The sequence below is a fragment of the Micromonospora sp. NPDC049645 genome (assembly GCF_040675155.1).
In the GTDB taxonomy this organism is placed as follows: Bacteria; Actinomycetota; Actinomycetes; order Mycobacteriales; family Micromonosporaceae; genus Micromonospora.
This window is the reverse complement of record NZ_JBFAOI010000002.1, coordinates 459,784-517,454: the sequence shown is the minus strand read 5'-3', so window position 1 is coordinate 517,454 and position 57,671 is coordinate 459,784. Positions and strand designations below refer to the sequence as shown.

Below are 57,671 nucleotides of genomic sequence, written 5' to 3'. Positions count from 1 at the left end.
GCGATATCGGCGTACCTCGTCCTGGGGCTCGGCCTCCTCGCCGCGTCCACCGACTACCACCTGCGCACTCGCGCCGCGTGCCGTACCTGTGCCCGCTGAGACCACCAGCGCGTCGCCCCGGCCAGGGGCGGCACACGGGCGCGGCTGGGGGCACGCTGCGGGTCAGCGTCACGGCGTCGGCGCGGGCACCCGGAGCGAGGACCGAACGGACCACTCGACCAAGAGTCACGGAATCGGTCAGGCGTCGCTGGCCTCCGTCAACGGCGCGGTGCTCTCCCGTACCACGAGCTGCGGAATGACCAGCGGGAGGCGCTGCGGCACGATGTCGTCGATGGCTTGCGTGACGGCCGTGATGGCCCGTCGACCGACGGCGTCGAAGTCCTGCTGGATCGTCGTCAACGGTGGGATGAGGTAGGGCGCCTCCGGTACGTCGTCGAACCCGACGACGGAGACGTCCTGTGGCACCCGCCGCCCGCGCTCGTGCAGCGCGCGCAGCACACCGAGGGCCATCTGGTCGTTGGCGGCGAACACCGCGGTGGCCGCACGCATCTCGCCGATCCGCAGCCCGGCGGCGTAGCCGCTGGGCGCCCTCCAGTCGCCCTCGACCGGCTCGGGCGGGCGCAGACCCGCAGCGGTCATCGCCTGCCGCCAGCCTTCCAGACGGGCGCGGGCCTCCGCCCAGTTGAGCGGGCCGCTGACATGCACGATCTCCCGATGCCCGAGGTCGAGGAGGTGGTCGGTGGCCATCCGGGCACCGAGTACCTGATCGACGCCGACGGTCACGCTGGCCCGGGACAGATCGCCCTCCACGACGACGAAGGGGACTCCCGAGCGTGTCATCCGCACCACCTCGAGCGCCTCGTCGTTGCCGGCGATCATCACGACACCCTCGACGCCGACGCGCATCAGATGTTCGGTGGCGTCGCTGAGCGCCCGTACCGTCACCTCGGAGAGGCTCACCGAGGTGGCGAAGTAGCCGGCGGCGCGGGCGGCGTCCTCGACGCTGCGGTGGATGCTCGTCGGACCGAACAGTGTCCGGGCCGTGCCGATGATGCCGATCATTCCGGAGCGCCCCCGGACCAACGCACGGGCGGCCGTGTTGGGGCGGTAGTCGAGTCGTCGAATGGCTTCGAGGACCCGCTCCCGCGTCTCGCGCTTGATGCTGGGCGCCCCGTTGATGACCCGGGACACCGTCTGGTGTGACACGCCCGCCAGGCGAGCGACGTCGGCCATCACCGGTGGCCGGTCGGCCGCCGTCACCGCGGCCTTGGTGTGAACTCGCACTGGCGGGCCGTCCGTTCTTCCATGGGATCAGTTCCTCGTGGGGCTCGTCCGGGTCGCGGCCGTCAGTGTGAGTGACGGGGCACCGCGCTGCCGCTGCCGCCGACGAGGAAGTCGAGATCCGCCCCACTGTCGGCCTGCAGAACGTGCTCGCTGTACAGCCGTACCCAACCTCGGTCCGCCACCGGCTTCGGAGGCTGCCACGCGGCGCGGCGTTGGGCGAGTTCCGCCTCGTCGACCAGCAGGTCCAGGCGGCGCGTCGGGACATCGACGGTGACCAGGTCACCGGTGCGTACCAGCGCGAGAGGGCCACCCACGGACGCCTCCGGCGCCACGTGCAGGACACAGGTGCCGTACCCGGTGCCGCTCATGCGGGCATCGGAGATCCGCACCATGTCCGTGATGCCGGCGGCGAGCAACCGCCGGGGCATGGGCACGTTACCCACCTCCGGGAAGCCGGGATAGCCGCGCGGGCCGGCGTTCCGGACCACGATCACCGTGTCGGGGGTGACGTCGAGGTCCGGGTCGTCGGCGGCGACGACGTAGTCCTCGATCCGGTCGAAGACCAGCGCCGGGCCGGTGTGCGTGAGCAGGTGCGCGGAGGCGGCGGAGACCTTCAACACCGCTCCGGACGGCGCGAGCGACCCACGCAGCACCACGGTGCCCGAGCCGGCAGGCTGGAACGGCGCCTCCAGGGTGCCGATGACCTCCCGGTTCCAGCACTGGGCGCCGTCGACGTTGTCGGCCACGCTCCTGCCGCTGACCGTGATGTGGTCCATGTGCAACAGCGGGGCCAGCTCCCTCATCACCACCGGCAGGCCACCCGCGTAGGCGAAGTCCTCCATCAGGTACGCCCCGGACGGCATGAGGTTGACGAGCATCGGCACGTCGGCGGTGAGGGTGTCGAAGTCCTCCAGCGTCAGGGGGACGCCGAGGCGGCCGGCAATCGCGAGCAGGTGGACGACCGCGTTCGTGGAACCGCCGATCGCCGCGTTGACCCGGATGGCGTTCTCGAACGCCTGCCTGGTGAGCACCGAGGACAACCGCTGGTCCTGCTCGACCATGGCGACGATCCGACGTCCGGCGGCCTGCGCGAGCGCGTACCGCCGGGAGTCGACCGCCGGCACGGCGGCGGCCCCCGGTAGTTGCACACCCAGCGCCTCGGTCACGCAGGCCATCGTGGAGGCCGTGCCCATGGTCATGCAGTGACCCCGGCTGCGGGACATGCCGACCTCCGCCTCGGCGCAGTCGGCCGCGGTCATCCGGCCGGCCCGCATCTCCTCGGTGAAACGCCAGACGACGGTACCCGAGCCGATGTCCTGGCCCCGGAACTTACCGTTGAGCATCGGGCCGCCGGTCATCATCAGGGTCGGCAGGTCGACGCTCGCCGCCCCCATCAACAGCCCGGGAGTGGTCTTGTCACAGCCGGAGAGCAGGACCACCCCGTCGAGCGGGTTGGCGCGGACCGACTCCTCCAACTCCATCGCCAGCAGGTTGCGGTAGAGCATGGTCGTGGGTCGCATCAGCGGCTCGCCCAGGCTCATCGCCGGGAACTCCAGCGGCAGGCCCCCGCTCTCCCACACGCCCCGCTTCACCGACTCGGCCAGGTCCCGCAGATGGGCGTTGCAGGGTGTCAGCTCCGACCAGGTGGTGGCGATGCCGATCACCGGGCGTCCGTCGAAGACGTCGTCCGCGAACCCCTGGTTGCGCATCCACGACCGGTGGATGAACCCGTTGCGGCCCTCCGCACCGAACCATTCCCCGCTGCGCGGCGCTCGATTCGTCGTCGACATCAGCACACCTTCCTGTCATCCGTCCGGCCGCGTCCTCCGCGGTGATCAAAGCGAGTGGGACTGTCGCGGCCCTAGCGGAGACCACCGACCGACAAGCCACCGCGCCAGTGCCGTTGCAGGCTGAAGAACGCGATGACCAGCGGAATCACCGACACCAGCGAGCCCAGGATGATGAGGCTCCACAGCGAGGTGCCTCCCGAGTTGTTCGCCGAGGCGATCCCCTGCCAGAGGCCGAGGCCGACGGTCACCGGGAAGAGGCGGTTGTCGGAGAGCATCGCCAGCGGCAGGAAGTAGTTGTTCCAGGACGCCACGGCCGACAGCAGCAGCACGGTGACCACCGCGGGGCGCATCAGTGGAAGGGCGATCTGGATGAACGTCCGCACCTCCCCCGCGCCGTCGACCCGCGCCGCGTCCAGGAGTTCGTCGGGCACCGCGTCGCGTGCGTACACGTGCATCAGGTAGACGCCGAACGGGTTGAGCAGAGACGGGAGGATCACCGCCCAGACCGTGTTGGTCAGGCCGAGCCGGGAGAACATGATGAAGGTCGGGATGACCAGGGCGGTGGCGGGCACCATCAACGCGCCGAGCACGACGGCGAAGCTGAAGCGCCGGGCGGCGAACCGGTACTTGGCGAACCCGTAGCCGGCCATGACCGAAAGGACCGTGGCGCCGATTCCGCCGGCGATGGCGTACAGGGTGGAGTTGAGGATCCACCTGAGGTAGATGCCACCGTCGTAGGTGAAGAGCTGCCTGAGGTTGCCGAGGTAGTCGATCTGGTCGGTGAACCACAGCGTGTTGCCACCGCCGAACAGGCCCGGCGCGTCCTTGGAGCTGTTGACGATGACCCACCAGAACGGTACGAGGAAGTAGATCACCAGGAAGCCGAGGAGGATCTGTAGGGGGAGGTAGCGCTGCGGTCGGCGGGCGCCCGCGCGGACGCTGGTGTGCTCGGTCATCAGAGGAAGCTCCTCCGCTTGCGGGTGAAGAACAGGAAGGCGTACACGCAGATGAAGACGATGCCGCCGAGGGCGAAGGAGATCGCCGAACCGTAGTTGAAGTTGGCGAGTGAGAACGCCTGCTGGTACGCGTACATGTTGGGGGTGAAGTCCGACCCGATCGTGCCGGCGGCCAGGTATCGCAGGATCTGCGGTTCGTTGAAGAACTGCAGGGTGCCGATGAGCGAGAAGACCAGGATCAGGATCAGCGCCGGCGCGATCAGCGGGATCTTGATGCGCGTCGCGACCTGCCATCGCCCGGCGCCGTCCATCCGGGCCGCCTCGTAGAGCGTCGGGTCGACGCCCTGCAACGCCGCGTACAGGATGATCATGTAGTAGCCGGCCCACTGCCAGGTGACGACGTTGAGCAGGCCGTAGAAGATCAGGTCGCTGCTCAGGAAGTCGGGCGCGGTGGCGCCGAACAGCCCGAAGATGTCGGTGAGCGGGCCGAAGCCCTTGCTGTAGAGGAACCCCCACATCACCGCCCCGATGACGGTGGGGATCGCGTAGGGAAGAAAGATCATGAGCCGGGAGAAGCGGGCGAAGAGGGTGGTCACCGCGTCCAGAATGAGGGCCATCGCGAGCGCGATGAGGATCTGCAGCGGGATCGAGACGAGCGAGAAGCGGATGACGAACCACGCCCCGGACAGGAAGCTCGGGTCGGTGAACGCCTTCACGTAGTTGTCGAAGAGGACGAAGCTGGTGCCACCGATCAGCTTCTTCTGAAAGAGGCTGAGGTACAGCGCGTACGCCAGCGGCGCGATGAGGAACGCCAGGAAGACGACCCCGAATGGCCCGACGAAGAGCCACCCCATCAGGTGCTCGCGGAGGTGCACCTTGCCACGGATCTTGCGCGTCTCATGCTGAGGACGCGGTGCGCGCTTCTCGGTCAGGAGTGTCATCTTGGTCTCCGGGACGTGGACGCTGGGGGTGGAGGGTGGGCCGGCCGGCCTGTGCCGGCGCGGCCCACCCAACCGGTCACTGAACGGTGAAACCTTGTTCCTTGGCGTACTTCGCCACGTCCTCCTGGAGCCGGTCGGCAGCCTGCGAACCGGTGACGGAGCCCTTGATGACCTCGCTGACCTGTTTCTCCATGGCGTCGAGGTAGTACTGGCCGAAGGGGGCGTACTGGACGCCCTTGTACGCCTCGGCGGCGGGGAGGTAGACCTCCTTGTTCGCCTGCTGGCCGCCGAAGAACGCCACCTTCAGGTCGACGAAGGCGGGGTCCTTGAGCGCCGTGAGGTTCAGCGGGAAGATGACCTGGTTGGTCCAGCCGTCGGTGAGCGACTCCTTGTCGGCGTAGAGCCCGTAGGCGACCTTCGCCGCCAGCTCCGGCTTCTTCGCCTGCTTGGTCACCGAGAACGCCGACCCGCCCCAGTTCACCTGCACCGGGTTGGCCGGGTCCCACTGCGGCAGCGGCGCCACCGCGAACTTGCCGGTGTCCTGGCCCTTGCCGACGCCCGCGCCGGTGAGGTAGCCGGGGGCCCACGCCGCCGAGATGTACGTCGCGTAGTTGCCGTTGATCACGCCGGAGATGTACTCCGGGGTGAACTGGTTCTGCGTGCCAACCAGGCCCTTCTTGGCCAGGCCACCCCAGTAGTCGAGGACGTCCTTGGACGCCTGGTCGTTGAGCTTCACACCGATAGCCTTCGGCTGCGCCGGATCGGAGGTGAAGGGCGTGGCGCCCTTCTGGATCTGGAGCGCCATCAGGACCGCCGGCACGTTCGCGCCGAAGTCGCCGAAGAGCGGGCCGCCGGCGTCCTTGACCTTCTGCGCGGCCTGCTCGTACTCGGCCCAGGTCTTCGGCGGGGTGATCTTGTACTTGTCGAAGATGTCCTTGCGGTAGATCATGCCCATCGGGCCGCCGTCGACCGGGACGCCGTAGACCGCGTCGCCGACCGACACGTCCTTCCAGGCGCCCTCGCCGTAGTTGGCCTTGACCGCGTCGAAGCCGTACTTCTTGATGTCGACGAGCGCGCCCTGGATCTGGAAGGTCGGGATCCGGTCCGCCTCGACCATGATCACGTCGGGTGCGCCGGTGCCCGCCGAGATGGCGGTCTGGAACTTGTCGTACTCGTCGCCGCCCTGACCGACGTTGGTCCAGCAGACCTGCACGTCGTCGTGCTGCTTGTTGAAGTTGTCGACGACGAGCTGGGTGTTGGGGTACCAGCCCCACATCGTCACGACCGGCACGTTCTGTTTGGTGATGGTGTTCGTGCAGTTGCTCGCGTCGCTGCCGCCCTCGTCGGAGGAGCAGGCGACGAGGCCACTCCCCGCCGCGAGCATGGCTACCGTGGCGAGTATTCGTCTTCTCTTCATTGAGATGGTTCCCTTCGGCGATGGCGGTGCACAGCATCCATGCGCTGACGGGCGCCACCGGGGCAGGAGGCCCTGCACCCGGTGGCGTCGCCGGCGAAGGCGCCTAGCGCTTGAACAGACGGGGCGCCAGGTCGATCAGGTTCTTCTGCCACACGTCCCAGCCGTGTGGCCCGGGGGTGACCCCGTCGAACTCGTAGCGGATACCGAGGTTGTTCAACGTGGTCAGCGACGCCATGAAGCTCGGGTACACGAAGTCGGTCTGGTCACCGACGTACAGGCGCAGCATCTTGGTGCCGTTGTTGATCGCCTCCACGTCGACACCGGTGCCACTGCCGAACCCGGCCGAGAGGGCCGCGACGTAGGCGAACTGACACGGGTACGCCCGCAGCACCCCCAGCGCCTGCCCGCCGCCCATCGACAGGCCGGCGAGCGCCTGCTGGGACGGATCGCTGGAGATGTGGTAGCGGGCGCGGGCCGTCGGCACGATGTTCTCCAACAGTTCCCTGTTGAAGTTCGACGAGTTGCCGTTGCCCATCACCACGACCATCGGCGTGAGGTCGCCGTCGAGGAACTGGTGGTCGAGGATCTGCTTGGCGCGTCCCATCTCCACCCAGTCGGTATAGCTCTGGCCGCTGCCGTGCTGGAGATAGAGGACGGGATACGGCTGCGTCCGGCCCGGGTCGTAGCCCGGTGGGGTCCACACCAGCGCGGTGCGGTCCTGGCCGGCCACCGTGCTGGGGTAGGTCATGCTCTCGACCGTTCCGCCCTGACCGGCCGGCACGTCCGACAGCAGTCGGGCACCGGGCCCGGGGACGAGGAAGGTGCTCCACATCGGTTCGGAGGTGACCTTCGTCGGGTTCGAGGTGTCCTTGACCGCGACCCGGTCCACGATCAGCCGGTAGTAGTAGAACCAGGGCTTCAGCGGGCCCACGGTCGCCCGCCAGCGGTCACCGTCGCGGGTCAGTGGCAGCCGCAACCAGCTGCCGCCCGGCGCCACGTTCGCCCACACCGTGACGTGCTGGGCGTTCGTGAACTCGGTGGTGGTCTCGAAGGTGACGAACCCGTCGTCGCTGACGAAGGGCGTCGGAGTGGTACCGGCCGGCGGTGCGGCGAACTCCTTGGTCAGTGGCTTGTGACCCGGGCTCGGCCCGTGGTCCGACACGTGGCCGAACAGTCGGGGCAGAAAGTCGACCAGGTTCTCCTGCCAGGTGGTCCAGTTCGCGCCGCCGTCCGGGTTGACCCCGTCGAACTCGAACCGGACATCGGCCCGACCCAACGCCTTCATCAGCCGGTAGGTGGCGTTGTACGCGGGGTCGGTCGCGTTCCCCGTGTAGAGACGCAGCATCGTGACGCCCCGGTTGACGGCCTTGGCGTCCTTCCGGTCGATGGCCGGGGCCGACGTGCCGGAGAACCAGCCGGCGTAACCGAACTGACCCGGCTTGGTCAGCGCGGCCCGTACCGCCTCGGTCGCGCCGTCGGACACGCCCGCGATCGCCTGGTGCGCCGGGTCGCGAAGGACCCGGTAGTTGTCGGAGACCGTCTTGCGCAGCTCCCTCAGTTCCCTGTCGTCGGAGCCGTTCGCATCGTTGATCACCACCACCATCGGCCGGATGGCGCCGGCGGCCGAGAGGTTGTCGAGGATCTGCTTGGACCGGCCGAGGTCGAGCCAGTCGGTGGCGGCCACCTCGTCACCCGACTGGAGGAAGAGCGCCGGGTATCCTTTCGCGCCCTTGGCGGCGTAGCCCGGCGGCGTCCAGACCAGAGCCGATCGCTGACCGTTTTTGGTGCGGTAGGTCAGCGTCTCGACCGTGCCGCCGGTGCCGGGCGGGCTGTCGAGCAGCCACCGTGCCGAGTCGCCCGCGACGAGGAAGGTGCTCAGCAACGGGTCGGACGCCACCCCGGCGCCGTTCGTCGGGTCCTTGATGGTCTTGGTGTCGTCCGCGGTGAGCTGGTACCGGTAGAGCCCGGGCTCAAGCGCGCCGAGAACGCCCGACCACACGTCGCCACGACGGGTCAGCCCGAATTCCGCCCAGCTGGCGGACGGACCGAAGTTGCCCTCGACGACGACCTGCGAGACGGTGCCCAGGTGCTCCTGGACGTACGCGGTCGGAACGGCGAACGAGGCGTAGCGGTCCGGGGAGACGCTCAGCCACGGCGTGTCCGCCGCAGCTGGTTGCGGCGCGAGCAGAACCGCCGCGGTGGCGATGACTCCAGCGGTGAACGCCGCCGAGAGCCGCCGGCGTACGCCGGAACGGCGTAAGCGCCCGTGATACTGTCCGGTTGTCACGCTCCACTCCTTTCCTGTGCCGGCAGCGGATGCGACCCGACTGACCGGCTCAACTCATCGGTGGATCTCGCCGTGCGTGTTGCGTGCACCTCCTTCAGGCTCTTGCCACGGGTGCACCAACCCTGTTCGCTTCGTCGGAAGCGAACCAGCGCTGGCGCCCGCGGACGGATGTCATGGTCGTGCCGCGCTCGTCGGTGGTGCGGTCGAGCCGCGGACCACGAGTCTGGTCGGGAGCACGATCTGGCTTGGCTCGTCCCACTCGCCGGTCACCAGTGACTTGAGCATCCGCGCGGCTTCGTACCCGAGCTGATACATCGACTGGTCCACGGTGGTCAGACCCGGCTCGGTCAACGCCGACTCGGGGATGTTGTCGAACCCGACCACGGACAGGTCCCCCGGCACGGAGAACCCCAGCTCCCTGGCGACCTCCAGCACCTTGAGGGCCATCCCGTCGCTGGCGGCGAAGATCGCCGACGGCGGATCCGGTCGTTGCAGCAGGACGCGCGCCAACGGGGTGGCCGACTCGGGGTTGAAATCCCCTCGGCCGATCAGCGTCGGGTCGACCGGGACGCCGGCACCGGTCAGCGCGGCGCGGTATCCCTCCTCCCGCGACCAGGCCGAGGCCAGGCTGTCGCGGCCGGCGATGAACCCGATGCGTCGGTGGCCCAGGCCGAGCAGATGTTCGACGGCGGTGGTGGCGCCGGCGAGGTTGTCGGCCATCACCGAGGGCGCCGTCGAGCCCCGCACCGGGTCGATGGCCACGACCGGCGTGCGGCTGCGCACCTCACCCCAGGGCGTGACGACGATGCACCCATCGGTGAGGGTGCCGGACAGTCGGGTCAGGTGCCGCTGCTCCCAACCCTCCGAATACGATCCGTAGAGGTCGCTGTTGGCGTAGATGATCAGGTCGAAGCCCGACTTGCTCAGCGCCTTCATCACGCCCTTGAGCACCTCCGCCGTGTACGACTGGAAGCTGTGCGCCACGAGGCCGAGCACGTTGGTGCGGCTGCGCCGGAGGCTGCTGGCCACCAGGCTCGACTCGTAGCCGAGCTGCTCGATGGCGGAACGCACCTGAGCGATGGTGCGGGCGCTGACGCCGTAATGCCCGTTGACCACCCGGGAGACGGTGGCGGTGGAAACGCCGGCGGCCCGGGCGACATCACTCATTGTGACCGGGGCATTGACTTCAATCATGCCGCTCTCTCTGGACTGCAATCGTTATCGGTTACGTTTCCAGGATGTTGCCAAGGTAACCGACAACGATTACGAACACAAGACCTCTTCACCCTCACCCGACCCGGAAAGAAGCGGGTCCTATCTGGATGATCGCAAGGGCGTGATTCGGCACCGTCAGCGCCGTGGAGAACGCGGACGGCCGACTCTTCCGGCGGTCGAAAGCGAGCCCGTTCCCGGCCGGGGCCTACCCCGTTGACAACGAGACGGCACGCTCCGTCAGGAACCATTCCCCCGCGCCTGTGAGCGCTCACAACGCCGAACTTCGACACCCCGGCCGTGTTCCCTTGCGGAAACGCGGTCGGTAACGTTTACATAGATCGAGAACGTAATCGAAGACGATCACGTTGTCCAGAGCTCACACCGCCCCCACCACCCCTCGGTCCGCGCCCGGGTAGCGATCTCCCCGGCGGACCTCGCACGAAGGGAGCCAGCCCTGAACACCCACCTTCAGGCCCGCCTGACCCTGGACCCCCGCCGACGCGTCGCACCGGTGCCACGCCGGCTCTTCGGCTCGTTCGTGGAGCACCTGGGCCGCTGTGTCTACAACGGGATCTACGAGCCGCGACACCCGACGGCCGACGCGGACGGCTTCCGGGGCGACGTCCTCGCGCTGGTCCGCGAGCTGGGCGTCACCACCGTGCGCTATCCGGGCGGCAACTTCGTCTCGTCCTACCGCTGGGAGGACGGCGTCGGTCCGGTCGACCAACGGCCGGCCCGGCTCGACCTCGCCTGGCACAGCCTGGAGACCAACGCGTTCGGGCTCGACGAGTTCATGCGCTGGGTCGGCAAGGCGGGCGTCGACCCGATCATGGCGATCAACCTCGGCACCCGGGGCACCGCCGAGGCCATCGACCTGCTGGAGTACGCCAATCACCGCGGCGGTAGTCACCTCGCCGACCAGCGCCGCGACAACGGGGCGACCGAGCCGTACGGCATCAGGCTGTGGTGCCTGGGCAACGAGATGGACGGCCCGTGGCAGGTGGGCCAGCGGAGCGCGACCGAGTACGGGCGTCTCGCGGCGCAGACCGCGAAGGCCATGCGCCGCTTCGACCCCGATCTCGAACTCGTCGCCTGCGGCTCGTCGCACCTCGGCATGCCGACCTTCGGCAGCTGGGAACGCGACGTGCTGACCGAGGCGTACGACGACGTCGACCTGATCTCGCTGCACGCCTACTACCAGCCGGTCGACGACGACCTGGCCAGCTTCCTCGCCTCGGCCGAGGACATGGACCGGTACATCGACGCCGTCACCGCCATCGCCGACTCGGTCGGGGCGATCCGCAGGTCGACCAAGAAGATCATGATCGCGTTCGACGAGTGGAACGTCTGGTACCAGTCCGCCGCCCCGTCCACGCCGCCGAGCGGCGAGGACTGGCCGGTCGCACCGCCACTGCTGGAGGATCACTACAGCGTGGCCGACGCCGTCGTCGTCGGTGGCCTGCTCATCAGCCTGCTGCGGCACAGCGACCGGGTGACCGCGGCGTGCCAGGCCCAACTGGTCAACGTCATCGCGCCGATCATGACCGAGACGGGCGGTTCGGCCTGGCGGCAGACCATCTTCCACCCCTTCGCCCGCACTGCCCGGCACGCCCAGGGCGCCGTGCTGGACGTGCTCCGCGAGGGCAGCACCACGACCACCGACCGCTACGGTGAGGTCGACGCGGTCGACGCGGTCTCCACCTGGGACGACAGCACCGGCGAGATGACCGTGTTCCTCGTCAACCGCACCACCACCACCCCGGCCGAGGTGACCGTCGACGTCTCCGGCGCCCAGGTCACCGGCATCATCGAGTGCGTCACCGTCGGCGGAGGCGACCTGCACGCCAAGAACACCGCCGACGGCCCGGACCACGCCGAGCCACGTCCCAACGGCACGGCACGCGGCGCCGACACCAGTGTCCAGCTGACGCTTCCGCCGGCATCCTGGACGATGCTGCGGCTGCGGGCCACCGCGACGACCCCGTGATCGGCTGACGACGCACCCCGGCCGCGCGCCCTGGCTTCACCAGGGGCCGCGCGGCCGGGGCTTCCCCACCACAGGGAGTACGGGTCGGGCCCGGGGGTTACCGGACGTCGACGGGGGTGCTCCGGGAATCGTTGAAGAGCTTGTCGCCCCGGTAGCGGGCGACCAGCGGCGCGTCCAACTCGCCATGGACGTTCTTCGTCAACCGGGCGACGCCGTGGCGTACCGGGGCCGACCCGAGGTGCGTGTCACCGGCGTAGAAGTCGACGGTGCCGGAGGGCGCCGAGGTGCTGGTGCTGACCGCGCCGACCGTCGCGGTGGCGGTGACCTTCGTGTGCGGTGACCCGCCCGCCGTCGCCGTGCTGACGTCGAGGGCGGTCGTGGTGGCCCGGAACGTCAGGGTGCGCAGGTAGTGGTTCAGCAGCGGACGCCAGACGTGCCAGGTGTGCACGCCCGGCACGTTGTACTCGTCCAGCTCGACGCCGGCGGCCCGCAGGGCGGCGGCGTTGCGCTGCGAGTTCTCGGCGATGTTGCCCAGTCGGTCCTGCAGCCCGGTGCCGATCATGATGCCGCCGGCCACCGCCTTCATGCTTTCGACCTGCGCCGGGGTGGCGGCCGGGCCGCCCGCGCTCCAGGCCGCGTGGTAGCCAAACAGGTCGGTGTGGTTGTACATGATGGTGTACGCCCGGCTGCCGCCGGCGGAGAAGCCGGCGAACGCGCGGTCCTGGGCCCGGGTCGAGACGTGGTAGTTCTGCTCGACGAACGGGAAGATGTTGTCGCGTAGCTCGTCGACGTAGCCCTCGTTGCCACCGGGCAGGCCGTTGAAGTCGGTCGACACGATGACCATGGGCTCCACCGCACGGTCCTTGATCGCGTTCTCCAGGATGAGGTGGGCCACGCCCTGCATCGTCCAGGCCGTCGAGTGGTCACCGCTGCCGTGACTCAGGTAGAGCGTCGGGTACGGCGTGGCCCGGTCGGGGTCGTAGCCGTGCGGCAGGTAGACGACGATGTCGTGCGCTCCGGCCGGGTTGGTCGACAGCGGTGAGGTGTACCGCCGGGACTCCAGCCGGCCGACCTTGGCCACCGGCGCCTGGTAACCGGTGTCGTACGTGGGGAACTTCCCGCTGGCCGGGACGTAGATCGTGCTGCGTACCGCGCCGGGCGCCCCGGGGTACTGCGGTTGGATCTCCCACCGGTTGGCGGGGTCGTCGTGCAGGGCGCAGCCAGTGGCGAGCTCGTTGGCGCAGTCGTGGGTGAACGCGTAGCGGAAGGTGCCCGCCGGCAGCGGCGTGGTGAAGGTCCACACCCCGTCGGGGCCCTTCCGCATGGCCTGGATGTGCCACGGGGTGGCCGCGACGTCGCCGGGCTGCCACTCGGCCGGCGGTCGGGCGTCACCGCAGTCCTGGCAGGTGATGCTCTCCGGTCGGGAGTAGAACCAGTCGCCGTAGACGTGGACCTGCTGGACGTCCTCGGGCGCCCGGTACCGGAAGGTGACGGCGTACCCGGTCGGGGGCTTGTCGGTGCGGGTGACGGTCGGGCCCAGGGGCGCGGGCGGCGCGGCCGACGCCGCCGGAGCGGCGACCGTCGCGGCGGTGACGGTGAGGGCGGCGAGCAGCGCGAGCAGCAGCCGGCGTGTCGGTGCCGGCGTCAGGGGACGGGGTGGTGCAACGGGCATGGTCCTGCTCCCTCTTCGGTGTGTGGTCAGACCGCACCGAGCGGTCGACCGACCATTCGATGGTGAGGTGAAGGGATACCAGTGACGAACGATGCAGCTTTGCGAGCGCTAACATCGTTACCTGTCGGAAACAGAACCATGAATTGCATTGACGGTCAAGACGGCTTTGCGACCTCAACGGAAAGAATTACACCGAAAACAATTTGGGCAGGGTTCAGCGTCACCGGAGCGGGTGGCGCGCGAATTTTCTGTCCGGCCGATTTGCCAACGAATTCGCGCGCCAGCCGCCCCGGTGCGGAAACGCGCCCGTGGCCGACGTGCCGACGCGGCTATTGCGCCGCCGGCTGCAACCTCCCGTCGACTCGCCGGGAAATGGCGACGTACTCGTCTCGCAACTCCTCGGGGAGCAGCCAGGACGGGGCGTCCTGCCACGCCAGCGGGCGGAGGAACCGCCGGATCGACGTGGCGCCCACCGACGTGTGCACGGCGTTGGTCGACGGCCAGGGCCCGCCGTGGTGCTGGGCCCACGACACCCGGACACCGGTCGGATAGCCGTCGAAGACGATGCGACCCGCGCGGGCGGCGAGCACGTCGACCAGTCGACGCACACCGTCGGCGTCGTCACCCGGTCCGCGATGGAGCGATCCGGTCAGCGACGGCGGGACCGCGGCCAGCGCCGCGTCGAGGTCGGTGGTGTCGTCGTAGCGGACCACGACCATGAGCGGACCGAAGCACTCGTCGGCGATCTCGGCGGTCAGTGCCGGCAGGCCGACCTCCAGGAGGGTCGGTGCGACGGTGAAGCCCGCGCCGGGGTCGACCTGCGGCCTCGCCGCGACACGGGCGCCGGCCCGCTCGAACTCCGCGGCCCGGCTCTCGTACGCGTCCCGGATGCGCTGGTTGAGCAGAACCGCGCCACCGGAGGCGGCGACCCGTGCCCGCAGCGCGTCGACGAGGTGGTCGCCGCCCGGGTTCGACGGGATGAACGCCAGGCCCGGCTTGGTGCATAGCTGACCGCCCGAGTTCGTGAAGGAGCCGAACAGTCCCTCGGCGATCTGGTCCCCCCGCTCGGCGGCCGCGTCAGGCAGGACGACGATCGGGTTCACACTGCTCAGTTCGGCGTACAGGGGAATGGGATCGGGTCGCTCGTCGATGGCCGCCTGGATGGCGCGGGCCGCGTTGACCGAGCCGGTCAGGGCGGCGGCGCGGATCGCCGGATGGCGTACCAGCGAGCGGCCCGCCTGCTCCCCGTACACGATCGCGACGACACCGTCGGGCCCGCCGAGGTCGCGGACGGCCGACTCGATCGCGGCGGCCGAGGCGTGCGAGGTCAGCGGGTGCGACGGGTGGGCCTTCAGGATCGTCGGGCACCCGGCGGCGAGCGCGGCGGCCGTGTCACCGCCCGCGACCGAGAAGGCGAACGGGAAGTTGCTGGCCCCGAAGACCGCGACCGGTCCGAGGGGTACGAGCATCCGCCGCACGTCCGGGCCGGGCCCGAGCGGTGTGTCGGCGGCGTGGTCGATGGCCGCCTCGACGTACGCCCCGTCGCGCAGCACCTCGCCGAACATCCGGAACTGGACGGCGGCCCGGTTGAGTTCCCCGTCGAGGCGCGCGTGGCTGAGCCCGGTCTCCGCCTCGGCGGCGGCGACCAGGTCCACCCGCCGGGATTCCAGCGACGCGGCGATGGCGTCCAGCAGCTCCGCGCGGCCGAGTCTCCCCCGGTCGGCCAGCCACCGCGCCGCCCGGGACGCCTGACCGGCGATCACCTCCAGCCGAGACTCGTCGGTCTCGGTGAGATCCGTCGCGCGACGCTTACCGTCGCGCGGATCGACCGTGCTGACCACGTTCACAGCAGTCCTCTCCTCACCAGATTGCCCATGAGATCGCGGACGCCGAAGTGCCAGGGCTCGCACTCCTCCGCATGCCGCACCCGATTGACCAGGGTGCCGAGCGCCGGACAGCTGATCCGTACCACGTCGTCGACCTTGTGGGTGAAGCCCTCGCCGGGGCGGTCGCGGTCCTGGATGGGCGCGAACATGGTGCCGAGCATCAGGGCCGCGCCGTCGGGGTAGCGGTGGTGCGGGCCGATCAGCTGCCGCACCAACTCCTCCGGGTCGCGCGACATCCGGGTCATCTCCGAGACCGCCTCCAGGCGGAAGCCGTCCACGCCGTCGACCTCCAGGCGCACCTCGAGTTCGCGTACCCGATCCATGCCGAACCGGTCGTCGAAGAGCCGGATCAGGGGGCCGAGGGCACAGGAGGCGTTGTTGTCCTTCGCAAGGGGAAGCAGGAGCGCGGAGCGGCCCTCGATGTCGCGCAGGTTCACGTCGTTGCCCAGGGTGGCGCCGATGATCCGACCGCTGGACTGGACGATGAGGGTGACCTCGGGTTCCGGGTTGTTCCAGGTCGACGCGGCGAGCACGCCGACCGGGACGCCCGTGCCGACGGCGGAGAGGATCTGACCCTTGGTGAAGATCTCGGCGTCCGGGCCGATCCCCACCTCCAGGTACTGACTCCAGATGCCCTCGGCGACCAGCAGACTCTTGAGCCGATCCGCCTCGGCCGAGCCGGCCCGCAGGCTGTGCAGGTCGACACCGACGTCGGCGAGCATGCGGTGCCGGATCTCCGCCGCGAGCGCGAGGTCGCCCCGCGCCCGTTCCTCGATCACGCGTTCGATCATCGAGATGGGGAAGGTCACGCCGGCGGCCTTGAGCGCCTGGAGGTCGACCGGGGCGAGCAGCCAGGGCCGGGCAGGATCCCGGGTCGTGGCTGCCGTGTTGGCCAGGATGTCCGCGAAGTCGCCCACCGGAGTTCCGTCGAGCCCGGCCACCGTCGCGGCGGGATCGGGCAGCTCGCAGATGTCCCGGACGGTCGGGAACCGGTGGCTGATGTCGATGACCTCGCCGCCGCGCACGGTCACCGGCGAGGGGCCGTCGCCGTTCGGATCCCAGATCCGGCCGATGAGGACGCTGTCGGCATCGTCCGGCAACGCCTCGGCGGCGGTCCCGACCCAGTCCGCACCCGCGGCCAGCCCCCGGGGCCGTGGCACCGTCATGAGTCGCGCTCCAGGTTGAAGAAGGACCGCTCGTCGCGGGGACGGATGTCGAAGACGGCGTCCTGGAACATTCGCAGCGGGTGCGGTGTGAACGGGTGCCGCTCGATCGCGGCGAGATCGAGCTCGATGCCCAGGCCGACTCCGGTCGGGATGAGGATGTCACCGTCGTCGGTCAGCACCAGCCGCTCGTTGGTGATCTCGGGCCGCCAGGGCACGTCGGTCGCCATGATCTCCAGATACCGGAAGTTGGGCAGGGTCGCCCCGAGTTGCAGCGTCGCGGCCGTGCTCAGCGGACCGCTCGGGTTGTGCGGCGCGAAGCCCACGTAGCTGGTCGCGGCGAGCGTCGAGATGAAGGCCAGCTCGGCGATCCCGCCGGCGTGCGTCACGTCGGGCTGGACGAAGTCGACCGCCTGACGGGCCAGCGCCGGCGCGAACCCCTGCCGGCCGTACCACCGCTCCCCCGCCGCGATCGGCACCGGCGAGGCGCGACGGATGTCGACGAGCGCGTCGAGGTTGTCCGGCGGGCACGGCTCCTCGAACCACACCGGGTCGAACTGGGCGATCTCCTTGGCGACCTTGATGGCGTGCCGGACGTCGAAGCGGCCGTGCCCCTCGACGAACAGCTCCACCTCGCGGCCCACCGCGCCCCGGACGGCGTCGATCTGGGCGAGCACCCGGTCCAACTGCGCCGTGCTGATGGTGAGGTCGTAGTTCTCGAACGGGTCCCACTTGAGGCCCCGGAAGCCGGACTCGACCGTCCGGCGCGCGGCGGCGGCGTAGTCCTCCGGCGTGACGGCGCCGGAGAACCAACCATTCGCGTACGCGCGGACCCGGTCCCGGGTCGCGCCGCCGAGCAGCCGGGAGACGGGTACGCCCAGGTCGCGCGCCGAGATGTCCCACAGGGCCATCTCCAGCGAGCTCAACGCCGTCATGATGACCGGCCCGCCGCGCCAGTACCAGTCCCGCGCGGTCTCGTAGAGGATCTTGGAGATGCTGGTGGGATCCAGGCCCACCACCGCCTCGGCCAGCTCGGCGATGGCGCCCTGGACGGCGCGTTCCTTGCCCTCCAGGGTGGCCTCACCGAGGCCGACGATCCCCTCGTCGGTGTGGACCCGCACGATGACGAGGTTCGTGCGGTAGAAGTCGACGACCAGTGTGTCGACAGAGACGATCTTCATCTTTCGGCTCAACCCTTCACCGCACCGGCGGTCATGCCGGACACCACGTACTTCTGAACCAACAGGTAGAAGGCGACGGCAGGCAGTGTGAACAGGAAGGCGACAGCCATCACCGTCTGGATCGGTGTACCCAGTTCGCCGATGAAGTTCGCGATGCCGACCGAGGCTGGTTGCAGGTTCGGGTCGAAGATGAACGTCACCGCGAACACGTACTCGTTCCAGGCGTGGAAGAAGGCGATGACCGCGGTGGCCGCGATCGACGGCGCGATGAGCGGCACGTTGATCCGGGTCAGGGTGGTGAACGGCCGGGCGCCGTCGGCACGCGCGGCTTCCTCCAGTTCCTTCGGGATGCCGTCGATGGCGCCCTTGAGGATCAGCGCGACGATCGGCAGGACGAAGGCGGAGTTCACCAGGACGAGGCCGGTCAGCGAGTCGAGCAGATCGAACCGGCGGAACAGCGCGAACAGCGGGACGACCATGAGCGCCTCGGGCAGCATCTGCGTGAACAGCAGCACGACGGTCAGCACGGCCTTGCCCCAGAACGAGAACCGGGACAGCGCGTAGCCGAGCGGGATGCCCAGGCCGACGGAGAGGACCATCGTGCCGACGGCGATGATCAGGCTGTTGAGCAGCCATCCGGCCGCCTTGCCCTCGGCGAGCGCGTCCACGAAGACCCCGAACTGGCCGAGGTCGGGCGTGAGCCGGGGCTTGTCGGCGAAGAGGTCGCTGTTGCTGGACAGCGCCGTGACGAACATCCAGTACAGCGGGAACACCGCGACACCCAGCACGACGAGCACGGCGACGATCCGTGCGGTGACACCGAAACGGAAGCGCCTCATCGGACGTCCCCCTTCTCCACGGCACGGGCGACCAGGCGGCTGCCGATGATGACGATGAGCGAGATGACGACGCCGACCATTCCGATGGCCGCCGCCGATCCGAGTTCCTTGGAGTCGAACGCCTGCGAGTAGAGGTCGATGACGAGCGTCTCGGTGGCACCGACCGGGCCGCCCTTGGTCATCAGCCAGATCAGCTCGAACCGCCGCAGCGACCAGATCGTCATCAGCAACGCCAGCAGACCCACGGTTGGCTTGATGACCTGCCAGGTGACGGCGCGGAAGGTGGCCCACCGTCCGGCGCCGTCCACGGTCGCGGCCTCGTTGAGGTCCTGCGGAACGGACTGCAGGGCGGAGAGCAGCACCACCGAGGTGAACGGGAACAGCTGCCAGATCGTCGTAGCGAGCACCGCCGGGAGCGCGTAGCGCGGGCTGTCCAGGATGGCGCCGCCGGGCACCCCGAGGCCCACGGCGTCGAGGAAGCGGTTCACGATGCCGTACTGCGCGTTGAGCATCCAGGTGGCGATGAGCGCGACCGCGATTCCGGGGGCGGCCCAGGGGACGGTCACCAGCGCCCGCGCCACGCCCCGGCCCCGGAACTTCCGGTTGAGCAGGAGCGCGACGACCAGCCCGGCACCGATCGCGACGACGACGCAGGTGACCACGTAGACGAAGGTGATCAGCAGGGTGCGGTGGAACTCGGGGTCGCCGAAGATCCGGTTGAAGTTGTCCAGCCCGACCCACTCGCTGCGGGTGGGGTTGAGCAGCCTCGTCCTGGTGAAGCTGAGGTACACCTCCTGCACGAGGGGTACCGCCTGGAAGACGAGGATGAAGAGGGCGGCGGGTGCCAGGAACAGGTACGGCGTCCACTTGCTGCCCAGTGGGCTGGGCCGCCGCCGGCCCCGGGCTGGGGGTGTTGTCTTCGGTGCTCCGGTCTGCTCGACCACAGTCATCGGGATTGATCCTTCGGGGGGAAGGACGCTGCCGGCGCACGGGTCGTCGCGCCGGCAGCGTCGCCGTGTCGAGCGGTCAGCGGACCAGTTCGGTCGCCTGCTGCTGGGCACGATCCAGCGCCGACTTCAGGTCGGCCTTGCCCTGCAACGCCGCGACCACGTTCTGCACGACCACCTTGCGGATGTCCGGCGTCTTGGCCTCGAAGCCCAGCACGATCTGCGGCAGGCTGGTGTCGGTGAGCCCGTCGAAGACGGGGAGGAACGGGGTCGCCTTGAGCGTCTCGGCGCTGCGTTGCGTGGTGGTGGCGACACTGCTCGCCCCGAGAATCTCCTGCAGCTTGACCTGGTTCTGCGGCTCCAGCGCCCACTTGATGAAGGTGCCGGCCTCGTCCTTGCCCTCACTCGCCTCGTTGATCACGATTGGCGCGAGGATCGCGCCCTGCTTGCGGACCGGGAACGGAATGGGCGCGACGTTGAAGTTCAGCTTCGCGTTCTGACCACGGGTGGCGGTCACGTAGCCGCCGTTGTTGAGTTCCATCCCGACCTTGCCCTCGGCGAACATCCGCCTGAACGTCGCCGCGTCCGCGCCGCGCGGGATCACGTTCGCGTCGTACAGGTCCTTGAATGCCTGTAGGCCCTTGAGGTTCTCGGGCGAGTTGATCGTCAGGTTCTTCCCGTCGGACCACGCTCCACCGAAGCCGTAGACGTAGTTGAAGATGTCCTGCCAGACACCGGCCTCCTCGGCCTCGGTCTGGCGGAACGCCAGGCCGAAGACGTCGCCCTTGGTCAGCGACTTCGCGGTGGAGGTGAACTGCTCGTAGGTGGTCGGCGGCGTCGGGATCAGGTCGGCGTTGTAGAACATCGCGTAGTTCGACGCCTCGAAGATGACGCCGTGCCGGACACCGTCGTGGACCATGAACTGGTCCGGCTGCTTGAGCAGGTCGTACTTGCTGGCGTCGATCACCTTGTCCAGTGGCGCGACGAGGCCGGCGTCCGAGGCGGCCTCGAACTCGGGCATGTCGAACCGGACCAGGTCGGGGCCCTTGCCGCTGCCCATCTGCGTGAGCACGGTCTGGCCGAAGGTCGGGTACGGCACCGCGGCGGCGGAGACCTGGATCTTGGTCTGGCTCTGGTTGAACTCGTCGAGCCACTTGGTCAACAGGGGCCCGCGGCCCGGGTCGCCGAAGGTCGAGGCGGCGAAGGTCAGTTTGGTGACGCCGTCGCCGGAGTCGCCGTCCGAGCCGCAACCGGTCAAGAGAGCGGCGACCAAGCCGAGGGCACATGTCGCCCGGGCGATGCCGAAATGAGCGCGCTTATTACCCATCGTTACTCCACTGTTACGAGTTGGCGTCAAGCCGATGAAATTGCAACGATCGTAGCGCCATGTGCAACGAAGTCAAGTGGCGATTGCGTATCGCGTCATCTATATTGCATAATGTGCAATGACAGCGACGGCGCTGCCCGTCGCGCGAGGGGAGACACAGCCTTGGCGCAATCGATTCGCCGCGCGATCGACCTCATCCGTCGATCCGCGGAGCACCCGCTGTCCCTTACGGAGGCTGCGGACGTGCTCGGCGTCCACAAGTCCACAGCCCTGCGCATCCTGCAAACACTGGAGTCCGCGCGCTTCGTCCGCCGGACCGGCGCGGGCACCTACGTGCTCGGCAGCGGCCTGATCGAGTTGTCCGAGCTCGCGCTCGGCTCGATGGACCTCCGCCAGCCCGCCGCGGCACACCTTCGTGCGCTGCAACGCGAGACCGGCCACACCGTACACCTGGCGCAACTGACCGGTGACGAGATCATCTATATCGACAAGGTGGACAGCCCGGCGTTCGACTCCGTCAAGCTGCCGTCGCGAGTGGGACGAGCTGTCTCGATCTATGCGAGCGCCGTCGGCAAGACCATCCTGGCCTACCTTCCCCGCGAGGAACGCGACCGGCTGCTCTCCCACGTCGTCTTCGAGAGATTCACCGACACCACCTTCACCGACCACGACGCCCTCGAAGCCGAGCTGGCCCGCATCCAGGAACGTGGCTGGGCCGCCGACAACGGCGAGCACGACGCGTACGTGATGTGCGTGGCCGCGCCGATCAGGGACTCGCGGGGGCAGGTCATCGCCGCCGCCTCGATCACGGCGATCGAGGTCATCGCGAGCCTCGACCAGCTGAAGGTCAACCTTCCGCTGCTCCTGGAGACCGCCAACAAGATTTCGTACGAGCTCGGCTACGCGCCTGCGCTCCCGACGAGCCCGGAGGGTGACCGCCACCCCACGACCTGACCGCGCACGTCCCGGCCGGTCACCGCGTCATCCGGCCACGCCGGAAAGCTCTCGCACGGCGGCGACACGATCAGGCGACCCGTTCACCGGCCGACGCGTCGAATGCCGCTTTCGCCCTACTCTCGACACGTTCATGTTCGCCTCGGTACGGCAACCCTGGAGAGTGACGATGAGCGGAATGGCCCGACGTCAGTTCGTCCGACTCTCCGGCACCGCCGGCGCCACGGGACTGCTGGGTCTGGTCGGCGCGGATCGGGCGCTGGCCGACGGAGGCACGACCCCCGAGCCGTCGCCTTCGACCCCCGGCGGCCCCGGCGCCACCACCTGCCCCACACCCTCGGCCCTGTGCGGCTACCCCACCGACACCGGCGGTAGGTACGACCTGTGGGACCGGGTTCAGGTCTGCGCGGGCACCAGGACCGGACCTCCGTTTCCGCAGTGCCTACGGACGACCCCCACGTACGTCATCCTCAATGGAGGATCGGGGTCCAACCACGACTACCTGCTCGTGCCCAGTTGCCGGATCAGCGGCATCGAGTGTCCGTTCATCACCACCGCCAACGCGCCGGACTACTGGCTGGAGGCGTGGAACAACGCACAGCCGGGGCAGCCGGGGCACGTCGTCTACCCCCACGTCGGGCTGGGCGTCAACTCGGCCGACCCGACGATCCGTCAGCAGGACCAGCTGCACATCCATCTCGCCGGCATCCACTCGGGAATCCAGCCGCAACTGAACAACCACGACAGTGCGATCACCAACAACCCCTCGCGGTGGCGCAACCAGATCGTGCCGATCTGGGGCTTGACGAGCACGGGTCAGCCCGCCCCGCGCTCGTACCGCGTGCTGCACGTCGCGAACCTGAACGGGAACCTCTTCCGCCTCCTGCTGGACACCGTGGTGCGTCCGACCGGAGGAACCATGGCCGCGCAGATCCTGGCCGTGACGCCCCGCCTGACCGGCAGCGGCGGCTTCTACGTCCTGAACAGCGAGCCCGGCCTGCCCGTCCCACCCGGGCAACCCGGCGGCACCGGCACCGTCGACTTCCTGCTCGCGTACGCCTGAGCGCCCGGCCGCCACCCGTCACCGCACCAGTGCCAGCCGGTCGACGGTGGAGTCAGTGCCCAGTCTCGCCGGCCGCGGGACCAACGGCACCGACGGTGGTGCCGGCGCGGAAGCCCTGATCGAGGAAGCTGACCAGCCAGGTGAAACTCTCGTCGACGGACGCGTCGATCTGGAACCCGCCGGCCGCCTCCAGGGTCGCGAACCCGTGCAGGACGCTGCGCAGCGTCCGCATGGCGTGAATCTCCTGGCCGGGGTCCAGCCCGTACCCGCTCAGCATGGCCGCCCAGGAGGCGAGCACCCGCTCGCTGGCCGGGATGAGCGGGTCGTCGGGGCCGGCCGGCCGGACGGCGTTGGCGGCCGCGTACCGGCCCGGGTGTTCGCGCACGTACGCCCGCATCGCCCGCGCGCCCGCGGCCAGTGCGTCGCTGCCGGATCGACCCTGGATGGCGTCGCGGATGGCATCGCCGGCCTCGTGCAGAGCCAGGATGGCGACCCGGTGCGCCAGATCGGCCTGACTGCTGACGTGCTTGTAGAGCGAAGGGGTCTTGATCCCGAGCCGTTCGGCGAGCAGGCCCATGCTGAGGTTGTCGAAGCCGACCTCGTCGACCAGCGCGGCTGCGGCCTCGGTGACCGACGCTGGAGTGAGCCGGGCCCTAGGCATGGGGCAGCGTCCGGGCGAGGAAGGGCAGGGCCAGGGCGAGGACCTCGTCGGGCGTCTGGGTGTGCGGGTAGTGGCCCGCGCCCTCGATGACGGCCAGCTCGCCGAGCCCTGGTGACAGGTCGGCGATGATGCGCTCACCCTCGGCCCGTGGGTCGGCCCAGTCGGGGTCGGCGCTGCCCTCGATCACCAGGACCGGGCAGGCGACGTTGGGCAGCTGCCGGCCGGCGTCGCTCGGGCTGGTCTTGGCCATGGCCTGGAGGACCTTCATCCGGCCGGGCTCACTCATCTTGGCCTCGATGCGCGCCAGCTCGCTGTGCCAGTCGGCGGGTTTGCTGGGAAACGCCACGTCCAGGTACTTCTTCCAGTTCGCCAGACGGCCGCGCACAAGGACCTGCGCCAGTTGCAGGTAACCGGCCCGGAAGCGCTTCACCCGCACCAGACCAGCCAGGTCGACGGACTGTTCGCGGGTGAACGGCGCCAGCTCGATGACGCCGGCGATCACCTCGGGCGCGGTGGCCGCCGCGATGGTCGCCGCGCCGCCGCTGATCGACTGGCCGATGATCACGGCCGGACCGCCGAGGTGGCGCACGACGGCGACGAGGTCGGCGGCGATGTCGGTGCGGCCGTAGCCGTCCCAACCGAGGCTGGAGTCGCCGCAGCCGCGGATGTCGACGTTGGCGACCCGGTACCCGGCCGCGGCCAGGGCCGGGGCGACGAAGCGGTAGGAGTGTCGGCTGTCGCCCATGCCGTGCGCCAGGACGACCAGCGGCCCCTGCCCGGTCACCTCGTAGGCGATGGTGTTGCCGGCAAGCTCCAGGTATTCGGTCATGACGCCCTCCAGGGTCAGCTAATGCGATTAGCTTTAAGCTAACCGCATTAGCCGCAGATGGCAAACGCCGGATGCTCCGCTGACCCGTATGGTGCGGCGATGGAAACGGCCACGGTGCGGCAGGCTTACACGTCCGTCGCGCAGCTCTACATCAGTTTGTTCGGCAGCAGCGAGCAGGTGCACCCGGACGACCTCGCCTTCATCGAGCGACACCTGACGGGTCGACCCGGTCCGGTGCTCGATCTGGGCTGCGGACCCGGCCACCTCACCGCCCACCTGCGGGCGCTGGGCGTCGACGTGGCGGGGATCGACCTGGTCCCCGAGTTCCTCGCACACGCGCGGGCGTCCCACCCGAACGTCGAGTTCCAACTCGGGTCGTTCGAACGCCTCGACGTCGCGGACGGGTCGATCGACGGCGTCCTGGCCTGGTATTCGTTGATCCATCTGCCGCCCCGGGAGCTTGACGGCGTGCTCAAGGAGTTCCGGCGGGTGCTGGCCCCGGCCGGACGGCTGGTGCTGGGCGCCTTCACCGCCGACGAGGTCGGCGCCTTCGACCACAAGGTCGCGACCGCGTACCGGTGGCCACTCGACGCGCTCTCCGAGCGCCTCACGCACGCCGGTTTCCGGGAGGTCGAACGGCTACCACGGCCCGACGACGAGCAACACCGGCCGCATGCCGCCCTCGCCGCCGTCGCCGGGTGAGGGCGAACGGGGCCGGCCTCCCCGTGCGGGAGACCGGCCCCGGATCAGCCGAGCACCGAGTCAACGCGGACTTCGGTACGGCGGCGGCGCGCTCAGGCGTTGAGCTTGCCGGCGATCTTGACGACCCGCTCGGCCATGTGGTCGAGGGCGGCGAACTGGGTGTCGCTCAGCGGGGCGTCGTTGCTTCCGCCGGTGACGTGCGAGACGCCGTACGGGTTGCCGTCGGCGAACTTCAGCGGGTCGGTGTAGCCCGGGGCGACGACCAGACCGCCGAAGTGGTGGACGGTGTTGTAGAGCGCGAGCAGGGTCGACTCCTGGCCGCCGTGCGCGGTCATCGACGCGGTGAAGCCCGCGTAAACCTTGTCGGCGAGCAGCCCCTGCGCCCACTGCGGGCCGAGCGTGTCGATGAACTGCTTGAGCTGGCTGGCGACGTTGCCGTACCGGGTGGGCGTGCCGAACAGCACGGCGTCCGCCCAGACGACGTCGTCGGCGGTCGCCTTCGGCTCGTTCTTGGTGGCGTCGAAGTGCTGGCTCCAGGCGGCGTTGGAGGCGATGGCCTCCGCCGGGGCAAGCTCCGGAACCTGCCGCAGCCGCACCTCGGCGCCGGCCTTCTCGCCAGCCTCCGCGAGGCGCTTGGCCATGGCGTGCAGGGTCCCGGTGGACGAGTAGTAGATGACGGAGAGCTTGGTCATCGGAGGCATCCTTCCTCAAAAGTAGTTGTCACCGATAAATTTGCGGCCGCAACAATTTTGACGATAGCAGCCGCCTCGCGGCACCCCAACCGCTTGACCATGCCCAACTCCGTGACGGTGCACACCCGGCCGACGAGCACCGCGGCGGCCTCCCAGCCGATGAAGCGCGCTGATTCGACCCCTGAACGCCCGGGTTGGCGGTGTGCCCGCGGGTCAGTCCTCCTGGTTGGCGAAGACCTGCTTCGCCACCGTCATCGCGGAGACCGCCCTCGGCCAGCCGGCGTAGAAGGCCAGGTGGGTGATCGCCTCGATCAACTCGGCCTCGGTGAGACCGTTGCGTTTGGCGAAGCCGAGGTGGAAGGCGAGTTGTTCGGTGTTGCCGATGCTCACCAGGGCAGCGACGGTGATCAGGCTCCGGTCCCGCTTCGCCAGCTCGGCACGTTCCCAGACCTGCCCGAACACCACGTCGTCGGTGTAGTCGACGAGAGTGGGCGCGAAGTCGCCGAACATCTTCCGCACGTTGGAGGGTTCCTTCTTCTCGGCCATCGTCTTCTCCTCGGAGAGTCATCGGAAGGCGGTACGGCGGTCCTGCCGGCGGGCTGATCAGGGCACGGTCCGGACCCTTCCGCTGCTCGACCCGTGCCTCCGGTTCATGGACATCACCCTGCCACCCGGCCGGCCGCCAACAACGGGAAACCGCAGGCCGCAGGCGGCGTGCTCGTCGATTCGGGGCCGGGACGCGCACCCGCGTCGACCCTGGACGCCCTTGACATCGACAGCAGTGCGCAGCCACACTTCCCGATGCTAATTCGATTTAGCGTCCATCGACGCCCTCGACTGCCAGTGCCCGACCAGACCGCGACGAGGGACCACAGAGGAGTCATCGCGCATGAGGGAAACGACCGGAAGACGCCGGACCAGGCGCACGATCGCGATTTTCGCGTTCATGGCAATCGGGGTGGGGGCCGTCGTGCCCGCACCGGCTGCCGCCGCCGGCAGGCCCGCCGGCAAGCAGGGTGCGACCGTGAAGGCGGACCGCACATCGCCCACCGGATACACCGTCACCTTCGTCTACCGCAATCCCCACGCCACCCAGGTACGGCTTGCCGGGGACCTGACCCTGCTCGACGTCGGCACCGGCACCACGCGGTATCAGCCGGAAGCCTGGCAGCCCGGGCGCTACCACGCCGGCGGCACCGAGTTCCTCAGGGACATGACCAGGGACTCGAAGGGCAACTGGTCGGTGTCGGTCCCGTTGCACGCCGGCGGCCTCAGCTACTGGTACCGGGTCTGGGACCCGACCCAGGGTTGGGAGAACAAGCGCATCTGGGATCCCGCCTCGACCAACCCCCGGCCGCCGGGTGAGTCCTCGTTCCGGGTCCGGAACAACGACGTGCTCGACGCCGTGTACGTCCCGTACGCCAAGAAGCAGGACGATCCGGTGCTGAAAGCCCGCGCGGCGTACGAGCTGCCGGTGGCCAGCCGGTCGAAGCGAGGCACGGTCCAGTACCTCCCGTACACCACGATCCTGGGCGACAGCGGCCACCACCTCGGCGTCTACCTGCCGGCCGGTTACAACCCCAGGCGGGCGGAGCCCTACAAGGTCGCGTACCTCGCCCACGGCATCTTCGGCGACGAGACCGACTTCATGATCCCCGCGAATGTCCCGAACATCCTGGACAACATGACGGCCAGGGGTGAGATCGAGCCCACGGTGGTCGTCACCATGGGCAACCACTTCACCGGCACCAGCCTCGGTTTCGCCTCCTACAACCAGACCAACGCGGCGAACAACCTGGTCCAGACGATCCTTCCCCTCATCGAGGGCAGGTTCAACGTCTCGACCGAGCGTGCGGGGCGTGCCTACGCCGGGTTCTCCTACGGTGGAATGACGGGCGGTGTCGTCATGAAGACGTACCCGACCACGTTCGCGTTCTACGGACACTTCTCCGGCAATCCGTCGCTCACCCCGCAGGACTACGACGCCATCGCCAACGCGGTCGGGGCCGACGACCTCTTCGTGTTCCTCGGCAATGGCGTCTTCGAGGGCAACCTCAACGCGCAGAACGCCATCGCGGACAACTTCCGGGCTCGGGGGTACGCTGCCGCGACGACCCAGGTCCCGGGCGCGCACGACGGAATGACGGCGGGTCAACTGTTCACGATCTTCGCGCGGGACCACCTGTGGTCCGGCCCGACGACGCGCCGGTGACGCCCGTGGCGGGGGCCCACCCCGGCGACCGGGCGCGCGCACCCGTCGCGGCGGGTGGGCGGCAGCCGCGGGTCCGGTAGCGACAGGCGGGCGGGGCCGGCGACCGCACGTCGCCGGCCCACCCGTCAGCTGTCCGGTCCGGCCGTCAGGTCACGGCCCGCACCGCCTCGATGATCGTCTCGGCGACCTCGCCCGGCCGGGCCACCGCCATCGCGTGCGAGCCGCCGACGACCTCGCGTTGCCCCCGGGGGTTGGCCCGCTCGGCCATGAAGCGGTGCGCGGCGGCGGGGATGTTCTTGTCGGCGTCGCCGAACACGAACCAGCTGGGCAGCGATCGCCAGGCGGGGTCACCGGTGAGCTTGTCGCTCAGGGCCTGTTCGGTGATCGGCCGCTGGGTCCGCGCCATCAGCGCGGCCACGTCGTCGGACGAGTCCGCACAGAACTGTGCGTGGTACTGGGTCTGGCCGATCGCCACCTCGTTCCCACCGGTCGACACCGGGTACTGCACCAACGTGTCGGCAAGGGTGCTGCCGGGGAACTTCGCGGACAGCGCCAGCGCCGACTCACCGGCGTCCGGGGCGAAGGCGTTGACGTACACGAGGGCCCGCACCGAGGTGTCGCCGGCAGCGGCCTGCGTAATCACCATGCCGCCGTACGAGTGCCCGACGAGGATGACCGGACCACCGATCCCCCGCACGACATCCCGCAGGTAGGCGGCGTCTCCGGCAACGCTGCGCAGCGGGTTCGCGACCGCCACCGAGTCGTACGCGGCGCCCAGCCGCTCGAGCACGCCGTTCCAGCTCGCCGACTCGGCGAACGCGCCGTGCACGAGAACGATGGTGGGCTGTGGATCAGGCATGATGGCGCTCCCTCACTCAAGCTGTTCACCGCCGGTCGCACCGGTACGCCTGGATAACCCGTTGGGCGAGGGTGAAACGTCCGGTCCGCCCGACCACCTCCCACCCTGAGCCGGCCCGCGTCGACGGGGTCGCCCGCCCGGTCCTCGCGCCCCTATAGTGAGTTCCATTATGAGACTTACTACCTTCTGGCGCTGGTGGGCCGCCGGCACGACAAGTCACCTCGGGTCGGCGGTCGGCGGGGTGGCCCTGCCGCTGACCGCGCTGACCGTGCTGGACGCGTCGGCCTTCGAGATGGGTCTGATCACGGCGGCCGGCTACCTCGCGTACCTCCTGATCAGCCTGCCGGCGGGGGTGATCGTGCAGCGCGTGGCGCTGCGCGGCATGCAGGTCGGCCTGGATCTGGTTCGGGCCCTCGCCATCGCGTCGGTCCCCCTGGCCTGGTGGTTCGACGCGCTGACGGTGGCCCACCTGATCGCGGTCGCCCTGGTCGTGAGCTTCGCGAACGTGCTGTTCGACGTGGCGAACCAGACCTTCCTGCCGGAGATCGTGCCGGCGGCGCAGTTGCAGGCACGCAACAGCCTCAACTCGGGCACGTACGCCGCCACCTCGCTGGGCGGGCCATCCCTGGGCGGCCTCGCGGTGCAGCTGCTGGGTGCGGTGCCGACGCTGTTCGTGGACGCCGTCAGCTACCTCGTCTCCGCCGTACTGCTGCGCACCCTGCCGGCCCGGCGGGTGCAGCGGCCGGCCGACCGACCACCGATGGTCACGATGATCCGCGAGGGTTGGCACTACGTGCTCCGACACCCGATCATCGGACCGTCCATGTGGGACGCCACCGCGACCAACTTCGTCAACGGCGCGATGCTGGCCCTCTTCCCCTACTACCTGGTGCGCGAGCTGCACGCGTCGCCGCTCATGGTCGGGCTGCTGCTGGCCGCCGACGGTCTCGGCACACTCGTCGGCGCCGCGGTGACGACCCGGTTCACCGACCGGTTCGGCACCGCCCGCGGTCTGATCATCTCGGCTTTCGTCGGCGTGATCGGCGCGCTCATCATCCCGCTGGGCACCGGCACCGCCGCGTTCCTCGCCTTCGCCGTCGGGAACCTCGTCTTCGCCAGCTCCACAGTGGTGCTGAGCGTGACCACCCGCACGTACCGGATGCTCGCCAGCCCGCCAGAACTCCTGTCCCGGGTGATCGCCACGGTCAAGTTCGTCTCCTGGGGCGCCATCCCGCTGGGCGGCCTGCTCGCCGGCGTCCTGGCCGGGCCGATCGGCGCCCGCACCACGCTGCTCATCTTCGGGGCGCTCACCGTCCTGTCCCCGGTCATCTACCTGTCGACCCCGATCCGCCGGCTACGCGACCTGCCGCTCGACGCCGCGCCGACACCCGCCGACGTCCGGGTGTGACGCCACGCAACGGGGTAGGGCGGACGCCGCGATATCGATGAAAGGTGTAGTCGCCGGTTTCCCGGGGCAAGAACCCGCACATGGAGGGAGCGGCAGGGTGCGAGGGGCAACTGCCCGGCCGCCGGCACCGACCCGGTGAGTCGGGGCTGGCGGGGCTGACCAGACCAATGCCGGCGGCCTGCGCCGGACCATTGCCGGCAGTTTCCGTCTGATGCGGCTGAGGCACAGCCTTCCCCCCACGGCGCTCGGCGCGATGGCGCTCGGCGCGCTGCTCGGTGCCAACCCCGCCCACGCCGATCCGGCGTCGGGGTCGCGTCTCGGGCTGGTGGAGGTCGCCACCGCACCGGCAGGCGTCCGGGTCTCGTTGGCCGACGTGGTCGAGGTGCGGTTGACCGTCCCTCTGCCCCTGCCGACGGCGGTCGTCCCCCTGCCGCCCCTACCCCTCCCATCGGCGAAACCGCTGCCGCTGCCGTCGACGAACCCGGTGCCCCTGCCGTCGACGAACCCGGTGCCGCTGCCGTCGGACGTTCCCGTGCCGACGTCACCGGCCAAGCCCTCCGTCGTTCCACCGGGTCGGCCGGCCCGCACGCCGCCGCCGCGGGCCACACCGGCAGCGTCGGCCGCGGCCTCCCCGGCCGTACGCGTCGACTCGCGACAGTCGTCAGCACCGCCGGCGTCAGTCGCGGTGACGGCCCCCCGGGGCGACGCCCCCGGCAGCTCCGCTGGCCGGACACCGGATCAGGCTGCGGCGAGGGTGGCCACCGTCACCGGACAACGGCCCAGCCAGCCGACCCGTCCCGCACCGGGGACACCGGCCTTCGTGCTGGCGCTCGCGTCCGCGCCGACCGGTGGCGGCACCGGCGGCGCCGATCCACCCACGTCGACAGCCGAAGCTCCGCCGCCCACCTCGCCACTGCGGCCAGGGCTCACCGTCACCGCCGTCGACCGGCGCGCTACCAGCCGACCGGTGGAGCGGGGTCCTCCCCCACCCCGATGACTCCTGATCACCCAGTCACGTCCACGACGTTGATCAGGAGAGGTTCATGGAAATCGCCGTTATCTGGATCCCCGCCGACATCGAGCCGTCGGAGCCCGCCGTCGCGAGGTGTCTCAGCCACCTCCGCCGACACTCCTACCGATTCGCAGGAATCATGCGGGCACCGTGGGAAACCGTCGAGCAGACGATGATCGACGGGGAGGTGGACGTCGTCGTCATCGCCGACTTCGCCCACCTCCCGCCGGACCGGTCCCCCCGGATCGAGTTGGCCAGCTCGACCGGCATCGACGCGGACGGGGACCACGCGGTTCCCGACACACAGCTCAACTGACACCACGAAGCGCCCCGTCCGCAACGAACGGGGCGCTTCGTCGTGCGGGATCGGCCGGACGCGACAGAGCTCCGCCCCGCCCCGGTGGGTCAGGCCGCGACGGCCGCCCGGACGTCGTCGTCGGCGTCGCGCAACCGGGCCGCGGCCTCCTCGGCGGTGCAGTTGGCCAGCAGCAGCACGATGGCCGTCTTGGCGTGCCCGTGCGCCGCCGCGAGCGCCCGCGCGGCGCTGTCGAGATCGGTGTCGGCGGCCTCGGCGACGATCCGCCGCGCCCGGTCGACGAGCTTCTCGTTGGTGGCGTTCATGTCCACCATCAGGTTGCCGTACACCTTGCCGAGCCGGGCCATCGTGGCGGTGGAGAGCATGTTGCAGACGAGCTTCTCGGCGGTGCCGGCCTTGAGCCGGGTGGAACCGGTGAGCACCTCGGGGCCGGTGGGCACCTCGATGGCGACGTCGGCGTGCCGGCTGATCACGGCGTCCTGGTTGCAGGCCACGGAGACGGTGGCCGCTCCGCGTGCGCGGGCGTGATCCAGCCCGCCGACCACGTACGGGGTACGGCCGCTGGCGGCGAGCCCGACCACCGTGTCCCGGCCGGTCAGGCCGACCGCGTCGAGGTCGGCCACGGCGCGGGCCGGGTCGTCCTCGGCGCCTTCGACGGCCACGCCGAAGGCGCGCGCCCCGCCGGCGAGCAGGCCGACCACCCGGTCGGGCGTCGTACCGAAGGTGGGTGGGATCTCGACGGCGTCGAGCATGCCGATCCGGCCGCTGGTGCCGGCGCCGAGGTAGATCAGCCGTCCGCCCTGGCGTAGCGACGCCACGATCACGTCGACGGCGGCCGCGATGTCCGGCACGGCCCGGCGGACGGCCTGGGCGACCGTCTGGTCCTCGTCGTTCATCGCGAGCAGCAGCTCGGTGGGAGACATCCGGTCGAGGTCGCTGGTCTTGTCGTTGCGGGTCTCGGTGCCGAGGGTGCTGAGGTCCACGGGGTGCTCGTTCCTCTCGCTGGTCTTCGTCGCCGGCCGGCGGGGCGGCGCCCCGCCGGTGCGGTCGACGTCGAGCGCGTCCTCGCGACCCGCCGCGGCCCGGCCGAGGCGCAGCTGCGAACGATCCCCGTATCAGCAGGCTGAAATCACAGCGTAACCAGCCCGGACGGGCGGTGGCAAAAAGTTTCGCGTTACTCTGGGCCAACGTCACTTATTGACAACTGCTGGTTGGGAGCGAGCCGTGCGTCAACTCGACCTGGTCGTGATCGTGCTGTACCTCGTGGTGATCGCCTTCGTGGGACTACGCCTGTCCGGCAAACAGAAGTCCGCCAAGGACTACTTCGTGGGCGAGGGTCGGCTGCCGTGGTGGACCGTCTCGTTCTCCGTGGTCGCCACCGAGACCAGCGTTCTGACCGTGATCAGTGTTCCCGGTGGCGCCTACAGCGGTCAGGGGTTCGGAAACGTCGAGCTGGCGCTGGGCTACGTCATCGGTCGCGTCGTCGTGGCAGCGGTGCTCATCCCGCTCTACAAGCGGGGTGGCTTCGTCAGCGCCTACCAGTACCTCGGTGAGCGGTTTGGCCTGAAACTTCAGGGCCTGGCGTCGGTGACGTTCGTCTTCACCCGCCTGCTCGCCGAGGGCGTACGGCTGTTCGCCTCCGCCATCCCCATCAAGCTGCTCCTCGACGAGTTCGGGCTGAATGTCGGCTACCAGGCCATCATCATCGTGCTGACCCTGATCACGGTGGTCTACACCTACCTCGGTGGCATCAAGGCGGTCATCTGGACCGACGCCATCCAGATGGGGCTGTACCTGGGCGGGGCGATCCTGGCCATCGCGGTGCTCAGCCACGCCGTCGGCTTCGACGGCTACTCGCAGGCGCTGGACGCCGGCAAGTTCCAGCTCTTCGACACCAACTTCACGCTCGCGCACGTGCTCACCAGCCCGTTCGCCCTGCCGACCGCGATCATCGGTGGCGCGATCTTCGCGATGGCCAGCCACGGGTCGGACCAGCTGATCGTCCAGCGCATCCTGTCCACCCGCACGCTGCGCGAGGGCCAGCAGGCGATGATCTCCTCGGGCATCTTCGTGGTGATCCAGTTCGCCGCGTTCTCCCTGGTCGGCGCGCTGCTGTGGTCGTACAACAAGGGCCAGACCTTCACGCAGCTCGGCCTGGCCAGCAGCGACAACCTCTACCCGAGCTTCATCCTGCACGCCCTGCCGGTGGGCATCTCGGGTCTGCTGGTGGCCGGCATCCTCGGCGCCGCGATGGGTTCGCTGTCGTCGGCGCTGAACTCGATGTCGAACTCCACCGTCGCCGACTTCATCCACAGCTTCTTCCGCACGGTCCCGTCCGACGACACGATGCTCCGGCTCGCCCGGGTGATGACCCTGGTCTGGGCGGTGCTGATGGCGATCTTCGCCTGCGCGTTCAGCTCCAGCACCGGAAACGTCTACCTGACCGGTCTGACCATCGCCGGCTACACCTACGGGGCGCTGCTCGGGGCCTTCCTGCTCGGCCGCCTCGTCAAGCGGGCCAACCAGGTCGACGCGGTGATCGCCTTCCTCGTCACCGTGGCGGTGATGACCTACATCGTCCGCTACGTCAAGATCGACGTGACGACCGCCGGCACCACCACCGCCACCGCCATCGCCGCGCAGTGGCTGGTGCCGATCGGCGTCCTGATCACCCTGGTCGTCGGCGCGGTGTCGAGCCGGTTCCACCCGGCCCCGGAGACGCCGTACGACCATGGACGCACCGACGAGGTCGACGACGATTCCGCGACGGCGCCCGCCGGCCGGGTCTGAAGGAGGACACGATGCGCGTCATCGGCCTGATGTCCGGAACCTCCTACGACGGCATCGAAGCCGCCGCGGCCGAGTTCGACCTCGACGGCGACACCCTGCGGATGCGTCCCCTGGGCCGGCTCAGCCACCCGTACCCCGAGCCGCTGCGCGGCGGGATCGCCGCGGCGCTGCCGCCCGCGTCGACCACCACCGAGGCGATCTGCGTGCTGGACACCGGCATCGGCCAGTCCTTCGCCGAGGCCGGCGTGCGGGCCCTCGCGGAACTGTGCGACGGCCACGCCGACCTGGTCGTCTCGCACGGGCAGACAATGCACCACTGGGTCGAGGCTGGCACGGTTCGGGGCACTCTCCAGCTGGGCCAGCCGGCCTGGATCGCGGAGGCCACCGGCCTCCCGGTCGTCTCCGACCTGCGCAGTCGGGACGTGGCCGCCGGCGGCCAGGGCGCTCCCCTGGTCGCCCTCTTCGACGCGCTGCTGCTGGGTGGCCTGCCCGGCCTCCCGGCCGCGCTGAACCTCGGCGGCATCGCCAACATCACCGTTGTCGCGCCGGACGCGGACCCGCTCGCCTTCGACACCGGGCCGGCCAACGCGCTGCTCGACGCCGCCGTGCGCCACTTCAGTGGCGGCACCGAGGAGTACGACCGGGACGGGCGCGGTGCGGCTGCGGGGCAGGTGAACCCGGATTTGCTACGGCGGCTGCTGGACGAGCCGTACTACCGGCTGCCCGGCCCGAAGAGCACCGGTAAGGAGTTGTTCCACCTGCCCTACCTGCTCGCCGCGCTCGCCGACGCGCCGACACCCGATCCGCGCGACGTGCTGGCCACGCTCACCCGGCTGACGGCGGTCACGGTGGCCGACGCCTGCCGCGAGCACCGCGTCACCCGGCTCGTCGTCTCCGGTGGCGGCGCGCACAACCCGACGCTGATGCGCATGCTCGCCGACGAGCTGCCGGGTGTCGACCTGTCCTCCAGCGACGACCTGGGCATCGCGTCGGACGCCAAGGAGGCGCTGGCCTTCGCGCTGCTGGGTTACCTGACCGTGCACGGGCTGCCCGGCACGCTGCGCTCGGGCACCGGCGCGCGGCACGCCTCCGTGCTCGGCAGCATCACCCCCGGCCGGGAGCCGCTACGGCTGCCAACGCCGGTCGACCGCGCTCCCCGCCGACTGCTGGTCGCCGGCGATCCCGCCGTGCCACCGGTGACTGGCTGACCACGTTCCCGGGAGGAACCGCCGATGCGACCCGTCGTAGGAGTGCCCGCGCCGACCGCGGCCGACGTCCGCGCCCGCGAGGTTGCCGAGCTGCTGCGCTCGCGCCTCGACGACCCGACCCGGGCCAGCGCCGAGCTGCCCCGGAGGTTGGCGGCGGCGCACGACGCCTCGCCGTACCTGTTCGAACCGCAGGCCGTGGTTCGCGCCGCCTCGGCCGCCGAGGTGGGGGCGTTGATGGCCGGTGCCCGGGAGGCCGGTGTGTCACTGACCCTGCGCGGCGGCGGCACCAGCCTCGCCGGGCAGGCCGGCGGCGCGGGCGTGCTGGTCGACGTCCGCACCGACTGGCGGCACGCCGAGGTCCTCGACGACGGTCGCCGCATCCGGCTCCAGCCGGGCCTGACGATCCGCCAGGCCAACGCCCGGCTGGCCCGCTACCGACGCCGGCTCGGCCCGGACCCGGCCAGTGAGAGCGCCTGCACGGTGGGCGGGATGGTGGCCAACAACTCCAGCGGGATGACCTGCGGCACCACCGACAACGCGTACCGCACCATGGAGTCGCTGCGCTTCGTCCTCCCGTCCGGCACCGTCGTCGACTCCGGCGCCCGTGACGCCGACGACCGGCTGCGGGCCGACGAGCCCGAGCTGCACGCCGGGCTGCTGCGGCTGCGCGACCGGGTGCGCTCGGCGCCGCAGTCGCGCGCCACCATCGAGCGGCTGTTCGCGATGAAGAACACCATGGGGTACGGGCTGAACTCGCTGCTCGACCACAGCAGCCCGGTCGACATGCTCGCCCACCTGATGATCGGCAGCGAGGGCACCCTCGGCTTCGTGGCCGAGGCCGTCTTCCGTACCGTCGAGATCCACGACCACGCCGCCACCGGCCTGCTGATCCTGCCCGGCCTCACCGCCGCCACCGACGCGCTGCCGGCCCTGCTCGCCGCGGGCGCCCGTACCGCCGAACTGCTCGACGCGGCCGCCCTGCGGGTCAGTCAGCGCGACCCGGGTGCGAGCCCGGCCCTGCGCGGGCTCACCGTCACCGGGCACGCCGCGCTGCTCGTGGAGTTCGCCGAGGACAGCGCGGAGCGGCTGGCCGCGACGCTGGCCGACGCCCGGCCGGTGCTCGACCGGCTGCCCGCCGTCACCGGCACCGAGCTGACCCACGACCCGCGTGAACGGGCCAACCTCTGGCACCTGCGCAAGGGCCTCTACACCGCCGTCGCCGGGGCCCGCCCGCCCGGCACCACGGCCCTGCTGGAGGACGTCGCGGTGCCGATGCCACGGCTGACCGGCACCTGCGACGGGCTGATCAGCCTGTTCGACCGGCACGGCTACCCGGACGCGGTGATCTTCGGACACGCCCGGGACGGCAACCTGCACTTCATGCTGACCCAGTCGTTCGACACCCCGGCCGAGATCGACCGCTACGCCCGGTTCACCGACGACATGGTCGACCTCGTGCTGGCCGAGGGCGGAACACTCAAGGCGGAGCACGGCACCGGCCGGGCCATGGCACCCTTCGTCCGTCGCCAGTACGGCGACGAGCTGTACGACGTGATGCGCGAACTGAAGCGGTTGTGCGACCCGAGCGGGCTGCTCAACCCCGGGGTGCTGCTCAACGACGACCCGACCGTGCACCTGCGGCAGCTCAAGGCCGTCCCGACGGTCGACCCCGAGCTGGACGCCTGCGTCGAGTGTGGCTACTGCGAACCGGTCTGCCCCACCGCCGACGTCACCACCACCCCACGACAGCGCATCGTCCTGCAACGACAGATCGCCCTCGCCACCGCCGCCGGCGACGAGGACCGCCGCCGGGAGCTGACCGCCGACTACGCGTACGCCGCGGTGGACAGCTGCGCCGCGGACAGCCTCTGCGTCACCGCCTGCCCGGTCGGCATCGACACCGGCGCGGCGATGAAGCGGCTACGCGCCGAACGGCACGGCCCTCGCGCCCAGCGCACCGCCCGCACCGCCGCCCGGCACTGGCAGGCCGCCGTGACGGGCGTCCGGGTGGGACTGACCGTCGCACACGCGGTACCGACGCCGGTGACCCGTGCCGCCACCGGGATGATCCGTGGGCTCGGCGGCGGTGAACTCATGCCGCCGTGGAGCGACGACATGCCGCGCGCCGGGAAGCCCCGCCCCACCCCGCGCAGCACGCCGGACGCGCGGGCGGTGTTCTTCGCGGCCTGCGTCGGCAGTCTCTTCGCGCCGGAGGGCGGCCCGTCCGGCGGAACGGCTGCGGCGTTCCTGCGCCTCTGCGAACTGGCGGGGGTGCCGCTCGTCGTGCCGACCGGCACGGCGGGCCTCTGCTGCGGAACGCCGTGGCAGTCCAAGGGCTACCCCGCCGGCCACCGCGAGATGGCCGAGCGGACCCTGGCCGCCCTCTGGGCCGCCAGTGACGAGGGCCGCCTGCCCGTCGTGTGCGACGCGTCGTCCTGCACCCACGGGCTGACCCAACTGACCGCCGCGCTGGCCGAGGAGGATCAGGCACGGTACGCGGCGCTGCGCTTCGTCGACAGCGTGACCTTCACCGCCGAGCAGCTCCTGCCGGCGCTGCCGCAGCCCCGGCGACTCGGCTCGTTGGCCCTGCACCCCACCTGCTCCACCGTGCACCTGGGCGGCGTCGACGACCTGCGCACGGTGGCCCAGGCGGTCGCCGACACCGTCACCGTGCCGGACAGCTGGGGGTGCTGCGCCTTCGCCGGTGACCGGGGGCTGCTGCACCCCGAGGTCACCGCCGGCGCCACCGCGAGGCAGGCCGCCGAGATCAATCAGCGCGACCACGACGCGTACGCCTCCTGCAACCGCACCTGCGAGATGGGCATGAGCCGGGCCACCGGCAAGCCGTACCGGCATGTGCTCGAGGTTCTCGTCGAGGCGATCGAGCCAATCGCGTAGCCGACGGTCAGGGACCACGAGCGCGCCGCCCGCCGCGGATCTGCGGCGGGCGGCGCGGTTGGTGCCGATCTCAGGAAAGGGCGATGTCGCGGTAGTAGTAGCGCAGGATCGCCTGGTAGTTCTTGCCCTGGTTCGCGAGGTCACGCGAGCCGTACTGCGACAGCCAGTCACCGTCCACCCAGCCACCGCACGCGGTGGTGGTCGCGCAGTAGTGCGCCCGCAGGATGTTGCCGCTGCGGGTCATCCGGGCCGACCAGGTCCGGTCCACCGCCGCGGACGTCGACGACACTGCCGACGACGGCCGGTAGACCTGGTCGCCGGTGTCGTCCCGGACGTCGTAGCACTGTCCGCCGGACGTCTTCCGGGTCGAGTGCAACGCCCAGTACCAGGCGTAGCTCTTCACGGCCATCGCACCGGCGTCCAGCGAGGCGGTCGGCCAGCTCGTGATCCACTCGTTCGGGAGGACGTTCTTGACGTACGTCTTGAAGTCGACCCGATCGACTCGCCCGAGACTGACCCGGTAGACGAGGATGGTGCTCGGCAGCTTGCTGTTGGTGCCGTCGGTGCTACAGCCCGTCGGTCCGCTCAGCAGCTCGTGCGAGGCGTTGTTGTTCTTCAGCGTGGCGTTGAGGTTGCCCTTCGCCCCGGACGCGAAGTCCTGGGTGGCACCGGCGAAGTTGCTGTTGAAGTAGACCCGCACGGTCTTGCCGGTACGGTTCCACACCGACGCCGCGTTGTTCTTCACGCACAGGCCCTTGCCGTTGCCCGCGCCCTTGAAGTCGTAGCAGGTCGGTTGGGTCGTGCCGTAGTCGTCCAGGGAGTCGGTGAAGTCGGACACCGAGCCCGCCTGGTCGCTGTTGTAGTAGTAGCAGAATTCGCCGCTGTCGCAGGTTCCGTCGCGCTCGGCCGCCGCCGCCGGCGAGGCGACACTCAGGATGGAGGTGGACATGGCGAGGATGGCGCCGACGACGGCGAGGCCCTTGCGGATATTCACGGCGTCCTACTTCTCGTTGTAGCCCTGGGAGTTCCAGAACGCGGTCGGGTCGGCGTTGTCCAGGGTGGAGTCGCCGACGCTGACGGCCGCGTGGGTCTGCCGGCCGGCCCGGACCTCGACGTGGGTGTGCGCGCCCGAGCTGGAGGACACCCCGTGCCACGACTCATCGGCGATGATCTGGCCCTTGCTGATGGCGTCGCCCGCGCTCACCCCGGACCTGGGCGCGGTGTGCAGGTAGATCACCGTCTTGTTGAGCGAGGAGTTGTAGACGGAGATCGTGGACAGGCCGCCGCTGCCGGTGCTGCCCTGCGCGACGTAGGTGACCGTTCCGGAGACCAGGGCGCGCACGTCCGAGCCGACACTGCGGGCGATGTCGATGCCCTCGTGCCGGCCGGGCGTGGTGGTGTAACCGTCGAAGCCGCACGTGACCGTGCCGCCGCTGGCCTGGTACAGGGCGTACGACAGGTTCGTGCGCGTCGACGGCGAGAACTGGTGCGAGGCGTTGTTGTTCTTCAACGTGGCGTTGAGGTTGCCCTTCGCCCCGGCCGCGAAGTCCTGGTAGGAACCGGCGTAGCCGCTGTTGTAGTAGACGCGTACGGTCTTGGTGCTGCGGTTCCAGACCGAGGCGGCCTCGTTCTTGATGCACAGGCCCTTGCCGGCGCCGGCGCCCTTGAAGTCGTAGCACGAGGGCTGCTCGGTGCCGTAGTCGTCCAGCGAACCGGTGAAGTCCGAGATCGATCCCGCGTTGTCGCTGTTGTAGTAGTAGCAGAACTCGCCGCTGTCGCAGACCCCGTCTCGGGCCGCCGCCGACGCGGGCGATGCGACGCTGAGGATCGAGGTGGTCGCGGCCAGCGCGACGCCGACTGCGGCGAGGCTCTTCCGGATGTTCATGGTGTCCTTTCGGGAACGGTGAGGGGATGCGGGTCACTGCCCGCGCTGGTACTGCTCCCAGGTCTTGATCGGGATCTGGGGGCCGTCGTCCGGTCCCTGGTTGGCCAGGCCGTTCATGCCCAGGTAGTAGTCGCCGACCTGGTGCTGCGCCTGACTGGACAGGTCCGTGTCGTTGATCGCCGTGGCGTGGATGTGCCACGGCCAGTCGCCCTGGTTCGGGTTGCGGACCCAGGCGGCGAAGCCGACCTGGCGCAGGGCCCGGGCGACGGCGGTGCGCTTCGCGGCGGTCATGCCGGTGACCGAGATGTCCACCACGCCCCCGCCGTCGTGCGTACCGGCCGAGGTGGGGTCGCCCCCGGGGTTGTACGAGCCCTGGTCGAGCACCAGGGTGTAGCCGAGCAGACGCTGGGCCTCGGCCAGCATCGCCTGGGTACGGGCGTTGACGACGTACCCGTCGCGCTGGACCTTCGCGCCCGGCCCGATCGTGTTGCCGACGGTGTAGCGGTTGAGCCCGAGCTTCGTCAGCGACGTCGTGCCGGGCAGCCCGTTCGCGGCCAGCCCGGTGTAGCCGAGTGAGCGTTGGTACGACGCGTACGCCGAGATGGTCACCGTGCCGAAGTAGCCGTCGACCCACTGCGCGTTCAGCAGGCCCTGCTCCTGCAACGCCTGCTCCACGGCGAGCACGGAGTTCTTCGCACCCGGAGTCAGTGTGTTGTCGGCACGGCGGGGGTCGATCTGGGCGGCCAGGACGGTGGCCTCCATGTCCACGACTGGCCGCGCGGCCGTGGTGACGGTTCGCTGCGCGGTGGCGCCGGTTGTCGCGGCCCACGCGTGGGCCGGGACAGCGACGGCCACGCAGAGCGCGGCGAGCCCGACGGATAACCAGGGACGGCGCAAGGTCGATCCTCCTCGCAGTTGGTGAGTCGTTCGGAACGAACATCACCTTGCGAGAATCGGCCTGCTGTTCGGTACCCCTGCCGCGCTGTCAGATCCGTCAGGGCGGCAGCGACCTCGATGGATGTGGTGTTGTCAGCTTTGGTGGCGCCCGGGAGCTGACATCGAGCGTTCGCACTCTGACACCGGTCCGGGCGACCGGAAGCGCGCTCAGGCGGTGACGGTGACCATGAAGTACACCGGCCGGCGGGTGGGAAAGTACTCCTGCCCGTTCTCGTCGACCATCTTCCAGCTGACCCAGCACTTCCCGGGGCGGCTGGGCGCGGTGACCTCGACGCTGATCATCACCTGCTCGTCGGGCGGTGTGTCACCGATCGCCACCCGATCCGGCACCTGGCAGCCGTCGGCGTCGGCGGTCGGGTTGGTCCGCGCCAGGAAACGGTTGTGCCAGGCGACCTTTCCGACGTTCTTGAGCGCCCACACCTTGACGAACTGGGAGTTCACCCGAACCCGGGTGCCGTCGGGGATGGTGACGTCGGCGATGAACTTGCTCGAGTCACCGGGGATCAGCGAGTCCGAGAACGCCGACGCCGACGGCGACACGGACGGTGTGGACGACGCCGCCACGGCGCCGGGGTCGTTCCGGGACGACCGGCCGCGGACGATGACACCCAGGACGGCGACCATCGCCACCACCAGGACCACCGCCGCGGCGGCGAGCCACGGCATCCGGTGCCGTCGCGCACCCACCAGCTCCTCGTCGGTCTGCGGGTACCCGGTGGCCCGCAGAACGCCCCGCACCTCTGGCAACGGCGCGGGCACGCCGGACACGACGGGCTCGCGGGTCTCCGCGGAGTCGGGTTCGGGGCCAGGCTTCGGTGCACCGGCGGCGATCGGGGGTTCGGCGCCGGTCGGGGAAGTGGCGTCGACCGGCGCGACGGCACCGCCGGCGATGCGGTGGACCGACCCGAGGCGCTGCGCGTCCTCCCATCGACGTCGCCACTGGGCCTCGTCCGCCTCGCAGGCCCGGACGAACTCCCGGACCGTTTCCCAGGAGGGGAACCTGGTTCCGGCGGCGGCCTCGTGCAGCGTGGTGTGCGAGATCCGGCCCGAGCGGCCGGCCATCTTCCGGAACGACGGGTCGCCCACGCTGGTCCGTAAGGTCCGTAGCTGTTCGGCAAACCTCTCGGCGGCCTGTCTGTCCTGAGTCGGCTCGGCGGCGGAACGCTGTTCCTTCATCACTCCCCCATGTCAGACGACGTTGTCAGGCGTTGTCAGAGCGTGTCAGAGGGTACCGAACGGGCTGCGGCGGCCATCAATGTGGTGCATCGACGACATCGGGTGCGACAGTCCCGGTGCATTGAAGGAGGTCACCGATGAAGAGCCTTTCCCGACGTGGCGTGCGCATCCTCGCGGCCGCCGGTCTGGCCGTGCCCGCGACGCTGGCGTTCGCCGGGCCCGCGCACGCCGAGACCAACCCGCGCTGCGCGGGCTCGGTGCAGATCGGCGCGACCGCGTACGTCACCGTCGGCGGTCAGACCGCGGCTTCGGTCAAGCAGTACAAGGGCTGCGGTAAGAACTACGCCTACACGTACGTGTGGCAGCAGTACCGGGCCAGCCACGGCGCGTACCAGGTCTGCACCTCGATCGTGACCGGAAGCACGCTGCGCGACCTGCAGTGTTCCAGCGGTCCGGAGGTCTGGTCCCTGGGCGCGAACACGCTGTCGGTGTGCACCCGGGCTCTCGGTGGCATCTCGGACGTGGCGCAGAAGGAGACCGAGGTGCGCTGCTGACCCGGCACGCTCGACGTTTTTCGAAAGCGGGGCGCTGGCTCGGCCAGCGCCCCGCGGCGTCACGAGTCTCGCGTCACGGGCAGGGTGTCCGCGCGCAGACGTCGACGACCTTGCCGGTGAGTAGGAAGACCGCCTTCTGTTTCTGGGCTCCGGCCTGCGCCCGGGGGAACTCGTGCGGATCGTCGCCGTACTCCGGGCCGGCCGGGGCGAGGTTGGTCGGTGGTGGCGCGTGGGCCGCACCGCTGTTCCAGACCACCATCGCCGAACCGGTGTACGGGTAGCGGCGGATCGGCGTGATGCCCCAGTACGGCCGCACGTCAAGTGACCAGCCGTCGTCGAGCGCGGGTGTGTGCAGGCGAGCACCGATGGTGCGTGCCTGCACCTCCGCCGCGACCGGTGAGACCTGCTGGTCGCCGAAGGCCACGTGCATCAGCACCCGGTGCGCCGGGGTGCCCGGTAGTGGCCGGTCGGTCATGTGCTGGGCGTACCCGTTGGCCTCGGACCGGTCCCACAACATCTGTAGCAGCGCAAGGATCAGCTGTTGGTCGGCCTTGTCCGGGTAGTAGCCGTCCAGCACGGTCTGGAACGGCGCGAAGTCCACGCTTCGTTGCAGCAGCGTGGAGTAGTTCATCGCCGGTACGCCGAGCACCGACCGGGTCCAGTCCTGGGCGATGGCGGTGAGCGCGCCGCCGTTGATGCCGCCCTGGCTGTTGCCGTCGTAGCGCAGCCCGCCGACGCGGTCGATCAGCGGCCGGGCGCTGGCGTTCCGGAACGCCGGGTGGGCGGCGAACCCGTCCGGGTGGATCATCACGCGGCCCAGGAAGAGGAAGTTCAGGAAGCTCTGCTGCAACCGGTCCGCCACCGCCGGAAAGGCACTGAGGTCGGTGAACGCGCCGGCCACGTAGGGGACGTCCGCGGCGGCCATGCCGATCCAACTGGTCGCGCAGAAGGTGAAGTTGTGGGTGTTGGACATCGTCTTGACGTTGCCGGCGTTGATCTCGGTCGGTCGGCCGAGCAGTCCGTGGCCGTAGAGCGACAGGTGTGCCGGCCTGGCGGCCGAGGCGCTGCGCGGAATGTTGCAGACGAAGTCCGCCGCCACCGTCGCGCCGGACGGCGTGGGCAGGGCGTCCGGCGTCGGCGGCGTCCCCGCGCCGCCGGCCGGCCCGTAGTGCAGCCGGGAGCCGGGCCCGCCGCCGCCGGTCAGATAGGACGGTACGCCGATGGTGCCGGTCACCTGCCGGGCGATCAGCGGATCCTGCTCCGGTGCGTAGTCGGTCACCTGGGTGACGGTGACCGGCGGGGCGGCCCGGCCGAGGTCGGCGAACGCGTCGTCCCGCAGGGCCAGCATCCGCCCGGTCAGCCCGTGCCGGCTGGCCACCGTGAAGTCCCAGGCCAGGTAGAGGGTGTGCCGCTTGACGCCGGTTCGGGTCAGATCGGCGAGGATTCGCCGTAGCTGTGGCACCCGGCTGTCCCGGCGCCCGAGGCCGGCACCGCTCGCGTACGCCGAGAACGCCTTCGGCGCCGGGATCAACGCGTCGGTGCCGTCACGGAGGCCGCGCAGCCCGACGACGTAGCGGGTGCCCTCGGTCAGGGCCACGGCCGGCCGGATGATCAGCAACTGCCGGTCCGGCTGGCCGGCGGCGTGCGCGTCCAACTCGGCCCAGTACGGCGTGCGCGCACCGGTCCGGGTGTTGAGCAGCACGATCGGCGCGTCCGGCGCGAGCGAGCGGCCGATGTCGGTGACCGGTGCGATCCCGGTGGCCGCGGCGTCGAGGCCGGGGACCCGCACCAGGATCGGTGAGCCGGGGCTGAACCCGTCCTGCCGGTTCCACTCCGTCGGGTCGATCGGGGTCCCCTGCACATTGGCCGGCATCGCGGTGGCGGCGAACCGCACCCGTTTGCCGGTGGGGCTGCTCCGGTCCGGCACGGTGAAGAAGTCGTTCGGGAACGGCAACAGGCAGGCGGTCGGGTCGATCGGGTCGCAGGACGGGTTGCCCGCTGCGGGAGTCGTTGGAGGTGCCGCCGGGGCCGCCGTGCCGAGCAGGACGGCGCCCGCGGTCACCAGCACGGACACGGCGAGGCGGAGCCCTCTGGAGGTGGTCACACGCATCTCCTTCGACACTGGACGGCGGATCGATGCACGGGCCGACGGCGGTGGTGTTCTTCCTACGCTCGTGAAAGAAACTCAGCAAGCATCGATCCGTCGCCCGCGCTCTGCCGGCCCGGTGAGGGCAACAGACTCGCGGCCGGTCGCCGGCAGCACGTTCGGGGATCTGGCTGCCGGCCACCGGCCGCACCTACGACAAACGGAAGGGTCAGGCGGTGATCACCGGCCAGGCGTAGGCGAGCAGAGCGCAGGCGGCACCCAGAAGCGCGAGCGAGACGCCCCTCGTCGGCAGCGGCAGGGCAGCGAGCACGATCAGAATGACGGCGATGACGTAGAGAAATGCCTGGGCCGACATGTTGTTCTCCTCGATCAGGGGTAGAGGCGGCTGCCTTCGTCCGCCGGGATGCCCCCGGGCGTGATCGCGGAAACGTCCCGCAGGCCACGGCCACGTGGTGAGAACCCCGACGGGCGTACCCGCCGACGTCGAGGCGGTCAGGGGTGTGACCCCAGCTTGCGGGTCACACCCCTGACGCACTCATCACCGCCTCGGGAACGCTGACGTCCCCGGCGACGACCGAAGGGTCAGCAGCCGATCCGGCTGGACCCGACCGCGACATCGTCGTACCAGAGGGTGTCGGCTCCGCCGCCGTAGCTCTCCCAGCCCAGCTTCAGGTCGGTGAGCTGCGGCCGCCAGGTGCGGTTGTACCACTGGCCGTCGATGTCGTGCGTCGGTGCGCCGTCGGCGGTCAGCCCGGGGACGGCGGTACCGTCCACCCACGTGCGCAACTGACCGGCCGCGCCGTCCACCATGAACTCGACGCAGGTCCACCGGTTGGTGGGCAGCGGCAGGCTCTGCGCCACCCCGGCGGGGCTCTGCTCGGGCAGGGTCGCGTCGTCGGAGGCGCGGTTCCACTGCAACGCGCCGTTCTGGCCACCCAACCGCAGGTCCCTGTTGCCGTCGGCGGCGTCGGTCATCGCCATCATCGTGGTGTGTTCGGTGGGCTGGGCGGTGGTGTGTCGGACCCAGACCCGGCCGTACCGGACGCTGCCCACGCTGCCGAGGTTCTTCGTGGACCTGACGAAGACGTGGTTGCAGTACCCGGCGGCGCCGTTGATCCGAACCGACCGGCTGCCGCTGTGCGTGGTCGCCGTGTCGATGGTGGCCGTGCCGGCGCCGGAACAGTCCGGGCTCACCACGGCCCAGTCGCCGGACGGCGTCGAACCGGTCTGGCCTTCGAAGCCGTCACAGAGCGCCGCGCCGGCACACCCGGTCGGCGGAGGCGTGGTCGGCGGCGGGGTGGTGGGCGGGGGCGTCGTCGGGGGCGGCGTGGTCGGCGGCGGGGTGGTCGGCGGCGGTGTCGTCGGCGGCGGGGTGGTCGGCGGCGGGGTTGCGCCGTTGCACGGGACGCCGTTCAGGCTGAACCCGGTCGGCGCGCCGCCACCGGACCCGTAGGTGCCCTGCAACCCGAACTCGGTGGAGCCGCCGGCCGGGATGCTGCCGTTGTACGACGCGTTGCGGGCGGTCACCGTCGATCCGGACTGGCTGACAGTGGCGTTCCAGCCGCTGGTGACCCGCTCGTCCCCGCCGTACGTCCAGGTGACGGTCCAACTGGAGACGGCCGCGTCCCCCGGGGAGACCTTGACGGTGGCGGTGAAGCCGCCGGGCCACTGGTTGGGCGTGTAGTCGACCCGGCAACCCTGGGCGGCTGCGGCCGGGCCACCGAGCAGGGCCGCTCCGGTGGTGGTCGCGGCGGCGGCCAGCGCGGCGACGACCGTCAGGGTCACGGCGCGGCGGGCACGGAAAATCGTCATGAAAGGGTCCTTCTGCCATCGAGCTGAGCGGAGGCGGCACGGCGGTGCGTCCTAAGACGGACGCGGCGCGACAACGTGCCCTGGAGGCGGCGCGGCGATGCGCCACAGCGGCCGGTCGTGCGTACGACCGAAGTGCCCGGCTCGGGGTGGACCTGTCAGTCGCCGACGGCCCGGTTACCCGGACCCCGGCGGCGCCCGCCCTCAATATATTGATGAACTTTTATCGAATCAAGCGCCACCGCGGGGACGGCCCTGCGCCGGCTCGGTTCGCCTCGGTGAGCCGCGGCGACTTCGCTCGGGGTGCTGCCGGCTTCGTCGGTGACCGGGCCCCGTCGACAGCTCAACTGGTCGCCGGCTGGTAGTCCATGCCGTCGGTTCCCGGCGTCAGGCGGGCGGTGTATGCCGTCCCGGCGGTGCTGTCGGCATCCTCGTCGACCTCGAAGCCGATGAGGGCGCGTGTGAACGGCACGTCGGCGTACACCGCGACGGCGATGTCGGCCAGCCAACGGTCGAGTGGGGCCCGCCAGGCCAGCGACTCGACACCGCTGCGCTGGTCGAAGGGGTAGCCGCCGATTCTTTCGTCCACCCGGACGAGCCCGCCGAGCTCGATGCCCTCGTAGCTGGTCGTGTAGCTGCCACACACCACCCGCGCGCCGGAGGGCAGCGTGAGCGTCCCGCGCAGGTGCCCGTCCACGGCGAAGGCATCGGCGCCGGGGACCACGTCGACCAGCTCCGCCCCGGCGCGGCACTCACGGACGCCGGCGGCCCGCCACAGGGCACCCACGGCCCGATCGAGACGGTCACCATCGGCCGCGCCGAGGATCAGGATCAGCTCGTAGAACCCGCCGGTCCAGTTCTCGGCATCACGCAGGTCCTCGGCGGCGGCCACTCCCTCACGATCCACCAAGCATGGGCCGTTGTCCCGCCGATATTCCAGATAATCAGAAGAGCGAATCATCCGAGCTGGAGGTCCCCATGCGCGTCGTCCGCATCCTGCCCAACCTTCCGGTGGCTGACGTCAGCGCCGCGAAGGGCTTCTACACCGACTTCCTCGGTTTGCGCACCGAGGAGTTCAACCTGGGGTGGGTGGCCCGCTTCACCTCGCCCGACGCCGACGTGGCCGTGCAGCTCGTCTCCGGCGACGCGTCCGCACCCGAGGACTCGGTCATCAGCGTGCAGGTGGACGACGTGGACGACGCCTACGCCGAGGCAGAGCGGCTGGGCTACGAGATCGTGCACCCGCTGACCACCGAGCCGTGGGGCGTGCGCAGGTTCTTCGTCCGCGCCCCGGACGGCAACGTCATCAACGTGGCAGCTCACCGATCCTGAGGCGATCCTGACATTCCCGAGGTATTGACCCTCACAGACGTCCGATGTTAACTGCACATCAACGATGTGGATCGATGTTCATCCGATCGCCGTGAAACCGGCGCGGTGGCACCGCTGCACGTCGTCTCGACATCGCCCTCGTTTCGGCGGACGTGGGCACACCGGGGCTCTTCCCGGGGTGCGAGACCCGCATCCGCACGACGATCCGAGGAGATCGTGTCGATGAAGTTGACGCCGCCGCTACGAATCGTGCTCGCTGTCCTGCTCGCCGGTGGTGTCGTCGCCGTCGGACCGACCGGGGCAGCGACCGCCGCACCCACCGACGCCGCGTTCGGCACCAGCACCGGGACGTTGAACGTCAACCGGGCCGCCTACCTGGCGAAGCACGACGTCGTCTACAACCGCCCGAACACCAACCCCCTGCACGGGCTCACCGTCGGCAACGGCCGCACCGGCGCCATGGTCTGGAACAACAACGGACTGACCGCCCAGGTCTCCGGTGTCGACCTGGCGCAGCAGTCGACCTACGCCGCCGGAATGGTCAACCTGTACAGCAACCCGCAACTCGACACCGGCTACACCACCTTCCAGCAGCGCCTGTCGCTGTACGACGGCACGCTGACCACGAAGTACGACAACAACCGCACCGTCACCGTGCTCGGCGCGCCCAACTCCGAGGTGATGGGCATCCACGTCGAGGACACCCGACCCGGGGTGAGCAGCGTCGGGCTCGACCTGAGCCTGTGGGACATGAACACCGTCCAGAACATCGCGGACGTCCCGGACCTCAACACCTGGCGTACCGTCTCGACCTTCGCCGACGCCAGCGGCGTCGGGTTGAGCCGTGGGCAGACCGACGCGAACAACTTCGGGTACACCCTCGCGGCGACGGTCGAGGGTGCGTCGTACTCCTCCCAGGTGGTCAACGGCACGCGGGTCCGGCTGACCATCACCCCCACGTCGAGCTACACCGTGTGGTTCACCGCGGCCAGCCGGATCAACTCGCCGGGCCTGAACTCGGTCACCCAGGCCAAGAACCAGCTGGCAGCGGTCAAGAGCACCGGCTACTCGACCACGTTGAACAACTACCGCAACTGGTGGCACGACTTCTGGGCCAAGTCGTTCGTCCAGTACTCCAACGCCGGCGGCGACGCCGACTACCTGGAGAACGTCTACTACCTGGCCACCTACATGATCGCGGCGGGCGGTTACGGCAACTACCCCCTGCACTTCATCAACGGGGTCTTCCGAGCCACCCAGGACAACTCGAAGTGGAGCAACGGGTACTGGTACTGGAACCAGCGCGACGTCTACAACTCGTTCCTGGCCAGCAACCACGTCGACCTGATGGCGGGTTTCAACCGGCTCTACAGCCGCAACCTCTCCGCGCTGAAGTCGTACACCACCACCCGCTACGGCAGTGACGGGCTCTGGGTGCCGGAGACGATGGGCTGGGACGGCAACGCCCGAGGCACGATCAACAGCGACTACGTCAACGACACCTACTCGACCGGCACCGAGGCCGCCTACAACATGTACCTGCAGTACCGGTACAGCAACGACGAGACGTACCTGCGCAACACCGCCTACCCGTACATGCGGGAGGCGGTGAAGTTCTACGAGGACATGCTCGACTACGACAGTGCCACCGGCCGGTGGTACATGGCCAACTCGAACGCCCACGAGACGTACTGGGACGTCCGCAACGCCATCACCGACCTGGCCGCCGTGCGGCTGCTCTTCCCGCTCACCATCCAGGTGAGCCAGCAGCTCGGCCTCGACGCCGGGTTGCGGGCCAACTGGCAGACCATCGTCAACAACCTGGCCCCGTACCAGGTCCAGAACGGGGCGTACCTGCCGCACGACCCGCCGATCTCGCAGACCCGCAACAACGAGAACGTGGCGCTGGAGCTGGTCTGGCCCTACGACCAGACCGGCATCGGCTACCCGGACCAGCAGACGGCGGTCAACACCTGGAACGTGCGCCCCCACCCGTACGGCAACGTCTGGTCGAACGACCACGTGCACGCCGCCCGCCTCGGCCTCGGCAACCAGGCGTTCCAGGGCATGCGGACGATGTTGCAGAAGTACCAGAACTACCCCAACGGGATGACCAACAACACCAACGGCGTCTTCGAGTACCTCGGCATCCACCTGGCCGCGATGAACGAGTCGCTGTTGCAGTCGTACAACGACAAGATCCGGGTCTTCCCGGCCGTGCCGACCGACTCCAGCTTCGTCGGGAAGTTCACGCTGCTGGCCAGGGATGGGTTCCTGGTCAGCTCGGAGCGGGAGGCCGGCGAGATCAAGTACGTGGGGCTACGCAGCCAGTACGGCAAGACGGCCCGGGTGGTGAACCCGTGGAGTGGCCAGGAGATTCGGGTCCGTCGTACCTCCGACAACGCCGTGCTGACCACCACCTCGGCCGCCGAGGTCAGTTTCGCCACCGCCGCGAACACCGTCTACTTGGTGGAGCGCACGGCCAAGCCCCTGTCGTCGTACGCGACCACGACGTTGACCGGCACCGCGAACCAGGGCGAGAAGAGCCTCTCCGGCACCGCCTCGACCCTTGGTCTCGGCGGCGTCGGCGGTGGTGGGCTGGTCAACGACACGATGTTGACCTACGACGCCAACTGGCACCACACCACCGCCCGGGGGTACGGCGACTACAACGACGACACCCACCACAGCACCACCGTCGGCTCGGCGGCCAGCTACACCTTCACCGGCACCGGGGTCGAGTACCTGTCCGAGCGGTTCAGCGACATGGGCAACGTCGACGTCTACCTGGACAACGTCTTCCAGATCAACGTCAACCTGAACGTCGCCGGCGCCCGTCAGGCCCAGCAGGTCGTGTTCCGCAAGACCGGGCTGGCCAACGGCTCGCACACGATCCGCATCGTCAACAAGACCACCTCCGTGGGCATGGTCGACGCGTTGCGGATCCTCACCGGCGACAGCCCACCGGCGACCGGCGCGGTCGCCCTGCGCGCCCAGGCGAACGGCCGGTACGTCAGCGCCACCGGCGCCGGCGCCGGCAACCTGGTCGCGTCGGCCACCAGCGTGGGCAGCTCGGAGCAGTTCGAGCAGATCGATCTCGGCGCAGGCAACGTCGCCCTGCGGGCCCGGGTCAACAACCAGGTCGTCTGCGCCGAGAACGCCGGCGCCAACCCGCTGATCGCCAACCGGCCGTCCGCCGGGTCCTGGGAGACCTTCGCCCTGGTCCGCAACGCGGACGGCTCGGTCAGCCTGCGGGCGACGGTGAACAACAAGTACGTGGTCGCGGAAAACGGCGGGGCCGAGGCGCTGATCGCGAACCGGGACGCGGTCGGCCCCTGGGAGAAGTTCGACCTGATCCCCCTCTGACCGCGACGCCGGCGGGCCCGCGCGGGCCCGCCGGCCGGTCCTGCCGTGCCCCGTCCGTCCACACCTCCCACAAGGAGCCTTCATGCGCAGACGCGCCATCAGCACACTCGCCGCCGCCGTCGTCACCGGCCTCACCCTCGCCGCCACGGCGGTGACCTCGACCCCGGCCGAGGCCGCCCCGCTGGGCAAGGTCCTGGTCTTCTCCAAGACCGCCGGCTTCCGGCACTCCTCCATCCCGAACGGCATCACCGCCATCCAACAACTCGGCGCGGCGAACGGCTTCACCGTCACCGCCACCGAGGACGCGGCCACCTTCACCACGGCCAATCTCGCCCAGTACCAGGCGGTGGTGTTCCTCAGCACCACCGGCGACGTGCTCGACGCCGGCCAGCAGAGCGCGTTCGAGGCGTACATGGCGGCCGGCGGCGGCTTCGTCGGGGTGCACGCCGCCGCCGACACCGAGTACGACTGGTCGTGGTACGGCGGCCTGGTCGGGGCGTACTTCGCCTCGCACCCGGCCACCCAACAGGCGACGGTGCGGGTCGAGGACCGGGCCAACGCCGCCACCGCGCACCTGCCGTCGACCTGGACCCGCACCGACGAGTGGTACAACTACCGGACCAACCCCCGCTCCGCGGTCAAGGTGCTGGCCAGCCTGGACGAGTCGTCGTACACCGGCGGGTCGATGAGCGGTGACCACCCGATCACCTGGTGCCACAGCTACGGCGGCGGGCGCTCCTGGTACACCGGCCTCGGCCACACCGAGCAGAGCTTCGCCGACCCGAACTTCACCCGGATGCTGCTCGGCGGCATCCAGGTGGCGGCCGGGGCCGTGCCGGCCGACTGCCGGCCGGAGCCCGGCTACACCCCTCTGTTCGACGGCACCCAGGCCAGCCTGGGGCAGTGGCGGCAGGCGGGGCCGGATGGCTTCACCCTCGCCGACGGCACCCTGACCTCGAACGGCGGCATGGGGCTGCTCTGGTACCCGGTGCGCACCTTCGGCAACTACTCGCTCAAGGTCGACTGGATGATGCCGGGCGACGACAACGGTGGCGTCTTCATCGGGTTCCCCGATCCGCAGGGCGACCCGTGGGGTCCGGTCGACGCCGGGCACGAGATCCAGATCGACGCCACCGACGGCGACCCGAGCCGCACCACCGGCAGCGTCTACAGCTTCCAGGCACCGAACCAGGCCGCGCGTGCGGCGGCGCTCAACCCACCAGGCTCCTGGAACACGTACGAGATCGGCGTGCACGGCCAGCGGGTCGAGATCTGGCTCAACGGGGTCAAGATCAACGACTATGTCAGCGGCCGGGCCATCGCCAACGGCTACATCGGGCTACAGAACGACGGCGCCGGCATGGACATCAACTACCGCAACGTACGGATCAAGACGGACGACCCCAGCGAGCCACCCGCCACCGACCTGGCCCGGAGCCGACCGGTGACGGCGTCCAGCGTCGAGCCGGGCAGCGCGCACCTGGCGGCCAACGCCGTGGACGGCAACACCGCCACCCGCTGGGGCAGCGCCTACACCGACCCGCAGTGGATCTCCGTCGACCTGGGGGCCACCTACGCGGTCAACCGGGTGCGGCTGGCCTGGGAGACGGCCCACGCGCGGGCGTACCAGGTACAGGTGTCGCCGGACAACGTCACCTGGTCACCGGTGTTCACCACGACCACCGGCGACGGCGGCGTCGACGACCTCACCGTCACCGGCACCGGCCGGTACCTGCGGGTGTACGGCACCCAGCGCGCCACCCAGTGGGGCTACTCGCTGTGGGACCTCAACGTCTACGGCACCGCCGTCGGCAGCAGCCTGCTCTCCCGGGGCCGGCCGGTCACCGCGTCCAGCGTGGAGCCGGGGAGCCCGCACGCGGCGGCCAACGCCGTGGACGGCAACACCGCAACCCGCTGGGGCAGCGCGTACGCCGACCCGCAGTGGATCTCGGTGGATCTCGGGGCGTCCCGCACCCTGAACCGGGTCCGGCTCACCTGGGAGGCGGCGTACGCGCGGGCGTACCAGATCCAGGTGTCGCCGGACAACGTCACCTGGTCACCGGTGTACACCACGACCACCGGCGACGGCGGTGTGGATGACATCAACATCTCGGCCACCGGCCGCTACCTGCGTGTCCAGGGCACCCAACGGGCCCTGCCCGCGTACGGCTACTCGCTGTGGGAGTTGGAGGTCCACGGCAGCTGAACCGACAGGGGTGCCCGACCCCCCTCTCCCCCGCCTCGCCCACCGAGGCGCCGATTCCCTATCGGGTCCGCCGTCGAACCACCCCCTCCGACGACGGCGGACCACCACCAGGCAGCCGGTGCGACCGGCGTCCCCCGGTCGCGCCGGCTGCCCCCCGACCCGTAGGAGCGTCATGCATCCGAAGAACCGCTGGCTGCGGGTGGCCGCCGCCCTCGTCACGGCGATCGGTCTCGCCGCGGCCCCCACTCCGCTCGCCCGAGCCGGCGCCACGCCACCGCCGTCCGCCGCCAGCCCGGCCGCGTCGGCGCAGCCTCTGGCCGCGACCGCCAGCAACGTGCACATCTTCTACTACTCCTGGTACGGCAACCCCACCGTCGCGGGCAGCTACCGGCACTGGCCGCAGGGCGGTCACACCCCACCGCAGGACGTCGGCGCGAACTTCTACCCGACGCTGGGCGCGTACGACTCCGGGGACCCGGCCACCGTGCGTCAACACATGGCCTGGATCCGGGACGCCGGAGTCGGGGTACTCGTCTACAGCTGGTGGGGACAGGGCTCCTACGAGGACAACCTGACCCGGACCGTGCTGGACGCGGCCGCCGTGTACGGCCTGCGGGTGGCCTGGCACCTGGAGCCGTACGCCGGCCGGACCGCGGCCTCGACCGTCGCCGACATCACCTACATCCACAACCGGTACGGCAGCCACCCGGCGTTCCACCGCGACACGGCACACGGCAACCGGGCGCCGTTCTACGTCTTCGAGAGCCTGCGGATCGCGGACTGGTCGCCGCTGGCACAGGTCCGCGACACCAGCATCGTGCTCGCCCAGACCACCGACACCACCAAGGTCGCCAACTTCGGCGGGATGTACACCTACGACGGGATCGCCGGGGCGACCGCCCCCGGCTGGGCGTCTGCCAGTGCCTTCTGCCGGGCCAACGGCCTGGTCTGGGCGCCCTCGGTCGCGCCCGGCTACCTGGACGACCGGGCGGTCCCCGGCAACACCACGCCGACGGCGGAGCGGGCCAACGGCGCGATGTACGACCAGCAGTGGACCAACGCCCTGAGCGCGACCAACGGCGGCCCGCCGTCCTGGGTGTCCATCACCTCGTTCAACGAGTGGCACGAGGGTTCGACGATCGAGCCGGCGAGCGCGAGCCCACCCGCCGGCCACGGCTACCTGACCTACTCGGGCGCGTACGGCCGTACCGGCGTCGCCGCCGAGACCGCCTACCTGGACCGGACCCGGTACTGGGCCAGCCGGTTCGATCCCTCCGTCGACCCGGCGCCGGCCCCCGGGCCGGTGAGCCTGCGGGCCCACGCCAACAGCCGCTACGTCAGCGCCGGCGCCGGTGGCACCTCCGCCCTGATCGCCAACCAGACAGCCATCGGTGCGGCCGAGCAGTTCGACCTCGCGGACCTCGGCGACGGCACGGTCTCCCTACGGTCCCGAGCCAACGGCCGGTTCGTGACCGCGGAGAACGCCGGTGCGGCCTCGCTGATCGCCAACCGGACGGCGATCGGCCTGTGGGAGAGGTTCCAGCTCGTGCGCAACAGCGACGGCAGCGTGAGCCTGCGCGCCACCGTCAACGACCGGTACGTGGTCGCCGAGAACGCCGGGGCGGCGCCGCTGATCGCCAACCGGACCACGATCGGCCCCTGGGAGCGGTTCGACCTCGTCGGCGGCTGACCCCGCCAACGAGGCCGGTGGGCGTGGTCAGGACGTACGCCACTTCTGGTTGTCACCGCCGTTGCAGTCCCAGACTTCGACCGCGGTGCCGTTGGCGGTGCGGTTGTCGTACCCGTCGAGGCACTTGCCGCCGGCACCGCGCAGCACGCTCGTGCCGCCGCCGGGTGGCGGGGTGCCGCCGGAGGGTCGACACACACCCCGCCTACGACGGGTCCGGTCCGTCGGGTGCCGATCCGGCGGCGTTGTCGGAGAGCAGTTCCGAGAGCCGGGCCCGCATCTCGTCGAGGCGGCGGTCGCCGAGGCGCTCAAGAATCGTGACGGCCTCGTGCAGGGCGGCGACGGCGGCCGGGATGTCGCGGCGGGCCGCGGCGACGTCCGAGCAGCCGTGCAGCGCCCATGCCTCCCGCATCCGGTCGCCGCTGCCGCGCGCGAGACCGACAGCCGTGTCGTAGTGGTGGCCGGCCAGGTCGACATCGCCGCGCAGGAGTTGCAGTCGGCCGAGATTGGTGTGGACGCTCGCCGACAACCAGTCGCGGTTGTCGGAGCGCGCGGCGGCCGTCAACGCCGACGTGTAGGCGTCGAGCGCCTCCGGCAGGCGGTCGGCCCGACGATGGAGATAGCCGAGGTTGAGTTCGACCTTGAACAGAAGATCCGGATCGGCCAGCCCGGTCGCGAGCTGCCGCGCCCGCAGCAGCGGCGGGAGCGCTTCGTCGAGAGCCCCGCTGTCGGCCAGCATCGCACCCAGGCTCGCCTCCACGTCGGCCCGGCCCGCGTGGTCGCCGCCCTGCCCGAAGAGCGTGCTCGCGCGCTGATAGGCGGCGCGCGCCTCGGCGCGTTGGAGCAGCAGGCTGTGCGCCACGCCCAGACTCGCGTGCAGCGTGGCCTCGCCGATGCTGCTGCCGGCCAGAGCGGCGGCCCGGATGCCCTGCTCGGTGACGGTGATCCAGGTGTCACGGGGAGCCCGGCGTTGCAGCCACCCCCGGATGTTCGCGGCGAGCGGCCAGACCAGATCGGGATGCGCCCCGCCGAACTGGGCGATCATCGCGATGATGGTGTCCGCCTCCGAGTCGACCCAGGCGACAGCCGCGGCGGTGTCGGCCAGTTCGGGCAGGAAGAGTGGACACGCGTCGGACGCGGTGCTGCGGCCCGCCCCACCCGCTGTCGTGCGGATGTGGCGTTGCGCCAGTTCGGTCGCCTGCGCGTACCAGCGCAGCGCCTGCCGTTCGGCGTCGGCACGCTCGGCCGGGGAGTCGTCGACGTGCCCCTGTTCCCGGGCGAACAGGTGGGTGAGCTGGTGAAGGCTGATTCGGTGGTCCGCGTCGAGGGTGACGAGGTTGGCTGCGGCGAGCCGCCCGATCAGGTCGGTCAGGACGGTGCCGGAGGAGATGCCGGCGAGTGCGGCGGCGGCACCGGGTGCGACGGCGCGCGCCGCCAACAGCCCGAGGCGCCGCAGCAGCAGGCGTTCCGGTGCGGCCAGCCGCCGGTACGACACCGCGATCACGGCGGAGACGTTCACGTCGCCGTCCGTGGTGGTCAGCCGGGCGAGTCGGGTGCGCTCGTCGTGCAGGGCGTCGACCAGGACGTCCGGACTGGTCCCCAGGCGCAGGTGTGCTCCCACGATCCGGATGGCCAGCGGCATCCCGTGACACAGATCCACCAGGGCGCGCAGGGCGTCGGTCGCAGGCCCGGACATCCCGGCGACGGCCCGCAGCAGGCGGGTGGCCGGCTCGACGCCCAGCGGCCTGAGCACCAGCAGTTGGGTGCCGTCGCGGGCCACGAGACCGTCCAGGCGGCTACGGCTGATGATCACCAGGAGGCTGCCGCCGCTGCCGGGGATGAACGGCCGGGCCTGCTGGGCGCTGCCCACGTTGTCCAGGACCATCAGCACCGCACGGCTGGAGAGCAGCGAGCGCAGTCGCGCGGCGCGCGCCTCGACCTGTCGTGGCACGTCGTCGGGCGCGACGCCGAGATCCACGAGGGCCCGGGCCAGGGTCACCGACACCGGAGCGTCGTTGTCGAGATCGAGAAACAGCTGCCCGTCGGGAAAGCTCTGCCGGTGTTGGTGGGCCCACTGGGTGACCAGCGCCGTCTTA

The 57,671-nt window shown here is 70.1% G+C and carries 47 protein-coding genes (2 of these 47 only partly in view); 17 read left to right on the top strand and 30 right to left on the bottom strand.

Annotated features, from left to right (window positions below; all coding sequences use genetic code 11):
* Positions 1-99: the 3' portion of a hypothetical protein gene (locus AB0J33_RS07755; protein ID WP_363611042.1), read on the top strand. Its footprint begins 837 nt before the window's first position; only the last 99 of its 936 coding nucleotides appear in the window; the start codon falls outside the window, past its left edge; the stop codon is at positions 97-99.
* Positions 100-237: 138 nt separating this feature from the next.
* Here the strand turns inward: AB0J33_RS07755 and AB0J33_RS07750 are convergent, their stop codons facing one another.
* From AB0J33_RS07750 to AB0J33_RS07720, 7 genes are all read right to left on the bottom strand, one after another.
* The gene (locus AB0J33_RS07750) at positions 238-1,284 is read right to left on the bottom strand and encodes a LacI family DNA-binding transcriptional regulator (protein WP_363611040.1); all 1,047 of its coding nucleotides are present in this window, start codon (positions 1,282-1,284) and stop codon (positions 238-240) included.
* A gap of 62 nt (positions 1,285-1,346) precedes the next feature.
* On the bottom strand, positions 1,347-3,074 hold the full coding sequence (locus tag AB0J33_RS07745) for an IlvD/Edd family dehydratase (protein ID WP_363611038.1): 1,728 nt from the start codon (positions 3,072-3,074) through the stop codon (positions 1,347-1,349).
* A 71-nt stretch (positions 3,075-3,145) separates the two neighbouring features.
* Positions 3,146-4,030: a carbohydrate ABC transporter permease gene (locus AB0J33_RS07740; RefSeq protein ID WP_363611036.1), complete on the bottom strand. Its 885-nt coding sequence runs from the start codon at positions 4,028-4,030 to the stop codon at positions 3,146-3,148.
* Positions 4,030-4,971, bottom strand: a complete 942-nt coding sequence (locus AB0J33_RS07735; protein WP_363611034.1) for a sugar ABC transporter permease — start codon at positions 4,969-4,971, stop codon at positions 4,030-4,032. Before AB0J33_RS07735 ends, AB0J33_RS07740 begins: the two co-directional genes overlap by 1 nt.
* Before the next feature lie 76 nt (positions 4,972-5,047).
* Positions 5,048-6,388 (bottom strand): extracellular solute-binding protein, encoded by a 1,341-nt coding sequence (locus tag AB0J33_RS07730; RefSeq protein ID WP_363611032.1) that lies wholly within the window; start codon positions 6,386-6,388, stop codon positions 5,048-5,050.
* A 103-nt stretch (positions 6,389-6,491) separates the two neighbouring features.
* Positions 6,492-8,675 (bottom strand): alpha/beta hydrolase-fold protein, encoded by a 2,184-nt coding sequence (locus AB0J33_RS07725; protein ID WP_363611030.1) that lies wholly within the window; start codon positions 8,673-8,675, stop codon positions 6,492-6,494.
* Positions 8,676-8,846: 171 nt separating this feature from the next.
* The gene (locus AB0J33_RS07720) at positions 8,847-9,842 is read right to left on the bottom strand and encodes a LacI family DNA-binding transcriptional regulator (protein ID WP_363611028.1); all 996 of its coding nucleotides are present in this window, start codon (positions 9,840-9,842) and stop codon (positions 8,847-8,849) included.
* A 559-nt stretch (positions 9,843-10,401) separates the two neighbouring features.
* Here AB0J33_RS07720 and AB0J33_RS07715 point away from each other — a divergent pair.
* The gene (locus AB0J33_RS07715; RefSeq protein WP_363611026.1) at positions 10,402-11,877 is read left to right on the top strand and encodes an alpha-N-arabinofuranosidase; all 1,476 of its coding nucleotides are present in this window, start codon (positions 10,402-10,404) and stop codon (positions 11,875-11,877) included.
* A 97-nt stretch (positions 11,878-11,974) separates the two neighbouring features.
* Here AB0J33_RS07715 and AB0J33_RS07710 read toward each other — a convergent pair whose 3' ends face one another.
* The 7 genes from AB0J33_RS07710 to AB0J33_RS07680 form a co-directional block, all read right to left on the bottom strand.
* The gene (locus tag AB0J33_RS07710; protein WP_363611024.1) at positions 11,975-13,549 is read right to left on the bottom strand and encodes an alpha/beta hydrolase-fold protein; all 1,575 of its coding nucleotides are present in this window, start codon (positions 13,547-13,549) and stop codon (positions 11,975-11,977) included.
* Positions 13,550-13,878: 329 nt separating this feature from the next.
* Positions 13,879-15,396 carry an aldehyde dehydrogenase (NADP(+)) gene (locus tag AB0J33_RS07705; RefSeq protein ID WP_363611022.1) on the bottom strand — a complete coding sequence of 506 codons (1,518 nt, stop codon included), beginning with the start codon at positions 15,394-15,396 and terminating at the stop codon, positions 13,879-13,881.
* Positions 15,393-16,601 (bottom strand): fumarylacetoacetate hydrolase family protein, encoded by a 1,209-nt coding sequence (locus AB0J33_RS07700; RefSeq protein ID WP_363611020.1) that lies wholly within the window; start codon positions 16,599-16,601, stop codon positions 15,393-15,395. Before AB0J33_RS07700 ends, AB0J33_RS07705 begins: the two co-directional genes overlap by 4 nt.
* Positions 16,598-17,779, bottom strand: a complete 1,182-nt coding sequence (locus tag AB0J33_RS07695) for a mandelate racemase/muconate lactonizing enzyme family protein (RefSeq protein WP_363611018.1) — start codon at positions 17,777-17,779, stop codon at positions 16,598-16,600. Before AB0J33_RS07695 ends, AB0J33_RS07700 begins: the two co-directional genes overlap by 4 nt.
* An 8-nt stretch (positions 17,780-17,787) precedes the next feature.
* Positions 17,788-18,618, bottom strand: a complete 831-nt coding sequence (locus AB0J33_RS07690) for a carbohydrate ABC transporter permease (RefSeq protein ID WP_363611016.1) — start codon at positions 18,616-18,618, stop codon at positions 17,788-17,790.
* Entirely contained in the window at positions 18,615-19,568 is a 954-nt protein-coding gene (locus AB0J33_RS07685) for a sugar ABC transporter permease (protein WP_363611014.1), read from the bottom strand. The genes AB0J33_RS07690 and AB0J33_RS07685 overlap by 4 nt, the downstream gene beginning before the upstream one ends.
* Positions 19,569-19,644: 76 nt before the next feature.
* Complete coding sequence (locus AB0J33_RS07680) at positions 19,645-20,838, bottom strand: sugar ABC transporter substrate-binding protein (RefSeq protein ID WP_363611012.1); 1,194 nt, start codon at positions 20,836-20,838, stop codon at positions 19,645-19,647.
* 165 nt (positions 20,839-21,003) lie between these two features.
* Between AB0J33_RS07680 and AB0J33_RS07675 the strand changes: the two genes are divergently transcribed.
* On the top strand, positions 21,004-21,846 hold the full coding sequence (locus AB0J33_RS07675) for an IclR family transcriptional regulator (protein ID WP_363611010.1): 843 nt from the start codon (positions 21,004-21,006) through the stop codon (positions 21,844-21,846).
* 178 nt (positions 21,847-22,024) lie between these two features.
* Positions 22,025-22,909 (top strand): CDP-diacylglycerol diphosphatase, encoded by an 885-nt coding sequence (locus tag AB0J33_RS07670; protein ID WP_363611008.1) that lies wholly within the window; start codon positions 22,025-22,027, stop codon positions 22,907-22,909.
* A gap of 52 nt (positions 22,910-22,961) precedes the next feature.
* Here AB0J33_RS07670 and AB0J33_RS07665 read toward each other — a convergent pair whose 3' ends face one another.
* The gene (locus AB0J33_RS07665; RefSeq protein WP_363611006.1) at positions 22,962-23,570 is read right to left on the bottom strand and encodes a WHG domain-containing protein; all 609 of its coding nucleotides are present in this window, start codon (positions 23,568-23,570) and stop codon (positions 22,962-22,964) included.
* Positions 23,563-24,399: an alpha/beta hydrolase gene (locus tag AB0J33_RS07660; protein ID WP_363611004.1), complete on the bottom strand. Its 837-nt coding sequence runs from the start codon at positions 24,397-24,399 to the stop codon at positions 23,563-23,565. Before AB0J33_RS07660 ends, AB0J33_RS07665 begins: the two co-directional genes overlap by 8 nt.
* A 99-nt stretch (positions 24,400-24,498) precedes the next feature.
* Between AB0J33_RS07660 and AB0J33_RS07655 the strand changes: the two genes are divergently transcribed.
* Positions 24,499-25,101 (top strand): class I SAM-dependent methyltransferase, encoded by a 603-nt coding sequence (locus AB0J33_RS07655; RefSeq protein ID WP_363611002.1) that lies wholly within the window; start codon positions 24,499-24,501, stop codon positions 25,099-25,101.
* A gap of 92 nt (positions 25,102-25,193) precedes the next feature.
* Here AB0J33_RS07655 and wrbA read toward each other — a convergent pair whose 3' ends face one another.
* Together wrbA and AB0J33_RS07645 are read right to left on the bottom strand one after the other, a co-directional pair.
* The gene (gene wrbA / locus AB0J33_RS07650) at positions 25,194-25,793 is read right to left on the bottom strand and encodes an NAD(P)H:quinone oxidoreductase (RefSeq protein ID WP_363611000.1); all 600 of its coding nucleotides are present in this window, start codon (positions 25,791-25,793) and stop codon (positions 25,194-25,196) included.
* A gap of 213 nt (positions 25,794-26,006) precedes the next feature.
* Positions 26,007-26,339: a carboxymuconolactone decarboxylase family protein gene (locus AB0J33_RS07645; protein WP_363610998.1), complete on the bottom strand. Its 333-nt coding sequence runs from the start codon at positions 26,337-26,339 to the stop codon at positions 26,007-26,009.
* Between the two features lie 400 nt (positions 26,340-26,739).
* Between AB0J33_RS07645 and AB0J33_RS07640 the strand changes: the two genes are divergently transcribed.
* Positions 26,740-28,005: an alpha/beta hydrolase-fold protein gene (locus AB0J33_RS07640; RefSeq protein ID WP_363610996.1), complete on the top strand. Its 1,266-nt coding sequence runs from the start codon at positions 26,740-26,742 to the stop codon at positions 28,003-28,005.
* 145 nt (positions 28,006-28,150) lie between these two features.
* Here AB0J33_RS07640 and AB0J33_RS07635 read toward each other — a convergent pair whose 3' ends face one another.
* Complete coding sequence (locus AB0J33_RS07635) at positions 28,151-28,864, bottom strand: alpha/beta hydrolase (RefSeq protein WP_363610994.1); 714 nt, start codon at positions 28,862-28,864, stop codon at positions 28,151-28,153.
* Between the two features lie 169 nt (positions 28,865-29,033).
* On the opposite strand from AB0J33_RS07635, the gene AB0J33_RS07630 reads away from it, so the two are divergent.
* From AB0J33_RS07630 to AB0J33_RS07620, 3 genes are all read left to right on the top strand, one after another.
* A complete protein-coding gene (locus AB0J33_RS07630; protein ID WP_363610992.1) occupies positions 29,034-30,272 on the top strand; it encodes an MFS transporter in 1,239 nt (412 codons plus the stop codon).
* Between the two features lie 211 nt (positions 30,273-30,483).
* Complete coding sequence (locus AB0J33_RS07625; protein ID WP_363610990.1) at positions 30,484-31,269, top strand: hypothetical protein; 786 nt, start codon at positions 30,484-30,486, stop codon at positions 31,267-31,269.
* 46 nt (positions 31,270-31,315) lie between these two features.
* Positions 31,316-31,600, top strand: a complete 285-nt coding sequence (locus tag AB0J33_RS07620; RefSeq protein WP_363610988.1) for a hypothetical protein — start codon at positions 31,316-31,318, stop codon at positions 31,598-31,600.
* Positions 31,601-31,689: 89 nt separating this feature from the next.
* Here the strand turns inward: AB0J33_RS07620 and murQ are convergent, their stop codons facing one another.
* Positions 31,690-32,583 (bottom strand): N-acetylmuramic acid 6-phosphate etherase, encoded by an 894-nt coding sequence (gene murQ / locus AB0J33_RS07615; protein ID WP_363610986.1) that lies wholly within the window; start codon positions 32,581-32,583, stop codon positions 31,690-31,692.
* Positions 32,584-32,824: 241 nt separating this feature from the next.
* On the opposite strand from murQ, the gene AB0J33_RS07610 reads away from it, so the two are divergent.
* The 3 genes from AB0J33_RS07610 to AB0J33_RS07600 are packed head-to-tail and all read left to right on the top strand — an operon-like array spanning position 32,825 to position 38,496.
* The gene (locus AB0J33_RS07610; protein ID WP_363610984.1) at positions 32,825-34,390 is read left to right on the top strand and encodes a sodium:solute symporter; all 1,566 of its coding nucleotides are present in this window, start codon (positions 32,825-32,827) and stop codon (positions 34,388-34,390) included.
* Between the two features lie 11 nt (positions 34,391-34,401).
* On the top strand, positions 34,402-35,598 hold the full coding sequence (locus AB0J33_RS07605) for an anhydro-N-acetylmuramic acid kinase (RefSeq protein WP_363610982.1): 1,197 nt from the start codon (positions 34,402-34,404) through the stop codon (positions 35,596-35,598).
* 24 nt (positions 35,599-35,622) lie between these two features.
* Positions 35,623-38,496: an FAD-binding and (Fe-S)-binding domain-containing protein gene (locus AB0J33_RS07600; protein WP_363610980.1), complete on the top strand. Its 2,874-nt coding sequence runs from the start codon at positions 35,623-35,625 to the stop codon at positions 38,494-38,496.
* A 70-nt stretch (positions 38,497-38,566) separates the two neighbouring features.
* Here AB0J33_RS07600 and AB0J33_RS07595 read toward each other — a convergent pair whose 3' ends face one another.
* The 4 genes from AB0J33_RS07595 to AB0J33_RS07580 all read right to left on the bottom strand — a co-directional run bounded on the left by AB0J33_RS07595 (position 38,567) and on the right by AB0J33_RS07580 (position 42,514).
* Positions 38,567-39,490 (bottom strand): SpoIID/LytB domain-containing protein, encoded by a 924-nt coding sequence (locus tag AB0J33_RS07595; RefSeq protein WP_363610978.1) that lies wholly within the window; start codon positions 39,488-39,490, stop codon positions 38,567-38,569.
* 6 nt (positions 39,491-39,496) lie between these two features.
* Complete coding sequence (locus AB0J33_RS07590; RefSeq protein WP_363610976.1) at positions 39,497-40,381, bottom strand: peptidase inhibitor family I36 protein; 885 nt, start codon at positions 40,379-40,381, stop codon at positions 39,497-39,499.
* A 33-nt stretch (positions 40,382-40,414) separates the two neighbouring features.
* Positions 40,415-41,278, bottom strand: a complete 864-nt coding sequence (locus tag AB0J33_RS07585; protein WP_363610974.1) for a peptidoglycan-binding protein — start codon at positions 41,276-41,278, stop codon at positions 40,415-40,417.
* Between the two features lie 207 nt (positions 41,279-41,485).
* Complete coding sequence (locus tag AB0J33_RS07580; RefSeq protein WP_363610972.1) at positions 41,486-42,514, bottom strand: NBR1-Ig-like domain-containing protein; 1,029 nt, start codon at positions 42,512-42,514, stop codon at positions 41,486-41,488.
* A 137-nt stretch (positions 42,515-42,651) separates the two neighbouring features.
* Between AB0J33_RS07580 and AB0J33_RS07575 the strand changes: the two genes are divergently transcribed.
* A complete protein-coding gene (locus AB0J33_RS07575; RefSeq protein WP_363610970.1) occupies positions 42,652-43,068 on the top strand; it encodes a hypothetical protein in 417 nt (138 codons plus the stop codon).
* 73 nt (positions 43,069-43,141) lie between these two features.
* On the opposite strand, the gene AB0J33_RS07570 is transcribed toward AB0J33_RS07575, so the two are convergent.
* The 4 genes from AB0J33_RS07570 to AB0J33_RS07555 all read right to left on the bottom strand — a co-directional run bounded on the left by AB0J33_RS07570 (position 43,142) and on the right by AB0J33_RS07555 (position 47,891).
* A complete protein-coding gene (locus AB0J33_RS07570) occupies positions 43,142-45,178 on the bottom strand; it encodes a hypothetical protein (protein WP_363610968.1) in 2,037 nt (678 codons plus the stop codon).
* A 205-nt stretch (positions 45,179-45,383) separates the two neighbouring features.
* A complete protein-coding gene (locus AB0J33_RS07565; RefSeq protein WP_334497513.1) occupies positions 45,384-45,530 on the bottom strand; it encodes a hypothetical protein in 147 nt (48 codons plus the stop codon).
* 227 nt (positions 45,531-45,757) lie between these two features.
* Positions 45,758-46,987, bottom strand: a complete 1,230-nt coding sequence (locus AB0J33_RS07560) for a cellulose-binding domain-containing protein (protein WP_363610967.1) — start codon at positions 46,985-46,987, stop codon at positions 45,758-45,760.
* A gap of 340 nt (positions 46,988-47,327) precedes the next feature.
* The gene (locus tag AB0J33_RS07555; RefSeq protein WP_363610965.1) at positions 47,328-47,891 is read right to left on the bottom strand and encodes a hypothetical protein; all 564 of its coding nucleotides are present in this window, start codon (positions 47,889-47,891) and stop codon (positions 47,328-47,330) included.
* Positions 47,892-47,962: 71 nt separating this feature from the next.
* On the opposite strand from AB0J33_RS07555, the gene AB0J33_RS07550 reads away from it, so the two are divergent.
* The 4 genes from AB0J33_RS07550 (at position 47,963) to AB0J33_RS07535 (ending at position 55,578) form a co-directional block, all read left to right on the top strand.
* A complete protein-coding gene (locus AB0J33_RS07550) occupies positions 47,963-48,316 on the top strand; it encodes a VOC family protein (RefSeq protein ID WP_363610964.1) in 354 nt (117 codons plus the stop codon).
* Positions 48,317-48,538: 222 nt separating this feature from the next.
* Complete coding sequence (locus tag AB0J33_RS07545) at positions 48,539-51,682, top strand: glycoside hydrolase family 95-like protein (protein WP_363610962.1); 3,144 nt, start codon at positions 48,539-48,541, stop codon at positions 51,680-51,682.
* 82 nt (positions 51,683-51,764) lie between these two features.
* Positions 51,765-53,888 carry a ThuA domain-containing protein gene (locus AB0J33_RS07540; RefSeq protein ID WP_363610960.1) on the top strand — a complete coding sequence of 708 codons (2,124 nt, stop codon included), beginning with the start codon at positions 51,765-51,767 and terminating at the stop codon, positions 53,886-53,888.
* Positions 53,889-54,060: 172 nt separating this feature from the next.
* Positions 54,061-55,578: a hypothetical protein gene (locus AB0J33_RS07535; RefSeq protein WP_363610958.1), complete on the top strand. Its 1,518-nt coding sequence runs from the start codon at positions 54,061-54,063 to the stop codon at positions 55,576-55,578.
* 27 nt (positions 55,579-55,605) lie between these two features.
* Here the strand turns inward: AB0J33_RS07535 and AB0J33_RS07530 are convergent, their stop codons facing one another.
* Together AB0J33_RS07530 and AB0J33_RS07525 are read right to left on the bottom strand one after the other, a co-directional pair.
* Complete coding sequence (locus AB0J33_RS07530) at positions 55,606-55,773, bottom strand: RICIN domain-containing protein (protein WP_363610957.1); 168 nt, start codon at positions 55,771-55,773, stop codon at positions 55,606-55,608.
* Between the two features lie 7 nt (positions 55,774-55,780).
* On the bottom strand, positions 55,781-57,671 hold the 3' portion of the coding sequence (locus tag AB0J33_RS07525; RefSeq protein ID WP_363610955.1) for a BTAD domain-containing putative transcriptional regulator. Its footprint extends 914 nt past the window's final position; only the last 1,891 of its 2,805 coding nucleotides appear in the window; its start codon lies off the right edge, out of view; the stop codon is at positions 55,781-55,783.

Excerpts from the sequence above, each read along its gene's own strand:
- AB0J33_RS07625 (WP_363610990.1), top strand. The coding sequence starts at position 30,484 with ATGCGGCTGAGGCACAGCCTTCCCCCCACGGCGCTCGGCGCGATGGCG.
- AB0J33_RS07580 (WP_363610972.1), bottom strand. The coding sequence starts at position 42,514 with ATGAAGGAACAGCGTTCCGCCGCCGAGCCGACTCAGGACAGACAGGCC.
- AB0J33_RS07590 (WP_363610976.1), bottom strand. The coding sequence starts at position 40,381 with ATGAACATCCGGAAGAGCCTCGCCGCAGTCGGCGTCGCGCTGGCCGCG.
- AB0J33_RS07565 (WP_334497513.1), bottom strand. The coding sequence starts at position 45,530 with ATGTCGGCCCAGGCATTTCTCTACGTCATCGCCGTCATTCTGATCGTG.
- AB0J33_RS07655 (WP_363611002.1), top strand. The coding sequence starts at position 24,499 with ATGGAAACGGCCACGGTGCGGCAGGCTTACACGTCCGTCGCGCAGCTC.
- AB0J33_RS07575 (WP_363610970.1), top strand. The coding sequence starts at position 42,652 with ATGAAGAGCCTTTCCCGACGTGGCGTGCGCATCCTCGCGGCCGCCGGT.
- AB0J33_RS07695 (WP_363611018.1), bottom strand. The coding sequence starts at position 17,779 with ATGAAGATCGTCTCTGTCGACACACTGGTCGTCGACTTCTACCGCACG.
- AB0J33_RS07720 (WP_363611028.1), bottom strand. The coding sequence starts at position 9,842 with ATGAGTGATGTCGCCCGGGCCGCCGGCGTTTCCACCGCCACCGTCTCC.
- AB0J33_RS07660 (WP_363611004.1), bottom strand. The coding sequence starts at position 24,399 with ATGACCGAATACCTGGAGCTTGCCGGCAACACCATCGCCTACGAGGTG.
- AB0J33_RS07740 (WP_363611036.1), bottom strand. The coding sequence starts at position 4,030 with ATGACCGAGCACACCAGCGTCCGCGCGGGCGCCCGCCGACCGCAGCGC.
- AB0J33_RS07605 (WP_363610982.1), top strand. The coding sequence starts at position 34,402 with ATGCGCGTCATCGGCCTGATGTCCGGAACCTCCTACGACGGCATCGAA.
- AB0J33_RS07730 (WP_363611032.1), bottom strand. The coding sequence starts at position 6,388 with ATGAAGAGAAGACGAATACTCGCCACGGTAGCCATGCTCGCGGCGGGG.
- AB0J33_RS07635 (WP_363610994.1), bottom strand. The coding sequence starts at position 28,864 with ATGCCTGATCCACAGCCCACCATCGTTCTCGTGCACGGCGCGTTCGCC.
- AB0J33_RS07640 (WP_363610996.1), top strand. The coding sequence starts at position 26,740 with ATGGCAATCGGGGTGGGGGCCGTCGTGCCCGCACCGGCTGCCGCCGCC.
- AB0J33_RS07665 (WP_363611006.1), bottom strand. The coding sequence starts at position 23,570 with ATGCCTAGGGCCCGGCTCACTCCAGCGTCGGTCACCGAGGCCGCAGCC.
- AB0J33_RS07700 (WP_363611020.1), bottom strand. The coding sequence starts at position 16,601 with ATGACGGTGCCACGGCCCCGGGGGCTGGCCGCGGGTGCGGACTGGGTC.
- AB0J33_RS07560 (WP_363610967.1), bottom strand. The coding sequence starts at position 46,987 with ATGACGATTTTCCGTGCCCGCCGCGCCGTGACCCTGACGGTCGTCGCC.
- AB0J33_RS07600 (WP_363610980.1), top strand. The coding sequence starts at position 35,623 with ATGCGACCCGTCGTAGGAGTGCCCGCGCCGACCGCGGCCGACGTCCGC.
- wrbA (WP_363611000.1), bottom strand. The coding sequence starts at position 25,793 with ATGACCAAGCTCTCCGTCATCTACTACTCGTCCACCGGGACCCTGCAC.
- AB0J33_RS07710 (WP_363611024.1), bottom strand. The coding sequence starts at position 13,549 with ATGCCCGTTGCACCACCCCGTCCCCTGACGCCGGCACCGACACGCCGG.
- AB0J33_RS07540 (WP_363610960.1), top strand. The coding sequence starts at position 51,765 with ATGCGCAGACGCGCCATCAGCACACTCGCCGCCGCCGTCGTCACCGGC.
- AB0J33_RS07690 (WP_363611016.1), bottom strand. The coding sequence starts at position 18,618 with ATGAGGCGCTTCCGTTTCGGTGTCACCGCACGGATCGTCGCCGTGCTC.
- AB0J33_RS07670 (WP_363611008.1), top strand. The coding sequence starts at position 22,025 with ATGGCCCGACGTCAGTTCGTCCGACTCTCCGGCACCGCCGGCGCCACG.
- AB0J33_RS07675 (WP_363611010.1), top strand. The coding sequence starts at position 21,004 with ATGTGCAATGACAGCGACGGCGCTGCCCGTCGCGCGAGGGGAGACACA.
- AB0J33_RS07570 (WP_363610968.1), bottom strand. The coding sequence starts at position 45,178 with ATGCGTGTGACCACCTCCAGAGGGCTCCGCCTCGCCGTGTCCGTGCTG.
- AB0J33_RS07620 (WP_363610988.1), top strand. The coding sequence starts at position 31,316 with ATGGAAATCGCCGTTATCTGGATCCCCGCCGACATCGAGCCGTCGGAG.
- AB0J33_RS07630 (WP_363610992.1), top strand. The coding sequence starts at position 29,034 with ATGAGACTTACTACCTTCTGGCGCTGGTGGGCCGCCGGCACGACAAGT.
- AB0J33_RS07745 (WP_363611038.1), bottom strand. The coding sequence starts at position 3,074 with ATGTCGACGACGAATCGAGCGCCGCGCAGCGGGGAATGGTTCGGTGCG.
- AB0J33_RS07545 (WP_363610962.1), top strand. The coding sequence starts at position 48,539 with ATGAAGTTGACGCCGCCGCTACGAATCGTGCTCGCTGTCCTGCTCGCC.
- AB0J33_RS07645 (WP_363610998.1), bottom strand. The coding sequence starts at position 26,339 with ATGGCCGAGAAGAAGGAACCCTCCAACGTGCGGAAGATGTTCGGCGAC.
- AB0J33_RS07685 (WP_363611014.1), bottom strand. The coding sequence starts at position 19,568 with ATGACTGTGGTCGAGCAGACCGGAGCACCGAAGACAACACCCCCAGCC.
- AB0J33_RS07550 (WP_363610964.1), top strand. The coding sequence starts at position 47,963 with ATGCGCGTCGTCCGCATCCTGCCCAACCTTCCGGTGGCTGACGTCAGC.
- AB0J33_RS07735 (WP_363611034.1), bottom strand. The coding sequence starts at position 4,971 with ATGACACTCCTGACCGAGAAGCGCGCACCGCGTCCTCAGCATGAGACG.
- AB0J33_RS07535 (WP_363610958.1), top strand. The coding sequence starts at position 54,061 with ATGCATCCGAAGAACCGCTGGCTGCGGGTGGCCGCCGCCCTCGTCACG.